At 74.3% G+C, this 47,148-nt stretch carries 49 protein-coding genes; 29 read left to right on the top strand and 20 right to left on the bottom strand.

Annotated features, from left to right (window positions below):
- From ABQ292_RS12750 to ABQ292_RS12725, 6 genes are all read left to right on the top strand, one after another.
- The coding region (locus ABQ292_RS12750) for a hypothetical protein (RefSeq protein WP_369206862.1) at positions 1-788 on the top strand (788 nt) is incomplete at its 5' end.
- A 50-nt stretch (positions 789-838) separates the two neighbouring features.
- Positions 839-1,315: a dUTP diphosphatase gene (dut, locus tag ABQ292_RS12745; protein WP_369206860.1), complete on the top strand. Its 477-nt coding sequence runs from the start codon at positions 839-841 to the stop codon at positions 1,313-1,315.
- Position 1,316: 1 nt separating this feature from the next.
- Positions 1,317-2,042, top strand: coding sequence for a DUF3710 domain-containing protein (locus ABQ292_RS12740; RefSeq protein WP_369206858.1), 726 nt, complete (start codon positions 1,317-1,319; stop codon positions 2,040-2,042).
- Positions 2,039-2,836, top strand: a complete 798-nt coding sequence (locus tag ABQ292_RS12735) for an alpha/beta hydrolase family protein (protein WP_369206856.1) — start codon at positions 2,039-2,041, stop codon at positions 2,834-2,836. Before ABQ292_RS12740 ends, ABQ292_RS12735 begins: the two co-directional genes overlap by 4 nt.
- On the top strand, positions 2,833-3,210 hold the full coding sequence (locus tag ABQ292_RS12730; protein ID WP_369206854.1) for an OB-fold nucleic acid binding domain-containing protein: 378 nt from the start codon (positions 2,833-2,835) through the stop codon (positions 3,208-3,210). The genes ABQ292_RS12735 and ABQ292_RS12730 overlap by 4 nt, the downstream gene beginning before the upstream one ends.
- Entirely contained in the window at positions 3,207-4,016 is an 810-nt protein-coding gene (locus ABQ292_RS12725) for a DUF3159 domain-containing protein (RefSeq protein ID WP_369206852.1), read from the top strand. The genes ABQ292_RS12730 and ABQ292_RS12725 overlap by 4 nt, the downstream gene beginning before the upstream one ends.
- Positions 4,017-4,052: 36 nt before the next feature.
- On the opposite strand, the gene ABQ292_RS12720 is transcribed toward ABQ292_RS12725, so the two are convergent.
- A complete protein-coding gene (locus ABQ292_RS12720) occupies positions 4,053-4,718 on the bottom strand; it encodes a potassium channel family protein (RefSeq protein WP_369206850.1) in 666 nt (221 codons plus the stop codon).
- Positions 4,718-5,383, bottom strand: coding sequence for a potassium channel family protein (locus ABQ292_RS12715; protein ID WP_369206848.1), 666 nt, complete (start codon positions 5,381-5,383; stop codon positions 4,718-4,720). Before ABQ292_RS12715 ends, ABQ292_RS12720 begins: the two co-directional genes overlap by 1 nt.
- A gap of 171 nt (positions 5,384-5,554) precedes the next feature.
- On the opposite strand from ABQ292_RS12715, the gene ABQ292_RS12710 reads away from it, so the two are divergent.
- From ABQ292_RS12710 to ABQ292_RS12690, 5 genes are all read left to right on the top strand, one after another.
- Complete coding sequence (locus ABQ292_RS12710) at positions 5,555-7,594, top strand: APC family permease (protein WP_369206846.1); 2,040 nt, start codon at positions 5,555-5,557, stop codon at positions 7,592-7,594.
- Entirely contained in the window at positions 7,587-8,966 is a 1,380-nt protein-coding gene (locus tag ABQ292_RS12705) for a class I SAM-dependent RNA methyltransferase (RefSeq protein ID WP_369206844.1), read from the top strand. Before ABQ292_RS12710 ends, ABQ292_RS12705 begins: the two co-directional genes overlap by 8 nt.
- Positions 8,967-8,994: 28 nt before the next feature.
- On the top strand, positions 8,995-9,204 hold the full coding sequence (locus ABQ292_RS12700; protein ID WP_369206842.1) for a hypothetical protein: 210 nt from the start codon (positions 8,995-8,997) through the stop codon (positions 9,202-9,204).
- 159 nt (positions 9,205-9,363) lie between these two features.
- Complete coding sequence (locus ABQ292_RS12695) at positions 9,364-9,591, top strand: DUF4177 domain-containing protein (RefSeq protein ID WP_369206840.1); 228 nt, start codon at positions 9,364-9,366, stop codon at positions 9,589-9,591.
- 67 nt (positions 9,592-9,658) lie between these two features.
- The gene (locus ABQ292_RS12690; protein WP_369206838.1) at positions 9,659-10,027 is read left to right on the top strand and encodes a hypothetical protein; all 369 of its coding nucleotides are present in this window, start codon (positions 9,659-9,661) and stop codon (positions 10,025-10,027) included.
- A gap of 125 nt (positions 10,028-10,152) precedes the next feature.
- Here ABQ292_RS12690 and ABQ292_RS12685 read toward each other — a convergent pair whose 3' ends face one another.
- A complete protein-coding gene (locus ABQ292_RS12685; protein WP_369206836.1) occupies positions 10,153-11,334 on the bottom strand; it encodes an ROK family transcriptional regulator in 1,182 nt (393 codons plus the stop codon).
- Positions 11,335-11,558: 224 nt separating this feature from the next.
- Here ABQ292_RS12685 and dxs point away from each other — a divergent pair, with 224 nt between their 5' ends.
- The gene (gene dxs, locus ABQ292_RS12680) at positions 11,559-13,478 is read left to right on the top strand and encodes a 1-deoxy-D-xylulose-5-phosphate synthase (protein ID WP_369206834.1); all 1,920 of its coding nucleotides are present in this window, start codon (positions 11,559-11,561) and stop codon (positions 13,476-13,478) included.
- Positions 13,479-13,504: 26 nt separating this feature from the next.
- Positions 13,505-13,783, top strand: coding sequence for a thiamine-binding protein (locus tag ABQ292_RS12675; RefSeq protein ID WP_369206832.1), 279 nt, complete (start codon positions 13,505-13,507; stop codon positions 13,781-13,783).
- Between the two features lie 191 nt (positions 13,784-13,974).
- On the opposite strand, the gene ABQ292_RS12670 is transcribed toward ABQ292_RS12675, so the two are convergent.
- Together ABQ292_RS12670 and ABQ292_RS12665 are read right to left on the bottom strand one after the other, a co-directional pair.
- Positions 13,975-16,059 carry a 3-hydroxyacyl-CoA dehydrogenase NAD-binding domain-containing protein gene (locus ABQ292_RS12670; protein WP_369206830.1) on the bottom strand — a complete coding sequence of 695 codons (2,085 nt, stop codon included), beginning with the start codon at positions 16,057-16,059 and terminating at the stop codon, positions 13,975-13,977.
- Positions 16,056-17,258: a thiolase family protein gene (locus ABQ292_RS12665; protein WP_369206828.1), complete on the bottom strand. Its 1,203-nt coding sequence runs from the start codon at positions 17,256-17,258 to the stop codon at positions 16,056-16,058. Before ABQ292_RS12665 ends, ABQ292_RS12670 begins: the two co-directional genes overlap by 4 nt.
- A gap of 256 nt (positions 17,259-17,514) precedes the next feature.
- Between ABQ292_RS12665 and ABQ292_RS12660 the strand changes: the two genes are divergently transcribed.
- The 3 genes from ABQ292_RS12660 (at position 17,515) to ABQ292_RS12650 (ending at position 20,804) form a co-directional block, all read left to right on the top strand.
- Positions 17,515-18,624 (top strand): sugar ABC transporter substrate-binding protein, encoded by a 1,110-nt coding sequence (locus tag ABQ292_RS12660; RefSeq protein ID WP_369206826.1) that lies wholly within the window; start codon positions 17,515-17,517, stop codon positions 18,622-18,624.
- Positions 18,625-18,707: 83 nt separating this feature from the next.
- Positions 18,708-19,514, top strand: coding sequence for an ATP-binding cassette domain-containing protein (locus ABQ292_RS12655; protein WP_369206824.1), 807 nt, complete (start codon positions 18,708-18,710; stop codon positions 19,512-19,514).
- 3 nt (positions 19,515-19,517) lie between these two features.
- Entirely contained in the window at positions 19,518-20,804 is a 1,287-nt protein-coding gene (locus ABQ292_RS12650; protein ID WP_369206822.1) for a sugar ABC transporter permease, read from the top strand.
- Between the two features lie 162 nt (positions 20,805-20,966).
- On the opposite strand, the gene ABQ292_RS12645 is transcribed toward ABQ292_RS12650, so the two are convergent.
- A complete protein-coding gene (locus ABQ292_RS12645; protein ID WP_369206820.1) occupies positions 20,967-22,247 on the bottom strand; it encodes a ribonuclease D in 1,281 nt (426 codons plus the stop codon).
- A 161-nt stretch (positions 22,248-22,408) separates the two neighbouring features.
- A complete protein-coding gene (locus ABQ292_RS12640; RefSeq protein ID WP_369206818.1) occupies positions 22,409-23,038 on the bottom strand; it encodes a DUF3000 domain-containing protein in 630 nt (209 codons plus the stop codon).
- 103 nt (positions 23,039-23,141) lie between these two features.
- Between ABQ292_RS12640 and hemE the strand changes: the two genes are divergently transcribed.
- Genes hemE through hemQ form a run of 4 tightly spaced genes read left to right on the top strand, consistent with a single transcriptional unit; the run spans position 23,142 to position 26,800 of the window.
- A complete protein-coding gene (gene hemE, locus ABQ292_RS12635) occupies positions 23,142-24,197 on the top strand; it encodes a uroporphyrinogen decarboxylase (protein WP_369206816.1) in 1,056 nt (351 codons plus the stop codon).
- Positions 24,194-25,561, top strand: a complete 1,368-nt coding sequence (gene hemG, locus ABQ292_RS12630) for a protoporphyrinogen oxidase (RefSeq protein ID WP_369206814.1) — start codon at positions 24,194-24,196, stop codon at positions 25,559-25,561. Before hemE ends, hemG begins: the two co-directional genes overlap by 4 nt.
- A gap of 37 nt (positions 25,562-25,598) precedes the next feature.
- A complete protein-coding gene (locus ABQ292_RS12625) occupies positions 25,599-26,075 on the top strand; it encodes a hypothetical protein (protein ID WP_369206812.1) in 477 nt (158 codons plus the stop codon).
- Positions 26,072-26,800 carry a hydrogen peroxide-dependent heme synthase gene (gene hemQ, locus ABQ292_RS12620; RefSeq protein WP_369206810.1) on the top strand — a complete coding sequence of 243 codons (729 nt, stop codon included), beginning with the start codon at positions 26,072-26,074 and terminating at the stop codon, positions 26,798-26,800. Before ABQ292_RS12625 ends, hemQ begins: the two co-directional genes overlap by 4 nt.
- Positions 26,801-26,905: 105 nt before the next feature.
- Here the strand turns inward: hemQ and msrB are convergent, their stop codons facing one another.
- Positions 26,906-27,325: a peptide-methionine (R)-S-oxide reductase MsrB gene (msrB, locus tag ABQ292_RS12615; protein ID WP_369206808.1), complete on the bottom strand. Its 420-nt coding sequence runs from the start codon at positions 27,323-27,325 to the stop codon at positions 26,906-26,908.
- A 76-nt stretch (positions 27,326-27,401) separates the two neighbouring features.
- Here msrB and ABQ292_RS12610 point away from each other — a divergent pair, with 76 nt between their 5' ends.
- Positions 27,402-27,863: a hypothetical protein gene (locus ABQ292_RS12610; RefSeq protein ID WP_369206806.1), complete on the top strand. Its 462-nt coding sequence runs from the start codon at positions 27,402-27,404 to the stop codon at positions 27,861-27,863.
- A gap of 96 nt (positions 27,864-27,959) precedes the next feature.
- Here the strand turns inward: ABQ292_RS12610 and ABQ292_RS12605 are convergent, their stop codons facing one another.
- Positions 27,960-28,163, bottom strand: coding sequence for a cold-shock protein (locus ABQ292_RS12605; protein ID WP_073420333.1), 204 nt, complete (start codon positions 28,161-28,163; stop codon positions 27,960-27,962).
- On the bottom strand, positions 28,102-28,629 hold the full coding sequence (locus tag ABQ292_RS12600; protein WP_369206803.1) for an excalibur calcium-binding domain-containing protein: 528 nt from the start codon (positions 28,627-28,629) through the stop codon (positions 28,102-28,104). Before ABQ292_RS12600 ends, ABQ292_RS12605 begins: the two co-directional genes overlap by 62 nt.
- A gap of 23 nt (positions 28,630-28,652) precedes the next feature.
- On the opposite strand from ABQ292_RS12600, the gene ABQ292_RS12595 reads away from it, so the two are divergent.
- The 4 genes from ABQ292_RS12595 (at position 28,653) to ABQ292_RS12580 (ending at position 32,243) form a co-directional block, all read left to right on the top strand.
- Positions 28,653-28,886, top strand: a complete 234-nt coding sequence (locus ABQ292_RS12595) for a dodecin family protein (RefSeq protein ID WP_012948692.1) — start codon at positions 28,653-28,655, stop codon at positions 28,884-28,886.
- Between the two features lie 380 nt (positions 28,887-29,266).
- Positions 29,267-29,902: a DUF4383 domain-containing protein gene (locus ABQ292_RS12590; protein WP_369206800.1), complete on the top strand. Its 636-nt coding sequence runs from the start codon at positions 29,267-29,269 to the stop codon at positions 29,900-29,902.
- A 182-nt stretch (positions 29,903-30,084) separates the two neighbouring features.
- Positions 30,085-30,309 (top strand): hypothetical protein, encoded by a 225-nt coding sequence (locus tag ABQ292_RS12585; protein WP_369206798.1) that lies wholly within the window; start codon positions 30,085-30,087, stop codon positions 30,307-30,309.
- 278 nt (positions 30,310-30,587) lie between these two features.
- Positions 30,588-32,243, top strand: coding sequence for a S8 family peptidase (locus ABQ292_RS12580; protein WP_369206796.1), 1,656 nt, complete (start codon positions 30,588-30,590; stop codon positions 32,241-32,243).
- Between the two features lie 455 nt (positions 32,244-32,698).
- On the opposite strand, the gene ABQ292_RS12575 is transcribed toward ABQ292_RS12580, so the two are convergent.
- From ABQ292_RS12575 to ABQ292_RS12540, 8 genes are all read right to left on the bottom strand, one after another.
- Positions 32,699-33,544: a carbohydrate ABC transporter permease gene (locus tag ABQ292_RS12575; protein ID WP_369206794.1), complete on the bottom strand. Its 846-nt coding sequence runs from the start codon at positions 33,542-33,544 to the stop codon at positions 32,699-32,701.
- A complete protein-coding gene (locus ABQ292_RS12570; RefSeq protein WP_369206792.1) occupies positions 33,541-34,527 on the bottom strand; it encodes a carbohydrate ABC transporter permease in 987 nt (328 codons plus the stop codon). Before ABQ292_RS12570 ends, ABQ292_RS12575 begins: the two co-directional genes overlap by 4 nt.
- A gap of 40 nt (positions 34,528-34,567) precedes the next feature.
- Positions 34,568-35,845, bottom strand: a complete 1,278-nt coding sequence (locus ABQ292_RS12565) for an ABC transporter substrate-binding protein (RefSeq protein ID WP_369206790.1) — start codon at positions 35,843-35,845, stop codon at positions 34,568-34,570.
- 293 nt (positions 35,846-36,138) lie between these two features.
- Positions 36,139-37,173, bottom strand: coding sequence for an alpha/beta fold hydrolase (locus ABQ292_RS12560; protein ID WP_369206788.1), 1,035 nt, complete (start codon positions 37,171-37,173; stop codon positions 36,139-36,141).
- 203 nt (positions 37,174-37,376) lie between these two features.
- Positions 37,377-37,649 (bottom strand): FmdB family zinc ribbon protein, encoded by a 273-nt coding sequence (locus tag ABQ292_RS12555; RefSeq protein WP_369206786.1) that lies wholly within the window; start codon positions 37,647-37,649, stop codon positions 37,377-37,379.
- A gap of 61 nt (positions 37,650-37,710) precedes the next feature.
- Positions 37,711-38,973 carry a formamidase gene (gene fmdA / locus ABQ292_RS12550; protein WP_369206783.1) on the bottom strand — a complete coding sequence of 421 codons (1,263 nt, stop codon included), beginning with the start codon at positions 38,971-38,973 and terminating at the stop codon, positions 37,711-37,713.
- Positions 38,974-39,104: 131 nt separating this feature from the next.
- Entirely contained in the window at positions 39,105-40,358 is a 1,254-nt protein-coding gene (gene fmdA, locus ABQ292_RS12545; RefSeq protein ID WP_369206781.1) for a formamidase, read from the bottom strand.
- Positions 40,359-40,412: 54 nt separating this feature from the next.
- Complete coding sequence (locus ABQ292_RS12540; RefSeq protein ID WP_369206779.1) at positions 40,413-41,153, bottom strand: AmiS/UreI family transporter; 741 nt, start codon at positions 41,151-41,153, stop codon at positions 40,413-40,415.
- 672 nt (positions 41,154-41,825) lie between these two features.
- On the opposite strand from ABQ292_RS12540, the gene ABQ292_RS12535 reads away from it, so the two are divergent.
- The 3 genes from ABQ292_RS12535 to ABQ292_RS12525 all read left to right on the top strand — a co-directional run bounded on the left by ABQ292_RS12535 (position 41,826) and on the right by ABQ292_RS12525 (position 44,067).
- The gene (locus ABQ292_RS12535) at positions 41,826-42,968 is read left to right on the top strand and encodes an MFS transporter (protein WP_369206777.1); all 1,143 of its coding nucleotides are present in this window, start codon (positions 41,826-41,828) and stop codon (positions 42,966-42,968) included.
- Between the two features lie 175 nt (positions 42,969-43,143).
- Positions 43,144-43,488: a gamma-glutamylcyclotransferase family protein gene (locus ABQ292_RS12530; protein WP_369206775.1), complete on the top strand. Its 345-nt coding sequence runs from the start codon at positions 43,144-43,146 to the stop codon at positions 43,486-43,488.
- A gap of 366 nt (positions 43,489-43,854) precedes the next feature.
- Positions 43,855-44,067, top strand: a complete 213-nt coding sequence (locus ABQ292_RS12525) for a hypothetical protein (protein ID WP_369206773.1) — start codon at positions 43,855-43,857, stop codon at positions 44,065-44,067.
- Between the two features lie 106 nt (positions 44,068-44,173).
- Here the strand turns inward: ABQ292_RS12525 and ABQ292_RS12520 are convergent, their stop codons facing one another.
- Positions 44,174-44,791, bottom strand: a complete 618-nt coding sequence (locus tag ABQ292_RS12520; protein ID WP_369206771.1) for a response regulator — start codon at positions 44,789-44,791, stop codon at positions 44,174-44,176.
- Positions 44,788-45,957, bottom strand: a complete 1,170-nt coding sequence (locus tag ABQ292_RS12515; RefSeq protein WP_369206766.1) for a sensor histidine kinase — start codon at positions 45,955-45,957, stop codon at positions 44,788-44,790. Before ABQ292_RS12515 ends, ABQ292_RS12520 begins: the two co-directional genes overlap by 4 nt.
- A 144-nt stretch (positions 45,958-46,101) precedes the next feature.
- Here ABQ292_RS12515 and ABQ292_RS12510 point away from each other — a divergent pair, with 144 nt between their 5' ends.
- Complete coding sequence (locus ABQ292_RS12510; protein WP_369206764.1) at positions 46,102-46,929, top strand: VTT domain-containing protein; 828 nt, start codon at positions 46,102-46,104, stop codon at positions 46,927-46,929.
- Positions 46,930-47,148: the final 219 nt, after the last annotated feature.

The raw sequence follows: 47,148 nt of genomic DNA, 5'->3' as shown, positions 1-47,148 counted from the left end.
GGCTGGGCCGCGCGGCCCGTGCCGTGGCCGACGCCGTGGCCGGCCTGATCGGCAACGCCGACGAGCCCGCCTCCGCGGCGTCCGACGGTCCCCGCCGCTCGACGGCCGGCACCCTGCGCGACGTCGTCGGGGCAGTCGCCGCCGCGGTCGGCCGCCGCGGCGGGGAGCCGGCCACCGGCCGGACCGAGGGCGAGGACCCCGGCCGGTCGCCGGGCACGGTGCTCGGCGACCTGCTCACCACCGCGGCGCCGTGGCTGCCCATCCGCGACGCCGCGCGGCTGCGGGCGGCCTTCCCGGGCCGCTCCGACGAGGAGATCGCCGATGCGCTGGTCACCCGCGCCTCGCGACTGACCGCGGCCGTCGGCGCGGCCACCGGTGGCCTGTCGGCCGCGCAGTGGTTCGCCCCGCCGTCGCTGGTGGCCCTCCCGCTGGAGCTCGGCGCCGAGACGCTGGTGGTCGCCGCCGTCGAGGTGGTGCTCCTCGGGGAGCTGCACGAGCTGGCCGGACGGCCGGCCCGGGGCGACGCCGCCGAGCGCGCCACCGCCTACCTCGCCAGCTGGACCCAGCAGCACGCCGTCGACGCCAGCACCGAGCAGGGCCTCGGCGCGCTGGTGGGCACCGCGGGCCTGCGGGCGCTGCGCCGCCGGCTCTCCCGGCGGCTGGCCCGCAACCTGGGGTCGGCGGCGCCCCTGCTGGTCGGTGCCGCGCTCGGCGGGCGGGGGAACCTCAAGGCCACCGAGACCCTCGCCCGGCGGGTCCGCACCGACCTGCGCCGGCTCGGTTCCTGACCCGGCGGCCGGTCCGCCACCTCCGCCTCCCCGCGGTTAGGGTCGCCGTCGTGGTCGACCCCCTCCCTCCCGCGCCCCCGCCGGGCGGGCTCGACGTCCCGGTCCGGCTGGTCGCCGAGGGCGCTCCGCTCCCGCGCTACGCCCTCCCCGGCGACGCCGGTGCCGACCTCACCGTCACCGAGGACGTGGAGCTGGCGCCCTTCCAGCGGGCCCTGGTCGGCACGGGCGTGGCCGTGGCCATCCCGGAGGGCTACGCCGGGTTCGTGCACCCCCGCTCGGGACTCGCCGCCCGGCACGGGCTGAGCCTGGTCAACGCCCCCGGCACCATCGACGCCGGCTACCGCGGGGAGATCAAGGTCAACCTGGTCAACCTCGACCCCACCACACCGCTGACCCTGCGCCGCGGTGACCGCGTCGCCCAGCTGGTCGTGCAGCCGGTGGTGCAGGCCCGCTTCGTCCCCGTCGAGGAGCTGCCCGCGAGCACCCGTGGCGAGGCGGGGCACGGCTCCACGGGACAGGAGGCCTGACATGCCGTTCGGACGACGGCGCAACCGCATCGACCGCAGCCTGCGCGAGCGCGGCGTCCCGCCGGAGCCGCAGCACCGCGAGCGCGACGTCGAGGAGACCAGCGGCCCCTACGACGAGGCCGACGCCCCCGACGACGGCACCACCCGCGTGGACCTCGGCGCCCTGCGGCTGCCCGCCGTCCCGGGCACGGAGCTGCGGGTCGACGTCAACCAGCAGCAGAAGGTCATCGGCGCGACGCTGCGCTACGGCGACTCGCTGCTGCAGCTGTCCGCCTTCGCCGCGCCCCGCGCCGCCGGCATCTGGGACGACGTCCGCGCCGACCTGGCCCGCGGCGCCTCCGGCCAGGGCGGGCGGCTGCACGAGGTCGAGGGACCCTTCGGCCCCGAGCTCGCCGGCTCCGTCGTCGTCACCCCACCGGCCCAGCCCGGCGGCCCGCCGCCCAAGCCCGTGCGCCGGGCCGCCCGCTTCCTCGGCGTCGACGGCCCGCGCTGGTTCCTCCGCGGCATGATCAGCGGCCCGGCCGCCGAGAACCCCGACGCCGCGGCCGTCCTGGAGGAGGCCTTCCGCAAGGTCGTCGTCGTCCGGGGCAGCGAGCCGATGCCGGTGCGCGAGCAGCTGCCGCTCACCCTCCCGCCGCAGGCCGCCGCGCAGCTGGCCCGCCAGCAGCAGGGCGGCGGCCGGCACGCGGCCGGACCGGGGACGGCGGCGCCCGGCCCGACCGCGTGACCGGCCCGGTCGTCGTCCCCTACGGCCCGCACGCCGACCAGTTCCTCGAGCTCACCCTGCCCCCGGGCGCCGGCCCCGCGCCCGTGGTGGTCGTCCTGCACGGCGGCTTCTGGCGCGCCGCGTACGGCGTCGAGCTGGCCCGCCCGCTGGCCGCCGACCTCGCGGGGGCCGGCTGGGCCGCCGTGGCCGTCGAGTACCGCCGGGTCGGTGCCGGCGGCGGGTGGCCGGCCACGCTGGAGGACGTCGCCGCCGCCCTCGACGCGCTGCCCGGCCTCCCGGACGCCGGGCGCCTCGACCTCTCCGGCGTGACCGTCGTCGGCCACTCCGCGGGCGGTCACCTCGCCGCGTGGGCCGCCGGACGCGGCCGGCTGCCCGCGGGCGCCCCCGGTGCCGGACCCCGGGTCCCGGTGACCGCCGCGGTGCTGCAGGCCGGCGTGCTCGACCTGCAGCGGGCCGCCCGCCGGTGGCTGGGCGGCCGGGCGGTGCAGGCGTTCCTCGGCGGCGGACCCCGCCGGCGGGCCGGCCGGTACGCCCTCGCCGACCCCGTCCGGCTGCTGCCCACCGGCGCCGACCTGCTGTGCGTGCACGGCACCGGCGACGACGTCGTCCCACCCGAGCAGAGCCAGCGCTACGCCGCGGCCGCCACCGCCGCGGGTGACCGGGTGGAGGTGCGGACCGTGCCGGGCGGGCACAGGGAGCTCGTCGACCCGGCGGGGGAGGCGTGGGCGCTCGTCCGCGACTGGCTGGAGCGCCGCCGCGACGGACGCGGTGGCCGCACTACCCTGGAGCCGTGACACAGACGCGTCCCGGCGGCTGGCTCGCGCGCACCCTGCAGCGGCTGACCGCCGACGACTCCACCATCGACGCGCAGGAGCTGCGCGCCGAGACCGACCGCACCGGCTGCGAGCCGGTGAGCCACTGCCGCAAGGGCGAGGTGGTCACGGTGACCGGCCGGCTCAAGTCGGTGGTCTACACCCCGCGCGAGACGGTCCCCACCCTCGAGGCCGAGCTGTTCGACGGCTCCGGGTCGGTCACCCTGGTGTGGCTCGGCCGCCGGCGGATCCCCGGCATCGAGCCGGGCCGCTCGCTGACCGCGCGGGGCCGGTTCGCCCACTTCGACGGCCGCAAGGTCATCTACAACCCCTGGTACGAGCTGAGCGCGGGGTGACGGGGCCGGCCGACGATCCCGGCGACGGCCCTGGTGACGGTTCCGGCGACGGTCAGGCACTGACCTTCGACCGGCACCTGGTGCTCGAGCAGCTCGGCGGCTGGCGGGGGATGGTCGACGCCTCGCTGCCGACCGTCGCCTTCATCGTCGCCAACTCGATCGGCGACCTGCGCACCGCGATCTGGTGCGCCCTCGGGGCCGCCGTCCTCGTCCTGCTGTTCCGGCTGGTGCGGCGCGAGAGCCTGCAGCAGGCCTTCAGCGGCCTGTTCGGCGTCGCGGTGGCGGTGGCCATCGCGGCCGCCTCCGGCCAGGCCCGCGACTACTTCGTGCCGGGCATCATCCGCAACGCCGTCATCGGCGTCGTCCTGCTCGGCTCGGTGCCGCTGCGCTGGCCACTGGTCGGGGTGGCCGCCGAGTTCCTCGCCCCCAGCCACCTGGGTTCGATGGCCGCGCACTCGCTCCCCGGGCTGCGCCGGCGGGTCGACACCGCCCGCGCCCGGCTGCACCACCGGCCCGCACCCGCGGTGTCCGGCGAGCGGCCGGCCGACCCCGAGCCCGAGCGGCACTGGCGTGAGGACCGGCGGGTGGTGCGTGCCTACGGCTGGCTGACGGTGATGTGGGCGCTGACGTTCCTGCTGCGGGTCGCGGTGCAGACGCCGCTGTACCTGGCCAACGAGGAGGAACTGCTCGGCGTCGCCTCGCTGGCGCTCGGGCTGCCGGTGACCGCCGTCGCGCTGGCGGTCACCCTCTGGGTGGTCGCGCGCCTGCACCGGCATCGGGTCCAGACCGGAGCCACCGACACCTGAGGAAGGGCCCCGTCCGGCCGGGACGGGGTCCTCCTGCTAGCGGGCGGTGACGGAGAGCACCTGCTGCAGCTGCTCCTCGACGTCGGCGTGGGTGACGAACAGCAGCTCGTCGCCCACCTCGAGCGGCTCGTCCGGGCTCGGCGTGATCACCCGGTCGCCCCGCAGCAGCGCGGTGAGCACCGTCTCGCGCGGCAGCGGCACCTCCCGCAGGGGCCGGCCGGCCCACGGGGTGTCCTCGGCCAGCGTGATCTCCACCAGGTTGGCGGCGCCCTTGCGGAAGCTCATCAGCCGGACGACGTCGCCGACGGTCACCGCCTCCTCGACCAGCGCGGCGAGCACCCGCGGGGTGGAGACGGCGACGTCGACGCCCCAGGCCTCGGTGTAGAGCCACTCGTTGCGCGGGTCCTTGACCCGGGCCACGACGCGGTTGACCGCGAACTCGGTCTTGGCCAGCAGCGAGACGACCAGGTTGGCCTTGTCGTCGCCGGTGGCGGCCACGACGACGTCGCAGGTGGCCAGCTGCGCCTCCTCGAGGGAGGACACCTCGCAGGCGTCGGCCTGCACCCACTCGGCGCCGGGCACCGCGCGGGTGCGCACCTTGCGGCCGTCCTTCTCGATGAGCATCACGGTGTGCCCGTTGTTGAGCAGCTCCCCGGCGATGGAGCGGCCGACCGCGCCGGCGCCCACGATGGCCACCCGCATCAGGACCGGCCTCCCTGGGGGCGCTCCATCGTCTGGTGCACGCGGTCGGAGATCTCGTCGGTGGCCGCGACCACGAGCTGGTCGCCGTCCTGCAGCACGGTGTTCGCCGTGGGCAGCTGGGCGTCGCCGAAGCGGACCAGCCAGGCGGCCCGGGCGCCGGAGGCGGCCTCCAGCTCGGCCAGCCGGCGGCCCACCCAGCCGTCGGTGACGGTCACGCGCATGAGCAGCACCGTGCCGGTGGGCTCGCGCCAGATCTCGCTGACCTTGACCGAGAGCAGCTCGCGCAGCAGCCGGTTCACCGTCCAGGGGACGGTCGCGACGCTGGGGATGCCCATGCGCTCGAAGACCTCGGCGCGCTTGGAGTCGTAGATCCGGGCGACCACGTGCTGGACGCCGAAGGTCTCCCGGGCCACCCGCGCGGCGATGATGTTGGAGTTGTCGCCGCTGCTCACCGCGGCGAACGCCCCGGCGGAGTCGACGCCGGCGTCGAGCAGGGTCTGGCGGTCGAAGCCCAGGCCGGTGACCTGGCGGCCGCCGAACTCGGGACCGAGCCGGCGGAAGGCCTCGGGGTCCTGGTCGATGACCGCGACGCTGTGGCCGATCTGCTCGAGCTTGCGCGCGATGGCCGAGCCGACGCGGCCGCAGCCCATGACGACCACGTGCACGTGCCGCTCCCCGGGTCGTCGTCGCGAGCGCCTCTCGCCCGCACCACCGGGCGCGAAGCTACACCCGCTCCGGCTCCGTCCGGGGAGCGTGCCGGACGCCACGCCCCGGCCGGGCGACGCAGGCCGGGAAGGGGCGGCACCGGGGGGTCCGGCGTCCGTACCATCGCCGCCGTGCCAAGCCTGTCCGACCTCGGACAACTCCCGAAACGGCTCGTCGTCGGCCGGCCCGTCCGCAGCGACCGGCTGGGGGAGTCCCTGCTGCCCAAGCGGCTGGCCCTGCCCATCTTCGCCAGCGACCCGCTCTCCTCGGTGGCCTACGCCACCCAGGAGATCCTCATCGTCCTGACGCTGGCCGGCACGGCGTTCCTGTTCCTGGCGCCGTGGCTGGCGATCGCCGTCGTCGTGCTGCTGGCGACCGTGGTCCTCTCCTACCGCCAGGTGGTGCGCGCCTACCCCTCCGGCGGGGGCGACTACGAGGTCGCGATGAGGAACCACGGGCAGTTCGCGGGGCTCACCGTGGCCAGCGCCCTGCTGGTCGACTACGTGCTCACCGTGGCGGTGTCGGTCGCGGCCGGCACCGACAACATCATCTCGGCGTTCCCCACGCTCGACGAGCACCGCGTGCTCATCGCCGTCGGGCTGGTGACGCTGCTCGCCGCGGCCAACCTGCGGGGGGTCCGGGAGTCCGGGCGCACCTTCGCCGTCCCGACCTACCTGTTCATCAGCGGCATCCTGGTGATGGTCGTGACCGGGCTGGTCCGGGACCTGTTCACCGACTCCCCGGTGGTCGCCGAGACGGCCGGCTTCACCGTCACCCCGGAGCCGGGCTACGAGCAGCTCGCCGGGGTGGCGCTGCTGTTCTTCGCGCTGCGCGCCTTCGCGTCGGGCTGCACGGCCCTGACCGGGGTGGAGGCCATCGCCAACGGTGTGCCCGCCTTCAAGCCGCCCAAGAGCCGGAACGCGGCCACCACGCTGGCGCTCATGGGCGGGATCGCCGCGGCGATGTTCGCCGGCGTCACCGCGCTCGCGCTGGCCTCCGGGGTCAAGTACGTCGAGCACCCCTGCGACCTCGAGGGGTTCGCCGACTGCGAGACCGAGCCGCAGCGCACGGTCATCGCGCAGGTGGCCGCCGCGACGTTCGGCGGGGACACCTCGGTCGGCTTCTTCGTCATCCAGGCGGCGACCGCGCTGGTGCTGGTCCTGGCCGCCAACACCGCGTTCAACGGCTTCCCGCTGCTGGGCTCCGTGCTCGCCCAGGACCGGTTCCTGCCGCGGCAGCTGCACACCCGCGGCGACAAGCTGGTCTACAGCAACGGCATCCTGCTGCTGGCCGGCTTCGCGGCCCTGCTCCTCGTCGCCTTCCAGGCCGACGTCAACCGGCTGATCCAGATGTACATCGTCGGCGTCTTCACCAGCTTCTCCATCGGCCAGTGGGGCATGGTGCGGCACTGGAACCGGGAGATCGGCCTGTCCGACGACCCGGTCGAGAAGCGGCGGATGCGCCGCTCGCAGGTCATCAACACCATCGGCGGCACCCTCACCACCGTGGTGCTGCTGATCATCGTCGTCACCAAGTTCACCCGCGGCGCCTACCTGGTGATCCTCGTGATGCCGGTGCTGTTCGTGCTCATGAAGGCCATCAACAAGCACTACTCGCACGTGGCCGCGCAGCTGCGGCCCGACAGCGACTCGCGGCTGCTGCCCAGCAAGGTGCACGCGATCGTGCTGGTGTCGAAGGTGCACAAGCCGACCCTGCGGGCGCTGGCCTTCGCCCGGGCGACCCGGCCCGACGTCCTGACCGCGCTGACGGTCAACGTCGACGACGAGGACACCCGCTCGCTGCAGGCCGACTGGGAGCGCTACGACATCCCGGTGCCGCTGACCGTGCTGGAGTCGCCCTACCGGGAGATCACCCGGCCGGTGGTCGACTTCGTCAAGGGCGTTCGCCGGGACAGCCCGCGCGAGCTGGTCGTGGTCTTCGTCCCGCAGTACGTCGTCGGGCACTGGTGGGAGAACGTCCTGCACAACCAGAGCGCGCTGCGGCTGCGCGCCCGGCTGCAGTTCCAGCCCGGGGTCATGATCACCACGGTGCCGTGGCAGCTGGAGAGCTCGGTCGGCCGGGGCGAGGACGACCGGCGCCCGGGCCCCATGCCCGGCGACCTGCGCCGCGGGTTCACCGACGACCAGGTGGGGACCACCCCGTATGGCTGAAGCCGAAGGACCACGTCCTCCTCACCCCTCGCACGCTCGGGGCGAGCCTCGGGACGGGGCCTTCCCCCCACGCCTCGCACGCTCGGCGCGGGTCCCTGGAGGGCGGCCGGACCGCGGCCCGGGGTGGACCGGCCGGGAGTTCGAGGTCACCGTCGGCCCGGTCGCGCACGGCGGGCACTGCGTGGCCCGGTTCGAGGGCCGGGTGGTGTTCGTGCGGCACTCGCTGCCGGGGGAGCGGGTGGTCGTCCGGGTCACCGAGGACCGCCAGCCCGGCTACTGCCGCGCCGACGCGGTCGAGGTGCTCGAGGCCGCGCCCGACCGCGTCGAGCGGCCCTGCCCGTACAGCGGTCCCGGGCGCTGCGGGGGCTGCGACTGGCAGCACGTCTCGCCGGAGGGGCAGCGGCGGCTGGCGGCCGACGTCGTCCGGGAGCAGCTGACCCGCCTGGGCGGGCTCGACGCCGGGGACCCCGTCGTCCGCGACCTCGTCGTCGAGGAGCTGCCCGGGGGGCCGCTGCGCTGGCGCTCGCGGGCACGCTTCGCCGTCGACCGGACCGGGACGCCCGGACTGCGGCGGCACCGCTCGCACGACGTCGTGGTGCTCGACGACTGCCCGATCACGGTCGAGACCGCCGCCCTGGCCGTGCTCTCGCGCCGCTGGCCGGGCGCCGGGGCGGTCGACGTCGCCGTCGACTCCGCCGGCGCGGTGACCACCACGCGGCTGGACCGCCGTGGCGTGCCGACGTCGACCCGGGTGCTGCAGCCGGGGGAGGATGTCGCGGCCGCGCCCGCCGGCCGGGCCGGCCGCCGGGCCGCGGGCCGGGACTGGGAGGTCGAGGGCACCGGCTTCTGGCAGGTGCACGAGGCGGCGGCCGACGCGCTGGTGGCGGCCGTGGCCGACGCGGCGGACGTGCGCCGGGGGGAGACGGTGCTCGACCTCTACGCCGGTGCCGGGCTCTTCGGCGGCGCGCTGGCGCCCGCGGCGGGGGAGTCGGGCAGGGTGGTGTGCGTGGAGGCCGACGCCGGGGCCTGCGCGGCCGCCGAGGCGAACCTGGCCGGCCTGCCGCAGGCCGAGGTGTGGCAGGGCGAGGTGGACGCCGAGGGGCTGACCGGGCTGCTCGAGGAGCTCGGGCGGACGCCGGACGTCGTCGTGCTCGACCCGCCCCGCGCCGGTGCCGGCGCGGCGGTGAGCCGGGTGCTGGCCGACACCGGCGCCCGCGCCGTCGTCTACGTGGCCTGCGACCCCGCCTCGCTCGGGCGCGACGTCGCGGTCTTCCGCGCCGCCGGGTACCGGCCGGCGGCCGTGCGCGGCTTCGCCGCCTTCCCGATGACCGCGCACGTGGAGTGCGTGGCGCTGCTGGTCCCCTCGGCCTGAACCGCTGCGGTCGGCCTACCCTCCGGGCATGGCCGGACCCGACTCGTGCCCGGTGTGCGGAGAGCTGACGCCGCGCCGGGACAGCGGGGCCACCGACGAGGGACACGACGAGACCACCGACCCACTGGTGTTCGTCGACCACCTCTGGGCTCCGCCGCTGTGGGGGCACGGGCGGCGTGCCGAGCCCGCGCTGTGCCCGGGTTCGGGCCAGAACCGGGCCGGCCACCGGCGCCCCTGAGCGGCCGCGCGCGCCGCCCGCTCCGGGCGCCGACGCGGTGGGCAGCGCGAGGTGCGGGTCCGCGTCGTCTCCTCCCGCGACCCGCGCACCGGCTCCGTGGTGCACCCCTGGGTCCGCCTGGGCCCGACCGGCCGGCCCGCACCCGGCTACCGTGTCCCCGTGACGACGTGGGAGTACGCCTCGGTCATCACGGCCAACGAGGCCGAGTCCCAGCGTGCGGGGGTGAGCGTCAAGCTCCCCGGCGGCACGCTGGAACGGCAGCAGGGGGACACCAGCTCGGTGCTCAACCGGCTCGGCGGCGAGGGCTGGGAGCTGGTCAGCTACCACTCCAGCGGTGCGGGCAGCTGGGGTTTCGAGCAGTTCTGGCTCAAGCGCCGCAGCGACTGAGGCCCTCGACCACTCGATCGGGCGCGTCGGGTCGAACGTCCGTTCGACCTGCGGCAGACTGCGCGACGTGGCTGCGAGCGTCCCCCCGGGCTGGCCGGAGCAGGTGCGGCCGCCGGGTGCCCCCGACTGGGAGGCCACCGCGGTCGCCTGGCTGTTCGACCTCGTGCCGCCCGACTACCGCGCGCACACGGTGCTGCGCCGCTACCCGGTGCTGCTCGCCCGGTTCGCCGGGGACCACCTGAGCGCCGGTCTCCAGGCCGCCCGCGAGGGGTGGCGGACGGTGCGGGTGGAGATGGCCGACCACCTGCCGCCCGACGCGATCGAGGCCGCCGTCACCGCCTACGAGCGGGAGGGTGCCCGCCTGGCCGCCGCCGCACGCGGGGTCGTGGTGGTGTCCGGCGCCCTGCGCGGCGAGGTCTGGGTGCCCCGCCTGTAGCCCGCCGCGGGTGGCCTCCTCCAAGCAGGAGGGCCCCGTCCTCCTCACCGCTCGCGAGCTCGCGGCGAGCCTCTGGACGGGGCCTGGCGCGAGCCGGCGAGTGGCGGGAGCAGGAGGGTCCTTCCTCAGCCGAGCCGGTCGGCCTCCCGGAGCGCGACCGCCAGGGCGCCGAGCACCTCGGCGCGGGCCCCGAGCGAGCCGGGCACCACGGTGAGGTGCTCGGCCGCGGCGGGGATGGCGGAGCGGGCGAGGGCGCGCCGCAGCGGGTCGACCAGCAGGTCGCCGGCGGTGCCCAGCTCGCCGCCGACGACGATGCGGTCGGGGTTGAGCGTGTTGACCAGGCCGCCGAGGACGACGCCGACGTGCGTGCCGGCGTCGGCCACGAGCCGCCGGCAGGCCTGGTCGCCCGCGACGGCGCCGGCCACGAGCGTCCGCAGGTCGCCGTAGTGCGGCGCGGCGGTCCGGATGGCCTGCAGCAGGGCGCTGCCGCCCGCGGTGAGCTCCAGGCAGCCCCGGTTGCCGCACCGGCAGAGGTCGCCGCCGGGGTCGAGGCTCACGTGGCCGATCTCCCCGGCGGTTCCGGAGACGCCGCGCAGCAGGTTGCCGTCGACGACGAGCGCACCGCCCACGCCGGTGGCCATCTTCAGGTAGACGGTGAACCGGGAGCCCCGGCCGGCGCCCCAGCGGACCTCGGCCAGCGCGCCGAGGTTGGCGTCGTTGTCCACGACGACGGGGACGCCCAGTCGCTCCCCCAGCTCGATCGCCGGCGCGGTGCCCGACCAGCTCGGCAGGATGTTGGCCTGCGCCACCGTGCCGTGCGGGGTCGCCGCGGCGCTGACGACCGGCGTGGGCAGGCCGACCACCGTCCCGACCACGTCCGCGGTGCACGCACCGGCGCGCGCCAGCTCGTCCCGGACCCGGGCGGCCACGGTGTCGAGGACGTCGCCGGCGTCCAGCTCGGCGACCGGCAGCTCGGCGACGTGCTCGCCGACCACCTCGTGCGAGAGGTCGGCGACGGCGACGCGGACGTGCGTGCGCCCGATGTCGATGCCGACGACGACACCGGCCCGGCGGGTCAGCCGCACCAGTCCGGCCGGCCGGCCCCCGGTGGGTCGGGCGTCGGCCGGGTCGGCCGGCCTGACCAGGCCGCGATCGACCAGGTCGGCGACGTAGCCGGACACCGTCGCGCGGGACAGCCCGGTCTGCTCGACCAGCTGCGCCCGGGTGGCCGGCCCGCCCAGGCGCAGGGCCTCGACCAGCCGGCGCGGGTGACCCGTGACGTCGGGCAGCCACGGCCGGGGGTCCATGCCGGGGATGGTCAGCGGCCGGCGTGCTTCTGTCAACCACCGACGGAAGCCCCCACGCCATGGAGTGGCCGCCGAACCAGCCGTGACGGAGGCGCCCCCCGGCCGCCGGGCCGTCCCGGCCGCCGCTCCGTTCACCCGGAGGGCCCCCTGCGGCGCGACTACAGTGGGTCGGCGGCCCCCGCGAGCCGTGCCCCAGCCGCCGACAGAGAGGACACCGCTGCGCCGTGTCGCTCCTGCGCTCGCTCCGCGACCCCGCCGACGTCCGGGCACTGCCCCCCGAGCAGCTGCCCGCGCTGGCCGCCGAGATCCGCGACGCGCTCGTCGCCAGCGTCGCCCGCACCGGCGGGCACCTCGGTCCCAACCTCGGCTGTGTCGAGCTGACCATCGCGCTGCACCGGGTGTTCACCTCCCCGCGTGAGCCGATCGTCTTCGACACCGGCCACCAGGCCTACGTGCACAAGATGCTCACCGGCCGGGTGGAGGGCTTCGACCGGCTGCGCCAGCGCGGTGGCCTGTCGGGCTACCCCAGCCGCTCGGAGAGCGAGCACGACTGGGTGGAGAACAGCCACGCCTCCACCGCGCTGTCCTACGCCGACGGGCTGGCCAAGGCCTTCGCCGTCCGGGGTGACTCGCGTCCGGTGGTGGCCGTGGTCGGCGACGGCGCCCTCACCGGCGGCATGTCCTGGGAGGCGCTGAACAACATCGCGGCCGCCCAGGACCGGCCGGTGATCATCGTCGTCAACGACAACGGCCGCTCCTACTCACCGACCATCGGCGGCGTCGCCGACGCGCTGGCGACGCTGCGGCTGCGCCCGGGCTACGAGCAGGCGCTGCTGCAGGTGCGCTCCGCGCTGCACCGCGCCCCGGTCGTCGGCTCGGCGCTCTACGACGCGCTGCACGCCATCAAGAAGGGCCTCAAGGACGTCCTCTCGCCGCAGGGCATGTTCGAGGACCTCGGGATGAAGTACGTCGGCCCGGTCGACGGGCACGACGTCGAGGTCGTGGAGTCCGCGCTCAGGCGCGCCCGCTCCTTCGGCGGCCCGGTGATCGTGCACGCCGTCACCACGAAGGGCTTCGGCTACCCGCCGGCCGAGACCGACACCATCGACGCCTGGCACTCCACCGGCGTCTTCGAGCCCGACAGCGGTGTCAGCCCCACGGCCGCCCGCGACTGGACCGCGGCCTTCTCCGACGAGCTGGTGCGCATCGGCGGCGAGCGGGCCGACGTCGTGGCGGTCACCGCGGCGATGCTGCACCCGACCGGCCTCAACGCCTTCGCCGAGCGTTTCCCCGAGCGCACGTTCGACGTCGGCATCGCCGAGCAGCACGCGCTCACCAGCGCCGCGGGCATGGCGATGGGCGGGCTGCACCCGGTGGTCGCGGTCTACTCGACGTTCCTCAACCGGGCCTTCGACCAGCTGCTCATGGACGTCGCGCTGCACCGCCAGCCGGTCACCGTCGTCCTCGACCGGGCCGGCGTCACCGGCACCGACGGCGCCTCGCACAACGGCATGTGGGACATGTCGATCCTCCCGGTGGTGCCGGGGCTGCGGCTGGCCGCCCCGCGCGACGAGCCCACCCTGCGGGAGGCGCTGCGCGAGGCCGTCGAGGTGACCGACGGGCCCACCGTGGTGCGCTTCCCCAAGGGCCCGCCGCCGGTCGACATCCCGGCGCTGGAGCGGCGCGGCCCGGTCGACGTGCTGCGCCGGGGCGCACGTCCCGAGGTGCTGCTGGTCGCCGTCGGCTCGATGGTGCCCCCGTGCCTGGCCGCCGCCGAGCGCGCCGCCGACCACGGCATCGAGGTGACCGTCGTCGACCCGCGCTGGGTGCTGCCCGTGCCCGCCGAGCTGGTCGACCTGGCCGCGGGGCACCGCCTGGTGGTCACGGTCGAGGACGGCGGCCGTGCCGGTGGCCTGGGCACCACGCTGACCCAGGCGCTGCAGGACCGCGGCATCGACGTCCCGCTGCGCTCGCTGGGCCTGCCGCAGGCCTTCCTGGAGCACGGCAGCCGCGGTCAGGTGCTGGCCGACGCCGGGCTGACCGAGCAGGACGTCGCCCGCCGCATCGCCGAGGAGACGGCGCTGCTGGCCGAGCGCGCGGAGCGGCAGGCGGTCACCGAGCCGGTGGACGGCGCCCAGCAGTGACCTCGGGACCGCGGGGGACCCCGCGGGTGATCGCGGAGATCCAGGTCGCGCCGACGCCGGCCGGGACGCCCGAGGACCCGCACGCCTTCGTCGAGGCCGCCGTCCGCGTCATCCAGGGCTCAGGCCTGCACGCGGAGGTCGGTGCGCTCGGGACCACGCTCGAGGGCGAGGCGGACGAGGTCTGGGCGACGCTGCGCGCGGCGCACGAGGCGATGCTGGCCGCCGGCGCGACCAGCGGGATCTCGCACGTCAAGGTGGCCTCGGTCGACCGCACGATGGGCAGCCTCACCCACAAGTTCCGCTGAGCCCGCGCCACGATCGGGTGACCTGATCGTGGCGCGTCCTCCCTGACGGTGGGCGGTCGGGGAGGACGCGCCGCGGTGCGGGAGGACGCCCGGTCCCGGACGACGGCCCGGGACCCCGCGTGGGGTCCCGGGCCGTCCCCGTGCACGTCCGCGGACGGGCCCCGTGCACATCCGCGGAGGTGCACGGAGGATCAGGCGGGGAGGGAAGCCACCCCGCGGGGCAGGAACCGGGAGCCGGTGACCCGCTCGGAGACGCCGGCCCGGTCCAGGAAGGCTGAGATCCCGCCCAGCCAGAACGGCCAGCCGGCGCCCAGGACCATGCACAGGTCGATGTCCTGCACCGCCTGGACGACGCCCTCGTCGAGCATCAACCGGATCTCCTGGGCCAGGGCGTCCACCGCACGCCCGCGGACCTGCTCCTCGGTCAGCGGCGAGTCGCCGGCGTCGATGCCGGCGAGGGCCGGATCGACGACGCCCGGCTCGCTGTACACCGACGTCTTGCCGAGCTCGACCATCCTCCGCAGCCCCTCGCCGACGGCGAACCGGTCGGGGAAGGCCTCGTGCATCCGCTCGGCCACGTGCAGCGCCACCGGCGGGCCGACGAGCGTCAGCAGCTCGAACGGCGTCATCGGCAGGCCCAGCGGGTCGAGCGCCCGGTCGGCCACGGCCACCGGCGTGCCCTGCTCCACCGACGCGGTGACCTCACCGAGGAAGCGGGTGAGCAGCCGGTTGACCACGAACGCCGGCGCGTCGGCGACGAGCACGCAGCTCTTCTTCAGCGCCTTGCCGACGGCGAACGCCGTGGCCAGCGTGGCGTCGTCGGTCTGCTCGGCGCGCACGACCTCCAGCAGCGGCAGGACCGCGACCGGGTTGAAGAAGTGCAGGCCGACGACCCGCTCCGGGTGCTCGAGCTCGGCCGCCATCTCGGTCACCGACAGCGCCGAGGTGTTGGTGGCCAGCACGCACTCGGGGGAGACGACGGCCTCCACCTCGGCGAACACCTGCTGCTTGACCGACATCTCCTCGAAGACCGCCTCGATGACGAGGTCGGCGTCGGCGAAGGTCGCCTTGTCCAGGGCTCCGGTGACCAGGCCGGTGAGCCGGTTCAGCCCGTCCTGCGACAGCCGGCCCCGGGCGGCCAGCTCCTCCAGCTGCGTGTGGACGTGGCCGACGCCCTTGTCGACGCGCGCCTGGTCGATGTCGGTGAGGACGACGGGCACCTCCAGCCGGCGCACGAACAGCAGCGCCAGCTGCGAGGCCATCAGGCCCGCGCCGACGACGCCGACCTTGGTGATCTTGCGGGCGAGCTCCCTCGGTGGGGCGCCGACCGGCCGCTTGGCCCGCTTGTTGACCAGCTCGAACGCGTACAGGCTCGCCCGCAGCTCGTCGCTCATCAGCAGGTCGGCCAACGCCTGGTCCTCGGCCGCGGTGCCGGCGGTGAACGCCTCGCCGTCGACGCCGTCGCGGGCCAGCTCGAGCAGCTCCCCGGTGCGCAGGGCGCCGGGGGAGGCGTTGCGGGTGCGGCCGGCGACGATGCCCCGCGCGCGGGTGATGGCGTCGTCCCACGCCGAGCGGTCGACCTCGGGACGCGAGACGGCGACGTCCCCGTCGAGCACGCCCACGGCCCACTCGAGCGAGCGCTCCAGGAAGTCGGCCGGCTCGAACACCGCGTCGGCGATGCCCAGCGCCGCGGCCTCCGGCCCCGGGGTGACCTTGTTCTGCGCCAGCGCGTTCTCGACGATCACGGTGACCGCCGGGTCGATGCCGATCAGGTTCGGCAGCAGCTGCGTGCCGCCCCAGCCGGGCACCAGGCCGAGGAACACCTCGGGGAACGCGACGACGGCGGTGGTGGCGATCGTGCGGTGGTGGCAGTGCAGCGCCAGCTCCAGGCCGCCGCCGAGCGCCGCGCCGTTGACGAAGGCGAACGTCGGGACGGTCGAGTCCTTGAGCCGGCGGAACACCCGGTGGCCGGTCTCGGCGACCGCCCGAGCGTCGGCCGCCGAGGTGATCGCCGGGACGCCGGAGAGGTCGGCGCCGACGGCGAAGACGAACGGCTTGCCGGTGACGGCGATGGCCGCCGGCGCCGGGGTGTGTGCCGCGACCTCGTCGAGCGCGGCGTCCAGGGACGCCAGCCCGCCGGGGCCGAAGGTGGACGGGCGGGTGTGGTCGTGCCCGTTGTCCAGGGTGATCAGCGCGACCTCGCCGGCCAGTCCGGGCACCCGCAGGTAGCGGACCTTGGCGGCGGTGACGACCTCGTCCTCGAAGACGGCGCTCACTCGGTGCCCTCCCAGATCGGGTTCTCCCAGATGACGGTGGCGCCCATGCCCAGGCCCACGCACATGGCGGTCAGGCCGTAGCGGACGTCGGGCCGCTCGGCGAACTGGCGGGACAGCTGGGTCATCAGCCGGACGCCGGAGGAGGCCAGCGGGTGGCCGACGGCGATCGCGCCACCCCACGGGTTGACCCGCTCGTCGTCGTCGGCGATGCCGAAGTGGTCGAGGAAGGCCAGCACCTGGACGGCGAAGGCCTCGTTGAGCTCGAAGAGCCCGATGTCCTCGATGGTCAGGCCGGTGCGGGCCAGCGCGCGCTCGGTCGACGGGACCGGGCCGACGCCCATCACCTCGGGCTCGACGCCGACGAAGCCGTAGCCGACCAGCCGCATGCCCACGTGCAGGCCGAGCTCGAGCGCGACCTCCTCCGCGGCCAGCAGGCAGCCGGTGGCGCCGTCGTTGAGGCCGGCGGCGTTGCCCGCGGTCACGTGGCCGTGCGGGCGGAACGGCGTCTTGAGCGTCGCCAGTCCCTCGAGGGTGGTGCTCGGCCGCGGTGGCTCGTCGACCGTGGCCAGCCCCCAGCCCTGCTCGGCGCTGCGCGTGGACACGGTGACCAGCTCGGGGCCGATCTGCCCGTTGGCGACGGCCTTGGCGTACCTCTGCTGGCTGGCCAGCGCGAAGGCGTCGGCCCGCTCCCTGGTCAGGTGGGGGAAGCGGTCGTGCAGGTTCTCCGCGGTGGAGCCCATCACCAGTGCGGAGCCGTCGACCAGGCCCTCGCTGAAGAAGCGCGGGTTCGGGTCGGCGCCCTCGCCCATCGGGTGGCGGCCCATGTGCTCGACCCCGCCGGCGATGGCGACGTCGTAGGCCCCGAAGGCGATGCCGCTCGCGGTGGTGGTCACGGCGGTCATCGCGCCGGCGCACATGCGGTCGATCGCGTAACCGGGCACCGACTTCGGCAGCCCGGCCAGCAGCGCGGCGGTGCGGCCGATGGTCAGGCCCTGGTCGCCGATCTGGGTGGTGGCCGCGATCGCCACCTCGTCGACCCGATCGGCCGGCAGTGCCGGGTTGCGGCGCATCAGCTCGCGGATCACGCGCACGACCAGGTCGTCGGCGCGGGTCTCGGCGTAGACGCCCTTCGGGCCGGCCTTGCCGAAGGGGGTGCGCACGCCGTCGACGAAGACGACCTCACGCAGCGAGCGGGACATGGGACCTCCGCAGCAGTTCGGTGCCGGCCGGTACGGCACGGCCCCATTCAAGTTACTCGCCGGTAACCCAAGGTCCAAACGCGACCCGACCCGGCAGGGGCAGGACGGCGCGGCGGTCCGGCCGGCCGGCCCGGTGACGCCGTGCCAGAGGTCACGGTCCGGCAACGTCCCTGACCGGCTCTTGCACACCGTGTGACACAGCGCGCATATTGGCCGCCGCACTTCTGCGCATTCCCGACAGAACGGTGGACGACCCATGGCGCGACGGCGCACCATCATGACGGCCCTCGCGGCCTCCCTCGTCTTCAGCCTGGCCGCCTGTGGCGGCGACAGCGGCGGCGGCGACACCGGTGGCGGCGGTGGAGGCGGCGGTGGCGGCGAGACCGCCGGCCGGGTCGGCGTGATCCTCCCCGACACCGAGTCCTCGGTGCGCTGGGAGAACTTCGACCGCCCCTACCTCGAGGCGGCCTTCGAGGAGGCCGGTGTCGAGTACGACATCCAGAACGCCGAGGGCGACGCCCAGCGGCAGGCGACCATCGCCGAGCAGATGATCACCGAGGGCGCCACCGTCCTCGCGATCGTCAACCTCGACTCGGCCTCGGGTGCGCAGATCCAGGAGCAGGCGGCCAACGAGGGCGTCGCGACGATCGACTACGACCGGCTGACCCTGGGTGGCTCGGCGGAGTACTACGTCTCCTTCGACAACACCGAGGTCGGGCGTCTGCAGGGCCAGGGCCTGCAGCAGTGCCTGGAGGCCAACGGCGTCACCCAGGGCAACATCGCGTTCCTCAACGGCTCGCCGGACGACAACAACGCGACGCTGTTCTCGTCGGGCGCCCACGAGGTCCTCGACCCGCTGACGCAGTACACGCAGGTGGCCGAGCAGGCGGTGCCGGACTGGGACAACCAGGAGGCGGCGACGATCTTCGAGCAGATGTACACCCAGGCCAACGGCAACGTCCAGGGCGTGCTGGCCGCCAACGACGGCCTGGCCAACTCGGTGATCCAGATCCTCGAGCGCAACAACGCCGCGGGCCAGGCGAACGTGACCGGCCAGGACGCCTCGGTCGAGGGCCTGCAGAACATCCTCGCCGGCAACCAGTGCATGACCGTCTACAAGTCGGTCCGCGAGGAGGCCAACGCGCTCGCCGAGCTGGCCGTCGCGCTGATCAACGGCGAGGAGGGCGAGACCACCGGCACCGTCGAGGACACCGAGGCCGGCCGTGAGGTCCCGTCGGTCCTGCTCACTCCGGTCGCGATCTTCCGCGACAACGTCAGCGAGGTCGTCGAGGACGAGTTCGTGACCGCCGAGGAGCTCTGCACCGGCGAGTTCGCCGCCGCCTGCCAGGAGCTCGGGATCGAGTAGTGGTCACCGGCCGCCGGGGCGCCGATGATGAGCGCCCCGGCGGCTGCTGCCCCAGCCCCACCAGCGCGACCGAGAGGCCCGGCGTGTCCGCACCCACCGACCGTCCCGAAGACGTCACCCCCACCCTGGAGCTCCGCGGCGTCAACAAGAGCTTCGGCGCCATCCAGGTCCTGCACGACGTGCACATGAAGGTCTACCCCGGCCAGGTCACCGCGCTGGTCGGCGACAACGGCGCGGGCAAGAGCACGCTGATCAAGTCCATCGCCGGTATCCACGCCATCGACTCCGGCGAGCTCCTCTTCGAGGGCCGGCCGGTCACGGTCACCGGCCCGCGCGACGCCGCGGCGCTCGGCATCGAGATCGTCTACCAGGACCTCGCCCTGGCCGACAACCTCGACGTCGTCCAGAACATGTTCCTCGGCCGCGAGCGCAAGAACGGCATCCTCCTCGACGAGCTGTCCATGGAGCAGGCGGCCCGGGACACGCTGAGCAAGCTCTCCGTCCGGACCCTGAAGTCCGTGCGCCAGCTGGTCTCCAGCCTCTCCGGTGGCCAGCGCCAGACGGTCGCCATCGCCAAGGCCGTGCTGTGGGAGTCCAAGCTGGTCGTCCTCGACGAGCCGACCGCCGCCCTCGGCGTCGCGCAGACCCGGCAGGTGCTCGACCTGGTCCGGCGGCTGGCCGACACCGGCCACGCGGTGGTCTTCATCAGCCACAACATGGTCGACGTCTTCGAGGTCGCCGACCGGGTCGCGGCCCTGTACCTGGGCCGGATGGCGGCCGACGTGCCCATCTCCCAGGTCGATCGTCCCCAGGTCATCGAGCTCATCACGGCGGGCCGGTCGGGCGACCTCGGCATCGCCCCCGCCGAAGTCGCGGCAGTGGAGGTCTGAGGCATGTCCAGCACCATCTCTGCGCCGACCAGCGCGCAGGAGCCGGGCGGCGCCCCGTCGGGCTTCGAGGCCGACCGCACCGCGGACTCCCTCGGCGCGACGGTCCGGGCCTACGTCGACCGCGTCCGGGGCGGCGACCTGGGGGCGCTGCCGGCCATCCTCGGCATCGTCGTCCTGGGCCTGCTGTTCTTCGCGCTGCGGCCCGAGACGTTCCTGACCCCGCGGAACATGGCCAACCTGGCCGACCAGGCGGCGCCGATCATCATCCTGGCGATGGGGCTGGTCTTCGTCCTGCTCCTGGGCGAGATCGACCTGTCCGCAGGCGTGGTCAGCGGGGTCTGCGCCGCGGTCATGGCCAAGCTGCTCGCCGATGCCGGCGTGCCGTGGTACGTCTCGGTGGTGGCAGCGATCGTCACCGGCGTGGTCATCGGCCTGTTCACCGGCAGCCTCGTCGGCATGATCGGCATCCCGTCGTTCGTCGTCACACTCGCGCTCTTCCTGGGCTGGCAGGGCTTCACGCTGCGGCTGATCGGCGAGGGTGGCACGGTGCCGGTGCGCGACCCGGTGATCTCGGCGATCAGCGACAGGAACCTCCCGGTCGTCCTCGGCTGGGTCCTCGCCCTGCTGGTCATCGCCGTGTACGCCGCGCTGCAGCTCAACCGGTTCCGCGTCCAGCGCGCCAAGGGGCTCGCGCACTCCCCGCTGGCCGTGGTGCTCGTGCGGATCGGCGTGATCGCCGCCGTCGTCGTCGTGGTCACGGCGGTGCTGAGCGTCGACCGCGCCCCGGCGGTCGGTGTGGTGCTCGCCGGGATCCCGTACGCCATCCCGCTCGTGGTCGTCCTGCTGCTGTTCCTGACCTTCGTGCTCGGCCGCACGAGCTTCGGCCGGCACGTCTACGCGGTCGGCGGCAATGCCGAGGCGGCCCGGCGGGCCGGCATCAACGTCACCCGGATCAAGGTCTCCGTGTTCGTCATCGGCTCGACCCTGGCGGCGATCAGCGGCATCGTCGCGGCCGCCCGGCTCGGCTCGGTGGCGCCGGGGTCCGGCGGCGGCAACACGCTGCTCTACGCCGTGGGCGCCGCGGTCATCGGTGGCACCAGCCTCTTCGGCGGCCGGGGACGGGTGCGTGACGCCGTCCTCGGTGGCCTGGTCGTGGCGATCATCGCCAACGGCCTCGGTCTGCTCGGCACCGAGGCGTACCTCAACTTCATCATCACCGGTGGCGTGCTGCTGCTGGCCGCGAGCGTCGACGCGCTGGCCCGGCGCCGGGCGGCCGCGACCGGGCACTGAGGAAGGGCCCCGCTGCCCCCCGCGCCTCGCACGCTCGGCGCGGGACCCTGCAGCGGGGCCGTTCCATCCCGTCACCACGATCGGCGCCGAGCCCTGCAGGAGGCCGCCCTCGACGGTCACGAGGGGTGGTCCCGGCTGCGGCCGGGGCCGCCCCTCGTGCGTTCAGGCCCGGTTGACCGCGTCCGTCAGCAGGTCGCAGGTGAGTTCGACCTGCCACTCGCGGGCACCGCCGGCGCGCAGGGTCGCGGCCACCGTCTCGGGGTCGCGCGGCTCGGGCGGGCTCCACACCAGTCGGCGCACGAGGTCGGGGGAGACCAGGTTCTCGACCGGCACCGCGTGCTTCTCCGACAGCTCGGCCAGCCCGGCCCGGGCGACCTGCAGTCGGGTGGCCGCCGCGGGGTCGCGGTCGGCCCAGCGGTTCACCGGCGGCGGACCCTCGCCCGGCCGGCTGTGCGGCGGCAACTCCGCCTCCGGCAGCGCCCGCCCGCGGGTCAGGGCGCCGAACCAGGTGCTCACCAGCTTGCGGTTGGCCCGGCCGCGGAAGACCGGCAGCTCCAGCAGCGCGCCCTCGGTCTGCGGGTCGGCCTGGACGGCGGAGACCATCGCCGAGTCGGGCAGCACTCGGCCGGGGGCGATGTCGCGCTTGCGGGCCAGGTCGTCGCGGGCCTGCCAGAGGGAGCGCAGCATGCCCAGCTGCCGCCGGTTGCGCAGCCCGTGCACACCGGAAGTGCGGCGCCACGGGTCGGCCTTCGGCGCCGGCGGCCCGGCGGCCAGGACGGCTGCGAACTCCTGCCGCGCCCACTCGGTCTTGCCCTGCTCCTCCAGGACCGCGGCCAGCGCGTCGCGCAGGTCGACGAGCACCTCGACGTCGAGCGCGGCGTAGACCAGCCACTCCTCGGGCAGCGGCCGGGTGCTCCAGTCGGCCGCCGAGTGGCCCTTCTGCAGCGAGAACCCGAGCAGCGACTCGACGACGGCGCCCAGGCCCACCCGTGGCAGCCCGGCCAGCCGCGCGGCCAGCTCGGTGTCGAAGATCCTCGTCGGCACCAGGCCGATCTCGGCCAGGCAGGGGAGGTCCTGGTTGGCCGCGTGCAGCACCCACTCCGCGTCGGCGATCGCGGCCTGCACGGCGGAGAGGTCCGGCAGCGGCACGGGGTCGACCAGCCCGGTGCCCGCACCGGCGCGGCGCAGCTGCACGAGGTAGGCCCGCTGGCCGTAGCGGTACCCCGAGGCGCGCTCGGCGTCGACGGCGACCGGCCCGGTCCCGGCGCGCAGCGCGTCGGCGTACTCCTCCAGCGCGGAGGAGGTCTCGATGACCGGCGGGAGGCCGTCGCGCGGCGCGAGCAGGGGGACCGGGACCGCGACGTCGTCGGGGGCGGTGTCCTCGGTGGCGGTGTCCTCGGGGGTGGTGTCCTCGGGGGTGGTGTCCTCGGGAACGGTGCCCACCGGGGTGGCGTCGTCCCGGGTGGGGTCGGGCCGGGGGTCGGTGCTCAGTTGCCGTCCACCTCATCGCCCGTGTCGTCCGTGCGTCCGCGGCCGGTCCCCCGGCCTCCGGGCGGTACGAGCCGGCCGGCGCGGACCCGGGGAGTGCCCCCGCCCCTCAGATGTTAGTTGCCGTCGTCGACCGCGCCGGAGGGGCCCAGCATCGCCACTCCCGGCGGCGGCAGGCCGGCGGCGTTGCCGAGCACCTCGAGCCAGGCGTCGAGGTGCCGGTCGAGCGCGGTGTCCTCCGCCGTCCAGGAGGCGCGGATCTCGACGTCGACCGAGTGCTCGGGCCCGGCCAGGTCGCCGAAGCGGGTGGAGGCGGTGCGGGTGACCGTGCCTCCCAGCGCGTGGGACGGGGCGCCGCACGAGGTCAGGGCCTCGGTCAGCCAGCTCCAGGCCACCTCGGAGAACATCGCGTCGTCGACCATGTGCTCGTCGGTGGTGGCCGAGAGGTACCCGACGCAGCGGGTGGTGCCCGCCCACGCCTCGTGGCCGGCCGGGTCGTACAGGACGATGAAGCGGCCGCTGGCCACCTCGACCTCCTCGTCGCCGTCGAGCTCGCTGATGCGCGCGCCGACGGCGTAGGCGAAGGGGGCCAGCCGCTGCGGGGCGGGGATGTCCTCGACCACGATCTCCGGGCGCACCCGGAGCGAGGCCATCGACTCGAGGGCGGCCACGAAGTCCTCCGGACGGTCGTCGACCGGCCGTGCGCCGACGGCGTCCGGAGGACCGCCCAGGCTGCGTGGCTCCACGCTCGCAGGGTAGGGGGCACGGGCCCCGTCTGTCGCCGACGCGCCGCAGCCGGCCTCCCCGCTCGGCGGCCGGGTCGTGCCTGGTCTGGGAGGATCGACCGTCGTGACCGCCGCTGCCGCCCCCGCTCCGTCCCCCGCCGACTCGGACCTGGTCCGGGCCGCGCGCGGCCTGCCGGTCGACCGGACGCCGGTGTGGTTCATGCGCCAGGCCGGCCGGTCGCTGCCGGAGTACCGGGCGCTGCGCGCCGGGACGGCGATGCTGCAGGCCTGCCAGGACCCCGACCTGGTCACCGAGATCACCCTCCAGCCGGTCCGGCGGCACGGCGTGGACGCGGCGATCCTGTTCTCCGACATCGTGCTGCCGCTGGTGGTCGCCGGCGTCGACATCGAGATCAAGCCCGGCGTCGGACCGGTCGTGGCCGACCCCGTCCGCACGGTCGCCGACGTCGACGCGCTGCCCGGCCTCGAGCCCGATCGGCTGGACTTCCTGGCCACGGCGGTGCGCCGGCTGGTCGCCGAGCTCGGGCCCACGCCGCTGATCGGCTTCGCCGGGGCGCCGTTCACACTGGCCACCTACCTGATCGAGGGTGGCCCGTCCAAGGAGCACGCCCGGACCAAGGCCTTCATGTACGCCGAGCCGGAGGCCTGGACCCGGCTGCTGGACCGGCTGGCGGTCTCGGCGGCCACCTTCCTGCGCACGCAGGTCGACGCCGGCGCCTCGGCGGTGCAGCTGTTCGACTCCTGGGCCGGGGTGCTCTCGGCCGCCGACTACGCCACCCGGGTGCTGCCGCACTCGCGCGCGGTGTTCGACGGGCTGGGCGACCGCGACGTGCCGCGCGTCCACTTCGGTGTCGGCACCGGGGAGCTGCTCGCGCTGATCGGCGACGCGGGGGCCGACGTCGTCGGGGTCGACTGGCGGGTGCCGCTGGACGAGGCCGCCCGCCGGGTCGGTCCCGCGCGGTCGCTGCAGGGCAACCTCGACCCTGCCGTCCTGCTGGCCGACCGGGCCACCGTCGACCGCGAGGTCCGGCGGGTCGTCGCGGAGGGCCGCGCCGCGCGCGGGCACGTGTTCAACCTCGGCCACGGGGTGCTGCCCGAGACCGACCCGGGGGCGCTCACGCACGTCGTCGACCTGGTGCACGAGCTCTCCGCGCGATGAGCCGTCTGGTCGTCGTCGGCGCCGGGATCGCCGGGCTCACCGCCGCCTTCGAGTGGCGCCGGCGCCGTCCCGGCGACGAGGTCGTCGTCCTGGAGGCCGGCGGCCGGGTCGGCGGCAAGATCGACCGGCTCGAGCTCGCCGGGCAGTGGTACGACACCGGGCCGGAGGCGGTGCTCGCCCGGGTGCCGGAGGCGGTGCAGCTGGTGGCGGCGCTCGGGCTCGGCGACCGGCTGGTCGCGCCCGCGACGACGCAGGCCTCGATCGTGCTGCCCGACGGCCGGCACCCGTTGCCGCCGGGCACCGTGCAGGGCGTGCCGACGTCGGCCGACGGGCTCGCCGGTGTGCTCACCCCGGACGGCGTCGCGCGGGTGCGCGCCGAGGTCGACCTGCCGCCGCTGCGCCTGGAGGGCGACGTCTCGGTCGGCCGGCTGCTGCGCACCCGGCTGGGCGACGAGGTGGTCGACCGGCTCGTCGAGCCGCTGCTCGGCGGGGTCTACGCCGGCCGCCCCGACGACCTCTCGCTGGCCGCGACCATGCCGGCGCTGGCCGCGCAGCTGGCGCGGACCGACTCGGTGCTGGCCGCCGCGCTCGCCGCGCGCGACGCCGGTGCGCGCAGCCGCGGCGACGCCGACGGGCCGGTGTTCGTCACCGTCGACGGCGGTCTGGGGTCGCTGCCGCAGGCGCTGGTCGAGGCGTCGGGCGCCGTCGTCCGGCTGCGCACCCCGGCGCACGCGATCCGCCGCGCCGGTGGCCGTCTCGAGGTCGCCGTCGGCCCGGTCGCCGCACCGGAGGTCGTCGAGGCCGACGCCGTCGTCGTCGCCGCCCCGGCCGGGAAGTCGGCCCGGCTGCTGGCCGGCGTCGCCCCCGACGCGGTCGAGCCGCTGCGCGGGATCCCGTACGCGTCGATGGCGGTCGTGGCCACGGCCTTCCCGGCGCAGGCCGTGGCCGCCGGCTCCGGCCTGCTCGTGCCGCCGGTGACCGGGCGGCTGGTCAAGGGCGTCACCGTGTCGTCGTCGAAGTGGCCGCACCTGTCCCGCGGGGGCCTGCTGCGGGTGCGCGCGTCGGTGGGCCGCTACGGCGGCGAGGTGCAGCTGCAGCGGGACGACGACGACCTCACCACCGCGGTGGTGGCCGACGTCGCCGACCTGCTCGACCTGGAGCGCCGGGAGCCGCTGGAGGCCCACCTGGTGCGCTGGGGCGGCGGGCTGCCGCAGTACCTGGTCGGCCACCCGCAGCGGGTGGTGGCCGTCCGCGACGCGGTCGCCGCGGTGCCGGGGCTGGCGGTGGCCGGGGCGGCCTACGACGGCGTCGGCGTGCCCGCCTGCATCCGCAGCGCCCACCGCGCCGTCGACGCGCTGGCCTGAGCGGCCCGGTCCGCCGCGGCCTGACAGGCTGGTGCCCGTGACTGCCTCCCCGGTCCTGCGGGCCGCGCTGCTCGGGACCGCCGCCGGGGGGCGCAGCACGCTCGGCCTCGCCGGTCCCGTGCTCACCTCGCCGCTGCGGTGGCCGGTCCGGCTGGCCGCGGTCGCCGCCGTCGCCGGTGAGCTGGTCGCCGACAAGCTGCCGGGCACACCGTCGCGGACGATCCCGCCGAGCGTCGCCGTCCGGCTGGCTGCCGGCGCGGCCGGCGGGGCGCTCCTGGCCCGGCGCGGTGCCGGGGGTCCGGTGCTGCCGGTGCTCGCCGCGGTGGCCGGCGCGGCGGCGGGGACGCTGGCCGGGGCGCGCTGGCGGGGGTGGGCGGCGCCGCGCACCGGCCCCCTGCCCGCGGCGCTGGCCGAGGACGCGCTCGTCCTCGGCCTGACCGCCCTGGCCTGCGGCCCGCGCCACAGTGCAGCCCCCGGCCGGACCCGCCGCGGGCGCAGGACAATGGGGGCATGAGCGAGCAGACGGAGCAGTCGACCGAGCAGCGCAGCGTCGGAAAGCGGGCCAACGAGCTCAACGCGCTGATCCGCTACACGATGTGGTCGGTGTTCAAGCTCGCCGCACCGCTGGGCGACGACCAGCGCACCGCCGCCGCCGACGAGGTGGCCGGGCTGTTCGAGGAGCTGGCCGGCAAGGACGTCGTGGTCCGGGGGACCTACGACGTCTCGGGGCTGCGCGCCGATGCCGACCTCATGGTCTGGTGGCACGCCGAGACGCCCGACGCCCTGCAGGAGGCCTACACGCGGTTGCGCCGCACCGCGCTGGGGCGGCACCTGGAGCCGGTGTGGTCGCAGATGGCCCTGCACCGGCCGGCGGAGTTCAACCGCAGCCACATCCCGGCGTTCCTCGCCGACGAGGAGCCGCGCCGCTACCTGTGCGTGTACCCGTTCGTGCGGTCCTACGAGTGGTACCTGCTGCCCGACGAGGAGCGGCGGGACATGCTCAAGGAGCACGGCATGCAGGCGCGGCCCTACCCCGACGTCCGCGCCAACACCGTCGCCTCGTTCGGCCTGGGCGACTACGAGTGGATGCTCGCCTTCGAGGCCGACGAGCTGCACCGCATCGTCGACCTCATGCGCGACCTGCGCGCCAGCCGCGCCCGCCGGCACGTGCGCGAGGAGGTGCCCTTCTACACCGGCACCCGCAAGCCCGTCGCCGAGCTCGTGCGCGACCTGCCCTGACGGCCCTCCGGGCGACGATCAGGGAACCTGATCACGGCGCGTCCTCCCGCACCGTCCACGGCGCGGGGGGACGCGCTGCCGTCGGGGAGGACGGCGGCGTGGGCCTCAGCTCTCGGCGGGCTCCAGGCGGATGGAGACGCTGTTGATGCAGTAGCGGTCGCCGGTCGGCGTCTGCGGGGCGTCGTCGAAGACGTGGCCGAGGTGGCTGTGGCAGGTGCCGCAGAGCACCTCGGTGCGGAGCATCCCGAGGGTCCGGTCCTCCCGGAGCACCACGTTGTCCGCCGACGACGGCTCGTAGAACGACGGCCAGCCGCAGTGCGAGTCGAACTTGGTCTCCGACCGGAACAGCTCGGCCCCGCAGGCCCGGCAGGTGTAGACGCCGACGGTCTTCGTGTCGACGTACTCGCCGGTCCACGGGCGCTCGGTGCCGGCCTGCCGCAGGACGGCGTACTCCTGCGGCGAGAGCTGCGCCCGCCACTCCTCGTCGGACCTGGTCACCTTCGGCTGCTGTGCGGACGTCGTCATGGGATCCACGGTACGGCGGGCGCGCCATCGTCAGGGGCCCGCGGACGACGTCCGGCGCGGGCGGGAGACTGGGCCGGTGACCTCGCTCGACGCACCTCTGCCCGACACCTGGTTCCGCCGCGACCTGCCGGTGCTGCGCGCCGTCGTCCGGCTGGTCGACGAGCCGAAGCACGGGGGAGCGCCCTACCTCGGGCAGGTCGCGCCGGCCAGCGGGCTGCCCAAGCCCGACGTGCTGGCCGCCGCGCGGGCGCTGACCGACGCCGGCTACGTCGAGGTGCTCACCACCTACTCCGGCGAGATCGTCCGGTTCACCGGCGTGTCGCCCGAGGCCCGCCGGCTGGCCGGGCTCTGGCCGACTCCGCAGGGGGAGTGGGACCGGCTGCTCGAGCAGTTGGCCGCCCGGGCGGCGAACGCCCCGAGCGAGGTCGAGCGGGCCCGGTGGCGCGCGTTCTCCGACGCCGCGGTCGCCGTCGGCCCGGACGACGGCGCGCTGCTGATGTCGGCCCTCATCGGCGGTTACGTCCCGCGGGCACGCTGAGCCCCGCGCCGGGCACGTCGCCCGGTGGACCGGCCCCGGACGCGACAGCGCCCCCGCCCGGCGAACCGGACGGGGGCGCTGCTACGGCTCAGACGATCAGAGCGGGGTGACGTTCGCCGCCTGCGGACCCTTCTGGCCCTGCTCGACGTCGAACGAGATGCGCTGCCCCTCGTCGAGCGAGCGGTAGCCGCTGGTCTGGATGGCCGAGTAGTGGACGAACACGTCCGGTCCGCCACCGTCAGGGGTGGCGAAGCCGAACCCCTTCTCCGCGTTGAACCACTTCACTGTTCCTTCGGGCATTGCTCGCTCCTAGCTGCGGTGGTGCATCGGGGTCCTGCCAGTGCGCAGGGCCTTCCCGACGCGACGACCCTAGCGGCCCGGACGGCTCCGTGGGGGATCGGGGCGCCGTATCGGCCGCCTGGGCGCGTCCGGCGACCTCCGTCGTGCGCGGTCGGCGGGGCCGAGGGTCGGTCGATCGCCTCGCGCGGCGCGCTCGTTCGCACCCGACCCCATCGCCGTCGCGGTCGAGGTGGCGGCCGTAGCCGGGCTGCCCGGCGCGGACGGGCGCGGCCCCCGCGGGACGGGTGGAGCGGGTGGGACGGGACGGGGCCGGATACCCACCGTCCCGGCCGGCCGCGGGCTTCCGCGCGGCTCGCCCCGCACCCGCACCGGCTCGCCGGTCCGCTGCGCGGCACGACAGGCGCTCGCCGAGGGGTTCGAGATGTCCTGGTGCGGAGCGGTTCCGCTCACCTACGCTGCCGAGCACCGCTGCTGGCCCCAGGAGGAGACATGTCAGAGAAGCAGGACCACGTCCCGGGAGCTGTCGTCCGGATCAGCGAGATCGTGGGCAGTTCGCCGAACTCCTTCAGTGACGCCGTGCGCAACGCCGTCCAGGCAGCGGCGCAGACCGTCCGCGGCATCCGTGGCGTCGAGGTGATCGGCAGCAACGCCGACGTCGACGAGAACGGCAACCTCTCCCTCTACAAGGTGCACTGCAAGATCGCCTTCGTCGTGGAGCGCTAGACCCCGCCGTCCGCAGCCGATCGGGCAGGACGGTCGGCTGCGGACCGGCGGTGCCGTCGCGGGAGTGACGGTCGGCCTGCCGCACCGGGTGCGACTCCCTCGTGCACCTCCGGGTCCGCCCCCCGCCGGCGCGGCCGATCGTGCGCCCGCGCGCGCCTGCCATCGCGGCCCCGCCTCGGCGCGGGGCCGGCAGCCCCGTCCGGCGGCCGCGGAGCAGCCGAGAAAGGACCGCGGAGACCGCATCCGAGTGCCGCGAAGGCGCGCAGAATGAGCTCCACCTGCTTTCTCCGGAGCTGACCATGGCACTGCGACTCCACCTCCCGCACCGCCCGACGACGCGCTCGGCTCCTCCGCGGGAACGGCGTGGCCTCGGTGCCCGCGTGTTCGCCGTGCAGCGCATCGGCGCCGTCCTCGTGGCACTGTTCCTGCTCGTCTTCGGCCTGCTCGGCTTCGCCGGCGGCCTCGACTTCTTCTCCACCGACGGCGAGCGCATCCTCGGCATGTCCTCCAACGGCCTGCTCTCCCTCATCTCGGTGGTCGTCGCGCTGGTGCTCCTCGCGGCCGCCGCACGCGGTCCCCGCATCGCCTCGACCGTGATGATCGTCGTCGGCTCGCTGTTCCTGCTCTCCGCGCTGGTCAACCTGGCCGTCCTGCGGACCAGCTTCAACCTCCTGGCCTTCGAGTTCAGGAACGTCGTGTTCTCCGTCGTCGTCGGGTTGCTGCTGCTGATGCTGGGCGCCTACGGCCGGATCGGCGGGCACCTGCCGTCGGACAGCCCGTACGCCCACCCGCACGCGGTGGGGGGAGAGAGCGACGAGGACGACGGGTACCCGTCGACGCCGGCGGAGTTCGCCGTCGAGCGGGCGATGCGCGACGCCGAGGTCGCCGTCGTCCAGCACGTGGCCTCCTTCGACCAGCGCCGCCGGGTGGCTGCGATGGCCCAGGTGACCAGCCGGGCCGACCGCCGCCGGGTGTGGATGTCCTTCGACGAGGACGCCTGGCGTTCGCGCGGCTGAGACCGGGCCGCGGCGGACCGGGGCGACCGTCGTCGGTCAGCTCCTCGGGAAGTGGAGCTCGAGGGCGCCGCAGGCGGCAGGACGACGACGGCGTCGTGGCCACACCATGTCGGCCGGGCGGTTACCCGCGGCGGGAGCGGTCATCTGTTCTGGCGGCACGAGTCCGACGAAGGAGTGTCACGATGACCGAGACCGGCCGTCCCTACGGCGGGACCAACGAACGTGGCGAGGACGACGGGCTCCCCGGCGAGCGCGCGCAGGAGGACGTGGTCGGGGCGGCGCCCGAGCAGTCACCGCGGGCCGCGCAGGGCGGCATGTCCGACGACGTCACCCAGGTACCGGCCGGCGGCGACGACCCCGACGGCAAGGCACCCGGCATGCCGGACGCCACCGGTCCGCAGGGCTGACCGAGAGCCCCGCCGCGCCAGTGCAGCGGTGACGGGTTGACAGCCGGACGTGCCCCCCAGCGCGGTCCCTGCGCGGAGGATCGAGCCGGTGGGGTCGGTCCCTCTCGACATCGAGGTGCCGACTCGCTTTACTCCCGGAGCGGTCGCGGCTGTGCCGGGCCGCCGGTACCACCCCAGGGCAGGCCCGGGAGGGATGCGTCATGGAGTCGCAGCGGTCCGGAGAGCGCCGCCTGCTCACGACCCTCGGAGTCCTCGCCCTCGCGGCCACAGCCGTGGTCGTGACCGCGCCGACCGCGACCGGGGCCCCCGTCGACGAGGCCGCGTCCCAGACGACGAGCACGGCCGACGGGGAGTACGTCGTCTCCTTCACCGGCACACCCGAGGCGGCGACCGCCGCGATCCAGGCCGCCGGCGGGACCGTCGAGGGGGTGACCGCGCAGGTCGGCATGGCCCTGGTCTCCTCCCCCGACGCTGCGTTCCTCGAGAAGGTGCGGGCGCGAGGTGAGATCAGCGGGGCGGCACGGAACCACGCGGTCGGCACCGCCCGTCCCGGCATGCCGCACCGCTTCGCCGAGGAACGGCCGGCGGTGGCGGAACCAGCCGCCGGCGGGTCCGGTCACGCGAACCGCCCGGAGCGCGCCGACGCCGAGCCACTGGCCGAGCTCCAGTGGAACACGGAGATGATCGGTGCGACTCCCGAGGGCGCCCACCGCACGGCGACGGGCAAGGGCGTCGACGTCGGGATCATCGACACCGGGATCGACGCGAGTCACCCGGACCTCGCCCCGAACGTCGACGCTGACCGGTCGCGGAACTTCACGACCGACATCCCTGCGGTCGACGGCCCGTGCGAGGTGGCGAGCTGCGTCGATCCGGCGGACGTGGACGACAACGGGCACGGCACGCACGTGGCCGGCATCGTGGCCGCGGCCGGCAACGACTTCGGGATCGCTGGCGTGGCACCGGAGGCGACCCTCGTCAACCTGCGTGCCGGCCAGGACTCGGGCTTCTTCTTCCTGTACGAGACGGTCGCGGCGCTCGTCTACGCGGGCGACACCGGGCTCGACGTCGTCAACATGAGCTTCTACACCGACCCGTGGCTGTACAACTGCTCCTCGCGGGAGGAGTACCTCGAGGGCACCGTGACCGACGAGGAGCTCGCCCAGCAGCAGCTCGTCCGCCGACTGGTGCTGGACGCGGTCGCCTACGCCCACTCGCGGGGGGTCACGCTCGTCGGGTCGGCGGGCAACGAGCACCAGGACCTGGCGGCCCCGACGCGCGTCGACGAGACGAGCCCGGACTACCCGCTGGACACGGCCCGGCCGCGGACGGTCGTGAACACCTGTCTCAGCCTGCCCAGCGAGGCACCGCAGGTGATCTCGGTGTCGGCGGTGGGCCCGTCGACCACCAAGGCGGACTACTCCAACTACGGGCTCGGGGACGTCGAGATCGCGGCCCCCGGTGGCTGGCTCCGCGACTTCGTCGGGACGCCGGCGTTCCAGGCGCCGAGCAACCTGGTCCTGTCGTCGTACCCCCTGGACGTGGCCATCGCCGAGGGTCTGGCCGACGAGAACGGGGACCCGGTCGACGAGTTCTCCGTGGAGTACTGCGACGAGGCGGGCGTCTGCGGCTTCTACACCTACCTCCAGGGCACCTCGGTCGCGTCGCCGCACGTCGCCGGTGTGGCGGCGCTGATCGTCGAGGAGCTGGGCCGCTCCACCGGTCACACGGGACGCGCCCTCGAACCGGAGCGGGTCGCCGGCGTGCTGGCCCGGTCGGCGGAGGACCACGCCTGTCCTGCGGGCGGTGTCGAGGTCTACACCGACGAGGAGCGGCCACCGGAGTGGAACGCCGTGTGCGAGGGCACGACCGACGTCAACGGTCTCTACGGCGAGGGCATCGTCGACGCGGAGGCGGCCGTGCTGGGTCGGTGACCGCACGCGGGGAGATCCCGCTGCGCCGGCCGGGTGCCGCCGCAGCGCGCGGTCGAGGGGGACTCCTCCTTCCCCGGTGAACGGATCCGACGTGCTCCAGCCCAGCTCGCGGATCGACTCGTCGCCGGCCGGGCCGCCGGCTGACCTGCCCCGGTGTGGCGGAGGACCCGCTGCACTCCCTGGCGCAGCGGGACCTCGAGCGCGGGGTGCGCCTCGGCCCGCCCGACGGCATGACGGTGGCCGAGGCCATGGGATCCCGCCGCTGAGCGCGCACGAGCTGGGCATCGACGACCTCGACGGCGAGCTGGGCCTGCACGCACCGGTGTGGTCCTGCGTGCTCGGGGAGGCCGAGGTCCTGGAGGGCGGCCGCGCCCCGCCTCGCCCAGCCCAGGACGGGCGCTCGCGGCGAGGGAGCGGACCCGACCGGGCCCACCCCACCGGACAGCACGGGCGACTCAGCCCTTGACGGCTCCGGACAGGAACCCCTGGGTGACCTGGCGCTGCAGGACGATGTACAGCACGACCACCGGGAGGATCGTGATCAGGGTGCCGGCCGCGAGCGGGCCGATGTCGACCGACCGTCCGCCGATGAACAGGTACAGGCCCAGGGTCAGCGGGCGGTAGCCCCCGCCGGGCATGTAGAGCAGCGGCACCAGGAAGTTGTTCCACTGCTGCAGGAAGGTGAACACCGCCAGCGCGCCCATCCCGGAGGTCACCAGCGGCACCATGATGCGCAGGAACAGCTGCCACTCGCTGGCGCCGTCCATCCGGCCCGCCTGTTCCAGCTCGGCCGGCAGGTCGGAGAAGAAGGCGCGCATGAACCAGACGCCGAACGACAGCTGCGTGGTGGCCAGCACCAGGTTGACCCCGAGCAGGCTGTCCAGCAGGCCCATCGACCGCAACTGGAAGTACAGCGGGACCATGTAGGCGAAGAACGGCACCAACAGCCCGAAGACCACCACGTAGAACGCCGCGGTGCGGCCGGGGAACGGCAGCCGTGCGAACGCGTAGCCCGCCATCGTCGACAGGACGACGACGATCACCGTGCTGGGGACGCTGAGCAGGACGCTGTTGAGCAGGTAGGCGTCGAAGTTGCCGACCGTCCACGCGGTCTCGAGGTTCTGCAGCGAGAAGGAGCTGAACAGGCCGAACGGGTTCGCCCGCACGTCCTGGGTGCTCTTCAGCGTCGTGGACACGACGAGGATCACCGGGAACAGCGTGAGCAGGGCGAGCAGCCCGAGCGCCAGGAAGCGCCCGGCGCCGGGCCGGCCCGGCCGGTGTGCCCGCCTCGGCCGGTTCACGCCCCTCGCTCCTCGAGCGAGGCCCGCCGCTGCAGCCGGTCGAGCCAGACCGCCACCGGCACGGCGAGAGCCGTCACCACCAGGGCGAGGGTCGTGCCGTAGCTGATCCGGCTGAGCTGGAAGGCGTTGCTGTAGGCGTAGGTGCCGAGGACCTCGGTGGCGTTCGCCGGACCGCCTCCGGTCATCACGAAGATGATGTCGAAGACGGCGAAACCGCCGATCAGCGTGAGCGCGGTGACCATGAGGAACACCGGCAGGATCTGCGGCAGGACCACGTACCGCAGCCGCTGCAGGTAGCCCGCGCCGTCGAGCATCGCCGCTTCGACCTGCTGCATGTCGACGTTGCGCAGCGCGGACAGGATGATCACGAAGACGAAGCCGGTGGCGGTCCAGATCGCGGTGCCGAGCACCGCGTAGAGCGCCGTGCTCGGGTCGCCGAGCCAGCCCCGGGTCAGCCCGCCGAGTCCGACCGCCTCGAGCCCCCGGTTCAGCCAGCCGCGGGTCGGCGCGTAGATCCAGCCCCAGACCACGCCGACCGCCACCTGGGGCAGCACGTAGGGCAGGAAGAAGACGACACGGTAGAAGGTCGAGCCGCGCCGCACTCCCCACAGCAGCAGTGCGAGGCCGAGGCCCAGGACGAGCGGCCCGATGGTGCCCACGACGATCCAGATGACGTTGTTCCTCGCGGCCGCCCACACCTGCCGGTCCTGCGCCAGCTCGGCGAGGTTGGCCAGCCCCACCCAGGGTGGCGAGGTGTCCAGGCCGTCGAAGTCGACGAAGACGTAGTAGACGGAGTTCAGCACCGGGAAGACGAGGAAGACCACCATCAGCGCGACCGCCGGCGCCACCAGCAGGACGCCGAGGCGCGCCTGCTGCCGGCGGGTGATCGCGGAGACGCCGGACCGCGCCGGACGGCGCCCCCGCCGGCGCGGCTTCCCCGGCGAGGGCAGCGGCGTCGTGGTCGGAGCAGGCGCCGCGGTCACGCCGGCACCCGGCCGCGGACGGCGCCCAGGACGCCGCGGCTCACTGCTCGGACGCCGCCTGCAGCGAGGCCGCCACCTCGGCCGGTGTCGACTGGCCGGTGAGCACCGCCTGGACGCCGTCGAACATCGCCTCGTTGAAGGACTCGGGCATGAGGACGTCGATGTTGTAGCCCAGCTGACCGCCGCCCTCGGACAGCGCCGAGACCTCCTCGAGCACCTGGGCCAGCAGCGGGTCGACCTCGAGCCCCGCGGTGTCCACGGGCCGGGGCGGGATGGCCTGCAGGTTCTCCACCGTCCACTGGCCGTGCTCCTCGGAGGCGAGGAAGTCCAGCAGCGCGATCGCGCCCTCGGGGTTGTCGGTGTTGGCGGCGACGAACGGACCCGAGCCCAGACCGCTGGCGAAGACGCCCTCGCCGTCCGGGGCCGGGAAGGGCACGTAGCCGGACTCGAAGTCCGCACCGATGGCCAGGTCGTTCACGAACCAGCTGCCGGTGGGGATCATCGCCGCCTCGCCGGAGATGTACTGGGCGGTCATCGTGTCGTAGTCGACCGACACCGGCGATTCCCCCAGCCAGCCGTTGGCGTTGGCCTCCTGCCAGAAGGTCAGCGCGTCGACGACCTCGGGCGAGTCCCAGGACCGCTGGCCGGAGAGCAGCGCCTCCATGCCGTCGGGGCCCAGAGCGCTGGACAGCGCCATGCTCAGCAGGTGGCTGCCCGGCCAGCCCTCCTGGTCACCGAGGGCCATGGGGATCAGGCCCGCCTCGCTGATGGCCTGGCACGCGGCACGGAGGTCGTCGAGCGTGCGCGGCGGTTCGATGCCCAGGTCGGCGAGGACCTGGGCGTTGTAGTAGAGCCCGACGGTCTCCATCTCGCCCGGGATGCCGTACACCCGGCCGCCGTAGGTGACCCGCTCCTTGGCGAAGTCGTAGACCTCCCAGCCGTTCTCCTCGTAGGCGTCGGTGAGGTCGTAGAGCAGCCCGGCCTCTGCCAGGGCCCCGCCGCTGCCCGGGCCGGAGCCCCAGTTGATGACGTCCGGACCGTCGTCGGAGCGCAGCTGGGTCTGCAGCACCGTGCGCATGGTGTCGATGTCGAGCTGCTGCACCTCGACGTCGATGCCCGAGGACTCCTCGAAGTCGGCGAGGTGGTCCTCGAGCCGGGTGAGCTCGTCGGCGTCCTCGAGCTGCTCGATCAGGTACCGCAACGTGCCGGCACCACCGCCCTCTCCTCCGCCGTCGCCGGATGACGCGGTCTGCCCCGTGCACGCCGTCGCCAGCAGGCACACCGCCGAACCCAGCAGGACCTTCGAGGGGAAGCGCACGGTTGGGCCCTTTCGACGACGTCGTGTGACGCGCGTGTTGCGCGGAGCGCGCATCGTCCGTCCGGGCAGGACGCGACGTCAAGGAAACGACCACGTCCGTCATGCCCCCGTGACCCGGGGGAGGTGCCGGTCGCTCCGGCTCGACGGGCGGAGGACGGAGCGAAGGGCGTCGGGGACGACGCCGACGGCGGGAGCTCGACGACCTGGCGGAGTCCGTCCTCGACGACGTCCTCGATGACGTCGTATTGACGGTTCGTGCTCCACGGTCAGGCGTTGGCCAGCACCCGCTGATCTCAGGCAGGTCGGTGCAGCAGCTCCTTGAGCGCCCGGTCGATGAAGTCGTTGTCGGCGGGGTTGTTGCCGAGGCCGGCGAAGTGCCCGTAGATGCTCGGGATGACACGGACCTCCCCGTTCGGGATGAACTGGGATGCCCACTCCTCGTCCTCGGGCGGGAAGTACAGGTCGGTCTTCGCGGGCATGGCGAGCAGCGGGCAGCGTATGGACCGGAGCGCGGCCTCGGTGTCGCCGTCGAGACCCGGGGTCTGTCCGACGTCGCCGTGCTCCCAGGTCCAGAGCATGCCCAGCAGGTTGTTCGGGTCCCGCTCGTCGAGCCAGAAGCCCTCCCAGAACCCGACGAGGAAGTCCTCGAGGGAGGAGAAACCGATCCTGCGGTACTCGCGCTGCCAGTAGAAGGCCTGGGACAGGCCCCAGCCGGCGTAGATCCGGGCGAAGGCGCGCAGCCCGACGGTGGGCAGGGCGCCGGGGGAGTAGCGCCCACCGTTGAAGACGGGATCGGCGGTGAGGGCGGCGCGGAGGCTCTTCAGGAAGACCTGGTTGTGCTCGCTGGTGACGGACGCGCCGACGATGGGCGCCGCCCGCTTCACCATGTCCGGGTGGCTGACGGCCCACTGGTACGTCTGCGCCGCGCCCATGGAGGATCCCAGGACCAGCTCGACGGACTCGATGCCCCACTTCTGCGTGAGCAGCTGGTGTTGGACCTCGACCTGGTCGTAGAAGGTGACCGGCGGGAAGTTCGGGCCGTCGTAGGGCGGTGGGGTGTTGCTGGGTGAGGACGACAGGCCGTTGTTGAGCTGGTTCGGGACGACGATGAAGTACTCGTCCGGGTCGCAGGCCCTGCCCCTCCCGATCGTCCACTCGTTGGCGTCGTGCCAGGCGCTGTACCACGTCGGATGGACGATCACGTTGGACTTGTCGGCGTTCAGCGTGCCGTAGGTCTTGTAGGCGAGCGTCGCTCCCCGCAGGGTCGCGCCTCGTTGCAGGACGACGTCGCCGAGATCGAACAGCTCGTGGTCGGTGGGCATGGGCATGAGGACTCCCGCGGGCTCGGTGATGGGCGGGTCGGGTGCTGCGCGTCCTCCGGGACGTCGTCCCCGGGGAGCTCCTCTCGGTCCCCGACGGCGATGCGGCCCGGCGGTCGGGCGGACAGGCGGGAGATGCGAGGCACGGCCCTCCGTTCGCGGGGACGCCGGGTGTGCAGAGACGGACCGCCCCGGTGGGCACGGCCTCCCCTTCAGTGCCGGTGGCCGCCAGGACGGGGCAGCCGGCGCCCGGACGGGGGTCCGGTGACCACCGGCTCGCCGCTGCGCGCGCGGTCCACGCGTGCGCGGTCGCTTCGGCCCGCGTCCCGCAGCACCCCTCCGGGCGGTCCCACCGCGCCCACGCTGTAGCGGCGCCGGGTCGGCCGGGTGCAGGACGGGCACGGCGCCGTCGCCGCGGCGTCCTGCATGTCACAGCGGAGGTCGAAGGGCCCGCAGTCGGGACAGCGGAACTCGTAGAGCGGCACGCGGTGGTCCTCTCCGGCGCGTGCTCCGGGGCGGGCGTTCCCGCCCCGGAGCGCTGATCGGTCAGTCGGCGAGCAGTTCCCGGCCTCCGCCGGCTCCGGCCGGGAGGATGTTCCGGTCGAAGATCGACAGCGGGATGCTGATCGAGACCGCGCTGTTGGGGATGTCGACCACGCCGCCGATCCGGCCGTCGATCGGTGCCGCCCCCAGGAACAGGTAGGCCTGCTCGAAGGTCCAGTCCATCGCCGGCATCAGGTAGTTGATGGCATTGAGGCAGGCCTGCCGGTAGGCGACGGTCGCGTTCATGTAGTAGTTGCGGCCGTCCTCGACGCTGATCCCCTCGAAGGTCAGGAACTCCGAGTAGTTCGGGCCGACCCGGCCGGGCTTGAAGAACGGCATGGACTGCTTGTAGCGCTCCATCCCCCCCTTGATCAGGTCGAAGTGCAGGTCGATGAAGCCGGGCATCTCGATGGCCCCGCAGAAGGTGATCTCGCCGTCGCCCTGGGCGAAGTGCAGATCGCCGATGGAGAACAGACCGCCGGGGACGAAGACGGGCATGTACACGCGGCTGCCGACGCCCAGGTCCTTGATGTCGACGTTGCCGCCGTGCTCCCGCGGCGGGATCGTGCGGCAGGCCTCGGCGGCGGCCCGCTCGAGGTCCGCCCCGCTCAGCGTGCCCAGCAGCGCGTCGTGGGGCAGTGGGGGGAGAGCGAGGGCGGGTACCTGCGGGGTCCCCGGTGTGTCGCCGCCGAGCGCGGGGATGTCGCCGGTGACCCGGTCGGGGTTCTGGTCGATCAGCGCCTGTTCCCGGCGGTTCCACTCGGCGAGCAGGTCGTGGGACGGCGCGCAGCCGAACAGCCCCGGGTGGGAGTTCCCGATGAACCGCACGCCGGGGACGTGCCTGCTGGTCGTCCAGATCCCGTCGAGGTCCCAGATCGCCTTGGACGCCTGCGGTGAGTAGTCGGTGAGGAAGCCGCCGCCGTTCTCCTTGGCGAAGATCCCGGTGTAGCCCCACGGCTGCACGTCGAAGGGGCCGATGTCGACGATGTCGACGACCAGCATGTCGCCGGGCTCGGCGCCCTCGATGGCGAACGGGCCGCTCAGCATGTGGCACGGGTCGATGTTCATGTCCCGGATGTCGTCGGCGTCGTCGCTGTTGCGGACCTGGTCGTCGGTCCAGTCCTTGCACTCGATCCGGTACGTCGCACCGGGGGCGACCGTGTTGGCCGGCGGGATGTCGGGGTGCCAGCGGTTGTGGCCGGGAACCGTCTGGTCGCGCATCGACACGCTCAGGTCGCGGTTGATCTCGAAGATGACGTCGGGCACGGGAACTCCTCCGGGAAGCACGGCGGGACGGACGGATCAGTGCAGCGCAGGACGGGGGGCGTGGCCTCCTCCCGGTCGTGAGCCGGACGCACGGACGCCGGTCGCTCCCCGGCGTCCGTGCGTCGTCGCGCTCAGGAGCTCGACCTGGGCACGCCCATGCCTGGGTCGATGCGGGTCGGGCCGGATGACGACGGGGTGACCGGGAAGTCGAAGATCGCGGTCGGGATGTACACCGTGGAGCAGGAGTTGGGGATGTCGACCACGCCGGACAACCGGCCCTCGATCGGCGCGGCCCCGAGGATCATGTACGCCTGCTCCGGGGTGTAGCCGAACGTCGTCAGGTAGTCGATCGCGTGCAGGCAGGCCCGCTGGTAGGACAGGTGGGAGTCCAGGTAGTGCTGCTCGTCGTCCAGGGTCACCGAGGTCCCGGAGAAGGCCAGCCACCGCTCGTACCGGGGGTCCACGTTGCCGGGCATGAAGATCGCGTTCTCCTTCACCCCGTAGGTCTCCATGCCACCCTTGATCAGGTCGACGTGCAGGTCGATGAACCCGCCCATCTCGATGGCCCCGCAGAAGGTGATCTCCCCGTCGCCCTGGGAGAAGTGCAGGTCGCCCATCGACAGCTTGGCGCCGGGCACGAACACCGGGTAGAAGACCCGGCTGCCCTTGGTCAGGTTCTTGATGTCCTGGTTCCCGCCGTTCTCCCGCGGGGGAGCCGTCCGGGCCGCCTCCCCGGCGACGCGGTCGAACTCCGCGCCCTCGAGGCCTCCGAGGACGGCGTCCTGGGGCAGCGGGGGCAGCGCCAGCGGCGGCACGCGGTCGGGGTCGGTGGCGATCAGCGCGCCCTCCCGCCGGTTCCACCGGGCCAGCAGTGCCGCCGATGGCGCGGTGCCCATCAGCCCGGGGTGCACGATCCCCGTGAAGGAGACCCCGGGCACGTGCCGGGACGTCGCGGTCTGCCCGGCGAAGTCCCAGATCACCTTGTAGGCGTCGGGGAACTGCTCGGTCAGGAAGCCCCCGCCGTTCTGGGTGGCGAAGATGCCCGTGTAGCCCCAACCCTGGCCGGCCAGCGGACCGCTGTCCTCCTGCGGGATCGGTCCGACGTCGAGGATGTCGACGATCAGCAGGTCACCGGGCTCGGCACCTTCCACCGCGATGGGGCCGCTGAGCACGTGCACCGTGGACAGCGGCGCATCGCGGACGTCGTCGGCCGAGTCGTCGTTGTGGATCGCCCCGTCGAACCACTCCCGGCAGTGCACCCGGAAGGTGTCGTCGGGACGGACGCTCACCTGGGCCGGGATGTCGGGATGCCATCGGTTGTGACCGAGGCGTTCCTGGTCGGTGAACCTCTTGCTGGAGTCGAGGGGGAAGACGACGTCGGGCACGGCTGGCCTCCTGGTCCTGGTGCGGGGCGGTGGGGCGGCAGGTCGCTCGGCGCGTCACCTCCGCCGGTGGGACTGCTCGTCGGTGGACTCCCGCGTGGGCTGCGGCTCCGTGACGTTGTCCCGGAACTGGGTCGTCGGGGCGCCGGCGCCCTCTCCGGCCGGCCCGCCCTCGCGCAGTTCGGGCGCTGGTTCCCGTCGTGCCGGCGCGCCGGGTCCGCGCAGCCGCGGGTAGACGCCCAAGGACAGCAGGAGGAGGACGGCGAGCACGATCGCCGCCGTCCTCCGGTTGTCCTGCCACACCCCGGTCAGCAGCATGAAGGCCGGAACGGCGCAGGTGAGCACGCCCGCGACGATCGCGACGGCCCCGGTGAAGCGGGTCAGTTCCTCGCGCTTCAGCCCGAGCACCAGGAAGAACAGCGCCCACAGCACCGCCCAGTACAGCCAGATCACGCCGAAGGCCGGATCGTCGAGCCGGCCGAAGTTCAGTCCGGCGTAGACGAGCGCGCACCCCGCCACGAACGCGGAGAACCAGCCCAGTCCGGTGCCGTCCAGGCCACCGAGCAGGTTGAGGCCCACGTACAGGTAGGTGAACCCGAACAGGTAGATCCCCGAGGCACCGAGGATCGTGTCCGCGTCCCCGCCGGACGTGAAGATCAGGTAGGTGGGGGTCACCACCTGCAGCGCGCCGACGAAGAGGTTCAGCGGTGCCGCCGCCCGGGCGTCGACCCGGCCGAGCAGCATCAACCCGTTCACGATCAGGACCGCTCCGACGTACAGCAGACCAACGCTGGCCATGTCGATCGTCTCCCGATGTGCAGCTGATCAGGTCGTCGTGTCGAGGGGCGTGCGCCCACGTCCGGTCATGGACGCGGCAGCCGGCTCAGGGCCGGATCGCGTGCGACGTCGGCGCGCCGCCGGGTGTCCGGCACCGGCGGCGGGGCGGAGACGACGTCGGGTTGCTCGCTACTGCGCTCGGCGCGCTCGATCAGCGCACGTCGCGTCGGTGATCCCAGCGACAGCCGGGGCGCGGTGAAGACCCGCGCTGACACCGTCCCGCAGGCAGGGCACACGACGACCGCGGACGCTGCACCCATCGCGCAGCTGGTCTCGATCCGGCCGTGCTCGGGGCAGCGGTAGACGTAGACGACGATGTCGCACCTCCGGCTGCCTCGAGGCGGGTGACCCCCTCGGTGCAGGCGGACCCTTCGCCGGTGCACCGGGGTAGGTCAAGAGCGCTCGCGCCGCGCCGACCCCGTGCCCGTGCCCGACCCGTGCCGTTCGCGGCGCGTCGTGACCGTCGGCCGACAGGGATCCCGGATGTCGTGCGCATGACGACCACGGTTCCGTCCTGTTTCGCGTCTTCCACGGTGAGTCGGGGAACCAGCGCGTCACCAGTGCGGTTGACGCGGGATCCTGACCTCGCGACGGTGAGCCGTGTCCGCCCGTGCGCGAGACGGGAGGCCAGGAGTGGCGCGGCTGGTGCTGTCCGGCGTGGTGGCCAACCTCGCGGGCGGCACGTTGTTCGGCTGGAGCCTCGTGGCCCGACAAGCGAGCCGGGACGTCGGCGCGCCGGCTCTCACGGCCGCTGCCGTCTTCGCCGTCGCGATCGCCGTCTTCACTCTGGCGCTGCTGGGCACGCGGCGCGGGTTGCACGTCCTGGGGCCCCGACGGCTGCTGGGGGGAGCCGCCGTCGCCGCGGGCGCCGGACTCGGGGTGGCCGCGACGGGACAGGTTCCGCTGGCCCTGTGGGTCGGCATCGGGCTCGCGTTCGGCGCAGCCAGCGGAGTCGGCTACGGCGTCTCGGTCGCGCTCGTCGCCCGGGTCTCCGCCCCGCGCCGGGGGGCTGCGACCGGCCTCGTCGTCGCCGCCTATGCCGCCGGCCCGGTGATCCTGGGACTCCTGGCCCCGCACGCTGTGCCGGTCTTCGGGTGGCGGGCCTGCGCGGCCGGCCTGGCGGTGGCCGTGATGGGCCTGCTCGCCGGCGCGGCGGCCCTGGCCCCGGCGGAGGGGACGGCACGGTGGGGGCCCCCGGGTGCGGAGGAGCCGGCGGACCGCCGCACGGTGGTCCCGCTGTGGGTGGTCTTCGCCGGTGGGGCGGCGCCGGGTCTGTTCGTCTTCGCCTCCGCCGCTCCGCTCGCTGCCGGGCGTGGACTGGGCCCTGCTACGGCCGGTGTTGCCGTCTCGCTGTTGGCGGGAGGCAACCTCGCTGGACGACTGGTCGGCGGCTGGTGGTCCGACCGGGTCGGCCGCCGCCCCGCCCTGACCGCGGCGCTGGCGGTCGCTGCGGCGTCGGTCGGGGGGCTGGCCGGCCCGATCGAGCCCTGGGTCGTGCTCTCCTCCTTCGCCGGCACCGGCCTGGCCTACGGGGCGGTGTCCGCCCTGGTACCCGCCGCCACGGCGGACCGGGTCGGAGCCCGCGCCTTCCCCCGGGCCTACAGCCGGGTCTTCACCGCCTGGGGCTGTGCGGGCCTCGCGGCACCGGTCATCGGGGGAGCACTCACCGGCGGCGGTCAGCGTGCCGACCTGGTGCTTCTGGTCGCCGTGCCACTGATCCCCGCCGCGCTCGCACTGCTCCTGCTGACCCCTCCGCTTCCCCGCGCGAGGGTCTGACGCCGTGCGCCGGGCCCCGTGGCGCAGCGGCGCACCCGACCCCTCGACCGGGGAGAAGCCGGATTCGTCCTGTTCCCACCCGAGGAGGTGCGAGCTGCCAGGGCGAGATCGCGGACTCGGTGGCGCGGATCATCCCGCTGGCGCGGTGACGTGCACGGGCGCGAGGATCGCCGGGATGAACGGAGGTCACCGGCTCGCGGTCCACGGCAGCCTCGCGCCCGGCCGTCCCAACCACCACCACGTCGCCGGGCTGGGGGGCCGCTGGTCCCCGGGTGAGCTGTACGGCCGGCTCGTCGAGGCCGGGTGGGGCGCCTCCCTCGGCTACCCCGCGCTGGTCCTCGATCCGGACGGCTCGGCGATCGGTGTCCAGGTCCTGGAGTCGGCCGACCTGCCCGCGCACTGGCCCCGCCTGGACGAATTCGAGGGGCCCGGCTACGAGCGGGTCCTGACCACGGTCCACACGGCCGCCGGCGACGCGGAGGCGTACGTCCACGTGCTCACCGCACCCGAGGAGACCTGATGCGGAGGAGCCGCTGGTCGGCCTCCGCTCGGGATGCCCTCACCTGAGGGTGGCCGCTGCGGGCCCGGGCCTCCGGTGGGGCGGGCCTCCAGCCGTGCCCGCCCGACAGCCGGTCGACGAGCCGGGTCGGTGGCGACGGTGAGCGCCGGACCCGAGGGAGATGTGTGGAAAGTCACGACATGGACACGCACGGGTGTGGCGCGCCCTGTGACAGGAGTGACGGGCGGGACTCTTGCGCCACGGCCCATCACGGACGGCGTAGGGGCCAGGCTCATTGAGGAGTTGAGTTCGACGATGTTCGGACCTGGTACGTGCTCCGGCGGCAACCACCTGGCCCCGAGGACCGGGGGGTCCTGCCCCTGCGGGATGGTCACCCGCATCCCCGCCCCCAAGCGGCCCGCTGCCGGACCCCCGCCCGAGGTCCTGGCGCTGCTCGCGCAGTGCCTGGACGACGGGTCCGAGATCCTCGACGCGGCGGCCTCCGGGCTGCTCCGCGAGCGGGCCGACCGGCTGCTGGCCGCGCTCACCACGGCCGGACTGAGGCTCAGCACGGGGGCGGTGGACCGGCTGTCGGCCTGAGCTGTCGGCTCGTGTCCGACGATCGGGCGCGCGGCGGCCGACAGCCGCTCGCGCGCCCGATCGAGCCGGTGTCGGCGTGCTCCGTCAGGTCGGTGCTCGGCTGCGTCTAGATCCATCCGTTGTCGCGGGCGATGTGGTAGGCCTCCGCCCGGGACCCCGCCCCCAGCTTGTGGGTGATCGCGGCAAGGTGGTTGCGAACGGTGCCCGGCGACAGGAACACCGTGCGGGCGACCTCGCGGATCGGCCGGTCCTCGAGCGCGACGGCCAGCACCTCGCGCTCACGGGGGGTCAACGGGGACGGCGGGGCGGTGAGGGCATCGGCGGCGAGGATCGGGTCCACGTAGCGGTGACCTTCGTGGACCCGGCGCACGACGTCGGCCAGTGCCGTGCCGGGGGCACCCTTGGCGAGAAAGCCCCGTGCCCCGGAGGTCAGGGCCCGGCGCAGCACGTGCGGCCGGCCGTGGCCGGTGAGGATCACGCCCGCACACGCGGGGAGGGCCCGGCCCAGCTCGGTGACGACGCCGATGCCGTCCACGACCGGCATCTGCAGGTCGACGACCGCGACATCGGGGCGGTAGGCGAGCGCACGATCGATGGCCTGGCGGCCGTCTGCCGCGGTCGCCACCACCTCGATGTCGGACTCGCGCTCCAGCAGCCCAGCCAGTGCCTCCCGGATCAGCTCCTCGTCCTCGGCGAGGAGCACCCGGATCCTGGTCCCGGTCACGGCGGTCCGGGGTCGCTCGGTGCCAGCTCCACCCTCACCTCGAACCTGCCGTCGCCGGCCGGGCCGGACACCAGTCGGGCCCCGGCGGCCGCACAACGTGCCGCGAGGGACGCGAGTCCGGTCCCGGAGGAGGGCGCGTCGGCCGCGGTGCCGGACCGCGTGCCTCCCACGCCGTCGTTCACGATCACCAGTGTGGGGCGCGGCGCGGTCCTGCGGAACGCGATCGAGACCGTGCGCGCGTCGCTGTGCCGGAGGATGTTGGTGACCGCCTCGCGGACCACGGCGGCCAGCAGCCGGGATGCCGACGCCGGCACCTGCGTGGCGTCGATGTCGACGATGGTCTGGATCCCGGCGGAGCCGAGGACCAGCTCGGCGGACGCGATCTGCGTCGGCAGGTCGGCGACGGTCTCGCCGTGGACCGCACGCCGGGCCTCGGCGAGCGTGGCTGCCGCGATCGCGCGGATCTCGTCGCTCTCCGCCGCGGACCGGGCGGGGTCGGTTGCTGCGAGGGCTGCCGCCAGCTCGGCCTTGAGCGCGATGATCCCGAGTCGGGAACCGAGGACGTCGTGCAGTTCGCGGCTCAGCCGCAGGCGCTCCTGGGCGACCACGAGGCCTGCCTCGGCGGCCCGTCCCGCCTCGGCCGCCCACAGCAGGCCGAGCAGCCACACGAGCACCAGGCCCGTCAGCCACACGACCACGCCGGACCCGAGCGCGATCCCCAGGTTCGCGGCCACGTCACCGTCGAAGACGGCGGCGCCGATCACCACCAGCACGCCGAGGCCGACGGCCACCAGGACACCTGCCTGCGGGACGGCGAGAGCACTCGCACCGATGACGAACCCCGCCACCCACGCCCACGGCTCGGAGCCGGCCTCGGCCCACGCGAACGAGGGCGGCCACAACCCGAGGGACACGGCCACCAGGAGGCCGACCAGCCGGATGCGGGTGCGCGGAGACTGCCCGGGGCTGACCGAGGCGCGGAGCACCAGGGCCAGCGCCCCACCGAAGAGCGCCAGCCCGACGAGGTACACCGCCGTCAGCAGTGCCGACGGCGGCCGGGTGAGCCGCAACGGGACCACGAGTGCCCACGCGTAGCTGGCGAGCAGCGTGCCGAGCACGACCAGCCGTGGGCTGATCGGGGAGCGGCGGGGACGGTTCCGACTCATCGGGTCTACTGCTCCTGGCGGCGAGGGCATCCGCGCACGTGCCATCGTCGGCTCCTCCGCGGCCATCGCGGGCGTGGAAGGTGCACGGCCGACTCGTGACGATCGCAGGTGCCGATCGAGCGGTCGATCGCGCAACGTCGGAGCATGAGCACCGCACCGACCACGACTCCCGCCCCCGATCCCATGCGCGACCAGCCGCGGACGACCACACGTCGGCGTCGGTTCGTCCCCTGGCAGGGACCCGCCACCCGGGTCGACGTGGCGCTGATGGGCGCGATCCTGGCAGTGGTGGCGCTGGGGCTCGTGCTGCGGCCGCTCAAGCCGTTCCTGCTCGCCTCGCACCCGGTGGCCCTGGAGTTCCTCACCGGCGACCTGACGGCGATCGGCGCCGCCGCAGCGTTCGCCCGGATCGGCGAGACCCCGCTCTGGCTGGTCGTCGTCGCCGGGGCGGTCGGCATGGTGAAGCTCGACTGGCTCACCTGGTGGACCGGACGGCAGTGGGGCGGGGGCATCATCAGGATGTTCACCACGAGCGAGCGCGCCCAGCGCTTCGCCGCCCGCGCCACGGAGCTGGACCCCTGGGTCATCAGGGCCGCGGTCGTCCTCGCCGTCCTGCCCGGCGTTCCCACCGCGGTGGTCTACGCCATGGCCGGCTGGGCCAGGATGCGCCTGCTCACCTTCCTCCTCCTCGACCTCGCGGGTGCCCTGCTGATGACCGGCCTGGTCGCGGGGCTCGGCTACGGGCTCGGGCAGCGGGCGGTGGACCTCGTGCTGCTGGTCGACGAGTACGCGTCGGTGGTGAGCCTGGCGATGATCACCCTCGCCGCAGTGATCCCCCTGATCAGGCGGCGGATCCGGCGGAGGAGTCGAGCGGAGCGCCGCATCGGCACTGCAGCCACCGAGGAGCCGCCGGAACGACGCCGGCAGGTCCTCGAGCCGGATCGCCACGGCGGGGAATCACCGGGCGAGTGAGCGCTGTGCCAGCCCTCCGACCAGGACCGAGTCGGGCGTTCTCGCTGGTGGGACGCCTGGCGCGGCTGGGCTGGACCCGCATCGGCTCGCCCGGAATCTTCGGGGAGCGAAACCCGAAAGCGCTGTTCAGAGCGGCAGAACCGCAGGTGGAGCATGAGCGTAAGTGGGTGGGTTATCGGGCGAGTTCCCACCTCTCGCGCCCGCATGGGCAGACACTCA

The organism is Geodermatophilus maliterrae (assembly GCF_041018925.1).
In the GTDB taxonomy this organism is placed as follows: Bacteria; Actinomycetota; Actinomycetes; order Mycobacteriales; family Geodermatophilaceae; genus Geodermatophilus; species Geodermatophilus maliterrae.
This window is presented reverse-complemented; position numbering and strand designations above follow the sequence as displayed.

Coding starts and splice junctions, on each gene's coding strand:
- ABQ292_RS12740 (WP_369206858.1), top strand. CDS start 1,317: ATGCCGTTCGGACGACGGCGCAACCGCATCGACCGCAGCCTGCGCGAG.
- ABQ292_RS12720 (WP_369206850.1), bottom strand. CDS start 4,718: ATGCGGGTGGCCATCGTGGGCGCCGGCGCGGTCGGCCGCTCCATCGCC.
- ABQ292_RS12705 (WP_369206844.1), top strand. CDS start 7,587: ATGGCTGAAGCCGAAGGACCACGTCCTCCTCACCCCTCGCACGCTCGG.
- ABQ292_RS12700 (WP_369206842.1), top strand. CDS start 8,995: ATGGCCGGACCCGACTCGTGCCCGGTGTGCGGAGAGCTGACGCCGCGC.
- ABQ292_RS12685 (WP_369206836.1), bottom strand. CDS start 11,334: ATGGACCCCCGGCCGTGGCTGCCCGACGTCACGGGTCACCCGCGCCGG.
- ABQ292_RS12665 (WP_369206828.1), bottom strand. CDS start 17,258: ATGTCCCGCTCGCTGCGTGAGGTCGTCTTCGTCGACGGCGTGCGCACC.
- ABQ292_RS12660 (WP_369206826.1), top strand. CDS start 17,515: ATGGCGCGACGGCGCACCATCATGACGGCCCTCGCGGCCTCCCTCGTC.
- ABQ292_RS12650 (WP_369206822.1), top strand. CDS start 19,518: ATGTCCAGCACCATCTCTGCGCCGACCAGCGCGCAGGAGCCGGGCGGC.
- hemG (WP_369206814.1), top strand. CDS start 24,194: ATGAGCCGTCTGGTCGTCGTCGGCGCCGGGATCGCCGGGCTCACCGCC.
- hemQ (WP_369206810.1), top strand. CDS start 26,072: ATGAGCGAGCAGACGGAGCAGTCGACCGAGCAGCGCAGCGTCGGAAAG.
- msrB (WP_369206808.1), bottom strand. CDS start 27,325: ATGACGACGTCCGCACAGCAGCCGAAGGTGACCAGGTCCGACGAGGAG.
- ABQ292_RS12605 (WP_073420333.1), bottom strand. CDS start 28,163: ATGCCCGAAGGAACAGTGAAGTGGTTCAACGCGGAGAAGGGGTTCGGC.
- ABQ292_RS12595 (WP_012948692.1), top strand. CDS start 28,653: ATGTCAGAGAAGCAGGACCACGTCCCGGGAGCTGTCGTCCGGATCAGC.
- ABQ292_RS12585 (WP_369206798.1), top strand. CDS start 30,085: ATGACCGAGACCGGCCGTCCCTACGGCGGGACCAACGAACGTGGCGAG.
- ABQ292_RS12560 (WP_369206788.1), bottom strand. CDS start 37,173: ATGCCCATGCCCACCGACCACGAGCTGTTCGATCTCGGCGACGTCGTC.
- ABQ292_RS12540 (WP_369206779.1), bottom strand. CDS start 41,153: ATGGCCAGCGTTGGTCTGCTGTACGTCGGAGCGGTCCTGATCGTGAAC.
- ABQ292_RS12530 (WP_369206775.1), top strand. CDS start 43,144: ATGAACGGAGGTCACCGGCTCGCGGTCCACGGCAGCCTCGCGCCCGGC.
- ABQ292_RS12525 (WP_369206773.1), top strand. CDS start 43,855: ATGGTCACCCGCATCCCCGCCCCCAAGCGGCCCGCTGCCGGACCCCCG.
- ABQ292_RS12515 (WP_369206766.1), bottom strand. CDS start 45,957: ATGAGTCGGAACCGTCCCCGCCGCTCCCCGATCAGCCCACGGCTGGTC.
- ABQ292_RS12510 (WP_369206764.1), top strand. CDS start 46,102: ATGAGCACCGCACCGACCACGACTCCCGCCCCCGATCCCATGCGCGAC.